Source organism: Olsenella kribbiana, assembly GCF_036408795.1.
Taxonomy (GTDB): Bacteria; Actinomycetota; Coriobacteriia; order Coriobacteriales; family Atopobiaceae; genus Olsenella_L; species Olsenella_L kribbiana.
Window position 1 is genome coordinate 284,190 of record NZ_JAZGJP010000001.1, and the last position, 55,856, is coordinate 340,045.

Genomic DNA, 55,856 nt, shown 5'->3' on the forward strand with positions numbered 1-55,856 from the left:
GGCAGGCCAGAACCTCCACCAGCTCAACGAAGAGCCGCTCAGGAGCTGCCGGGCAGTGGAGTGCCTGAAGCGCGCGCTCGAGATGGCAGGCTGGAAGGACAGACCCTTGAGCGAAGACCTCGGAGACCGTGTCCGTGGCATCGGCCTGGCGCTTACGATGCAGGGCTCCGGCATCAGCAATGTCGATATCGCGAATGCCGACATCACGCTCGAGGATGACGGATTCTATATCCTCGATATCGGTGCGACCGACGTCGGCACGGGAGCCGATACGATCCTTGCACAGATTGCCGCCGAGGTGCTCGAGTGCCCTGTCGACGATATCGTGGTAAAGGGCGTGGACACCGACACCTCCCCGTACGATACGGGTGCCTACGCCTCGAGCGGCACCTATACCTCGGGTGGTGCCGTGCTCCGCGCAGCCGAGGAGCTCAAGAGAAAGATCTGCGCCCAGGCTGCTTCCTGGTGGAAGGCCGCACCCGACGAGGTCACGTTCTCGGAAGGCGTCGTCTCGAGCGCCGGCGGCACGCAGCAGATGAGCGTGAAGGAGCTTGCGAACAGGGCCATCGGCTTCGGCCTCAACCAGGGCCATCTTTCCGGCCATGGCGCAAACACGCAGCCGCAGTCGCCTCCTCCCTTCATGGCAGGCGTCGCCGAAGTGGAGGTCGACAAGGCAACCGGCAAGGTCACGCTCACCGACTATGCTGCCGTCGTCGACTGCGGCACGGTCATCAATGTGCCGCTTGCCCGTGTGCAGGCAGAGGGTGGCCTTGTCCAGGGCATCGGCATGGCCCTGACCGAGCAGGTCGTCTACGATGCACGCGGTCACATGCGCACCGATTCCTTCATGCACTACAAGATCCCCTCGCGCCTCGATGTACCCGACATGCGCGTGGAGTTCATGCCCAGCTATGAGCCGACTGGCCCCTTCGGCGCCAAGTCCATCGGCGAGGTCGTCATCAATACGCCCTCCCCGGCGATTGCAAGCGCCGTCGCCCATGCGACAGGCCGCTACGTGAGGTCGCTTCCGATCCTGCCGGAGAAGGTCCTGCTCGGCGAAGATGGCTAGGCAGTTTTCATATCGCAGGCAGAGCGCCTTCCGGGTCATCCGGGAGGCGCTCTCTTCTTCTCAGCCTTGCTATGAAAAGAGCCCCTGCACGAAGCAGAGGCTCTGAGCAGATCTTGTCTTCGCTCCTACCGGAAGTTCACGTTCGGATCCTGGTCCTTCAAGACGACGTCGTGTGCTCCGCCCTCGACGAGCGAGGTTGCGCTCACAAGCGTGAGCTTTGCCTTGTCGCGAAGCTCTTTGAGGTTGAGGGCACCGCAGTTGCACATCGTGGAGCGGACCTTCAGGAGCGAGCCATCGATGTTCTCCTTGAGCGAGCCCGCGTACGGGACATAGGAGTCGACGCCTTCGACAAAGGAGAGGCCCTTCTTCTTGCCGCCGAGGTCGTAGCGCTGCCAGTTGCGGGCACGGGCAGAGCCCTCGCCCCAGTACTCCTTCATGTAGGAGCCATTGACATTCACGCGGCGGGTCGGGGACTCGTCGAAGCGTGCGAAGTAGCGGCCGAGCATCATGAAGTCAGCACCCATAGCAAGGGCAAGCGTCATGTGGTAGTCGTAGACGATGCCGCCGTCAGAGCACACCGGCACATAGACGCCGGTCTCCTTGTAGTACTCGTCACGGGCACGGCAGACATCGATGAGAGCAGATGCCTGGCCACGGCCGATGCCCTTCTGCTCGCGCGTGATGCAGATGGAGCCTCCGCCGATGCCAACCTTCACGAAGTCAGCGCCGCAGTCCGCGAGGAAGCGGAAGCCTTCGGCATCGACGACGTTGCCAGCGCCGACCTTCACGGAATCGCCGTAGTGGGCACGAATCCAGTCGAGCGTGAGCTTCTGCCACTCGCTGAAGCCCTCGGATGAGTCGATGCAGAGCGCATCGGCGCCTGCCTCGATGAGGGCAGGGACGCGCTCGGCATAGTCGCGCGTGTTGATGCCGGCGCCGACCATGTAGCGCTTGTGGGCGTCGAGGAGCTCGTTCGGGTTCGACTTGTGGGAGTCGTAGTCCTTGCGGAAGACGAGGGAGACGAGGTGCTGATCCTTGTCGACAATCGGCAGCTGGTTGAGCTTGTGCTCCCAGATGATATCGTTTGCTGTCTTGAGCGTCGTGTCGTCGGGAGCGGTGATGAGCTTTTCGAACGGCGTCATGAAGTCGCGGACAAGCTTGCCACGGTCGTCGCGCGAAGGACGGTAGTCACGGGACGTGACGATGCCGAGGAGCTTGCCGTGGCCGGTGCCGTCATCCGTGACGGGCATGCAGGAGTGGCCCGTCTCTTCCTTCAGGTCCATGACCTGCTGGAGCGTCATGTCAGGCGTGAGCGTCGAGTCGGACTCGACAAAGCCTGCCTTGTAGGACTTGACCTCTGCGACCATCGCAGCCTCGGCCTCCACGGACTGTGAGCCATAGATGAAGCTCATGCCGCCCTGCTGGGCAAGCGCGATTGCCAGACGCGGACCGGAGACAGCCTGCATGATTGCAGACACCATCGGGATGTTGAGCGTGATCGAAGGCTCTTCTCCACGCTTGAAGCGCACGAGCGGTGTCTTCAGGGAAACATTGTCCGGAATGCACTCGGATGATGAATAGCCAGGCACCAGCAGGTACTCAGAGAAAGTGTGGGACTCTCCTTCGAAGAATGTTGCCATGAAGCGTTGCCTCCATCTGCTCGAAACGCTACGTCCGTTTTGGTTGAACGGATTGTAGCACCCATCTGCCTATTATTTGCATCCATTCACCTAAAACGGGGAATCGGGCGCAGAACCCGATTCCCCGCATAAGCTCCCCTATCCTTCGTTCATGACATCCTGGAAGTTGACAGCAATGTCATGCTTCGTGGGCACCCACTCGACCTTCTTGAAGAGTGCTACGACCGTGATCGGAATGTACGTCATCATGAACAGCGGGAACGTGAAGATGTTCGTGATGATGCGCCACTTCTTGCGCGCATGGATGTGCTTGCGCTCGGAGACCGTCGTGATGATTGCGAGCAGGAAGAACACGACATACATGGAGCCGAAGGTCATGACAAGAGAGCCGACACACATGAGGAGCTCGCCCTGCGTTGCCAAAAAACCATGGCTTGCCGCGCCGATGCCGAGATAGGCGGCATTCACGAACGCGGAGATGAGCGTCAAGATCATGCCTGGAGCGATGGTCATGAGCAGGTCATAGGAAGCGAACTGCTTCTTGCGGATGCCGTGGGCAAGGTCGCGCACATAGCTGAAGAAGACCTGGTAGAAGCCCTTCGTCCAGCGCATGCGCTGAATCCAGGATGCCTTGAACGTGACCGGCTGCTCATCGAAGAACTCTGCTGGTGCGTAGCCGATCTGGATGTTGTTCGCGGCGCAGAACGTCGAGAACTGGATGTCCTCCGTGAGCAGGTGGAAATCCCAGCCGTGCATGCCGCGGATGATGCTCGAGGAGACAAGCCAGCCAGAGCCCGAGATGGCAGCAGAGGTGCCAAGCTCCATGCGGGCATTGTTCAGGAACTTCGCCTCGCGCAGGAACCAGAGCGCATAGGCTGCAGAGACCCAGGAGGAATCGAAGTTCTTGGAGTTGCGGTAGGACGTGAGGACCAGATAGCCCTGGTCGAAGGCATCGTTCATGATCTTCGTATAGTCAGGCGAGACGATGTTGTCGGCGTCGAAGACGAAGAAGCCGTCATACTTGTCGCCAGTCTCGTCGAGGATACGGTTGAACGCATAGTCGAGGACCCAGCTCTTGCCCTTGCGCACAAGGTCATTGCGCTCCCAGGTGATGGCACCGGCATCGAGCGCTTCCTTGTACGTGTTGTCCGTGCAGGCATCTGCCACGACATAGACGTCCATGAGCTCACGCGGATAGTTCTGCGAGAGGATGGAGCGCACGAGGTTGCCGATGACAGGCTCCTCGTTGTGGGCTGCAATCACGAAGGCATAGCAGTGCTGCTTCTTGGCAGGCGGTATCTTCACGTCGCCGCGTCTCCACACATGCAGGATATAGACGAACTGGTAGAAGTATGCCAGCGTGAAGAACAGCAGCATGATGAAGTTGAAGATTACGATGGGCGTCAGGCCCGCCTTGATCATCGTATATCCCACGAAGCAACCCCTCTTTCCTCAGGCGCACGTCGGGCGCTCTCACAGGGACAGGCCAAGCTCCGGGCACACCTCGCGTCCCCGCTCGGTCTGGCCCATCGAGGTACCTTGAAGTGATTCTAATACATTCAGAAGATCGTCTGGCAGTCTGTCAGCCAACTCTATGGTCTCTCCAGTACATGGATGGTCGAAGCGAATATGCCAGGAGTGGAGGAACTGCCGTGTGAGCCCCTTGTTCTGAAGGAGGCTGCCCTTTCCGTAGAGCGGATCTCCTACAACCGGGTGTCCGATATGGCGCATATGCACGCGGATCTGGTGCGTGCGCCCCGTATAGAGGTGGCACTCGAGGAGGCTGTAGCCTTCATCGCGCCTTCCTGCCTCGAAGCGCTCGAGCGTCTTGAACGTCGTAATCGCTTCGCGTGCCCCCGGATCGTCCGATACCGCCATGCGCAGGCGGTCCTTCGTGGACCTCGCAATGCCTGTCACGATCGTGCCGTCGTCAGGTGCCACATAGCCATGCACGAGCACGACATAGCGCCTGTCGAGGACACGGAGGCGGATGAGGTCCTGGAGCGCCTTCTGCGTCCTGTCATCCTTGGCGGCAACCATGAGGCCCGAGGTATCGCGGTCGAGCCTGTGCACGATGCCGGGGCGCTCCTCTCCCTGGAGCATGCCGAGATGTCCATAGCCGCAGTGAGCGACGAGCGCATTGGCAAGCGTATCATCCACGTGGCCCGGCGCCGGATGGCAGACAAGGCCCGCCTGCTTCGAGAGCACGATCAGATATTCGTCCTCGAAGCGGATATCGAGCGGTATATAGGGATTGGGGGCAAGAGGGCCGCCTACCTCTTCCGGCTCTTCGACTTCGGCCTGGATGCGGTCGCCCAAGCATACCTTCTCGCTCTTCGAGTCGGCATGCGTGCTGTTGATCGTGACGGCACCGGATTCGATGAGCTTGGCGCAGGCGCTCCTCGACGGCATATTGTCCTGAGATGCCAGAAAGCTGTCGAGACGTTCGCCGTCGCCTTCCGGCCCCACGAGAAATGTCCTGAGTGCACTAGCCACGCCTGTCCTCGCCTCCCTCACGGATAAGGCAGATGAGAACGCAGATGACGCCCAGCGTCACGAAGATGTCTGCGACATTGAAGACCGGAAAGTCCATGAACTGGGTCGCGAAGAAGTCTGTGACAGAGCCCTGGACGAGGCGGTCGATCATGTTGCCGATGCCGCCGCCTGCGACAGCGCCAAGCGCGAGTGCGAACGGCACCGAGAGTTCTTCCTTCCAGACGGCGAGAAGAGCCAGGATGAAGATGGCGACAGCTATTGCGACGAAGAAGAAGCCCTTGCCCTCGCCCATCGAGAAGGCAGCGCCTGTGTTCTCCACATGGAGAAGGCGCAGCACGCCGGGAATGAAGGGGGCAGTGTCTCCTGTCTTTGGGAGCGCGCTCCTCACCCAGGCCTTCACGATCTGGTCCAAGATGACAGCCACTGCCGCCATCGCCAGAAAGAGCGTGATCCTTGTCCTTCGTCCTGCCTTTGCCATCCATCCTCCTTCTTCATGAAAAGGCGGCCATGCCAAGCACGGCCGCCTCCTATTGTTGCACGGAATCGCTATGCGCGTGCGTTTGCCTCTTCGACGGCTGCGTGGCAGCGCGGGCAGAGGCCGTCTGCGCCGAGCGTGCGCCAGTTCCAGCAGCGCGGGCACTTCTCGCCCTCGGCCGGAAGCACGGTGCAGGCAAGCTCGTCGCCCTCGGAGAGCTTCACGTCAGAGCAGACGAACGGCTCGGCGAGATCGCAGCCAAGCGCGCCAGCGAGGAGTTCATACAAATCATGCGGCAGCACGAGCTCGGCACGAGCGGCCTGGGACGTCTTCTCGGAAATCGTCCCTGCTGCCTGCGCCTCCTCGTATGCCTTCGTGAAGGCGCTCCTGGCCTCGGTCATTGCGTTGTAGGCCGGCAGGTACTTCTCGAAGACCTCGTCTGCGACCGGATTCTCGAACCAGTCGAGAAGGGCGGCGAACGTCTGGCCGTCCTTGAGCGACTTCGGCAGGTATGCCATGGCCTCGTCGGTCGTGTAGGCAAGGATCGGCTGGAAGTCGTGGATGAGCATCGAGAGGATGTATGCCCAGGTCGTCTGTGCGCTCCTGCGCTCCTTCGAGTCCCTGCCGCCGCAGTACATGCGGTCCTTCGTCGCGTTCAGGTAGCCGTTCGAGAGCTCCGTCACGTAGTCGTAGAGGTTGCGGTAGACAACGTTGAAGCGATACTCGCCATACGCCTTCTCGACAGCCTTGTGGACCTCGCACATATGGGCAAGTGTCAGCTTGTCGTAGGCCGTGAGCTCCTCGAAGGGAAGTCCGTCGGCATCAAGCTCGAACTGGCCCTCGAGCTCGCCGAGGAGGAACCTGAACGTGTTCCTGATCTTGCGGTAGGCATCGCCGACGTGGTCCAGGATCGTGTCGTCGCAGGGGACATCGGTCGACGTATCGACAGAGGCCACCCAGAGACGCAGGACATCGGCACCGCGTGTGTTGCAGACCTTGTTCGGGTCGATGACATTGCCGAGGGACTTGGACATCTTGCGCCCTTTGCCGTCAAGCGTGAAGCCCTGGGAGACGACAGACTTGTAGGGAGCTACGCCGTAGGCGCCCACGCTTGTCATGAGCGAGCTCATGAACCAGCCGCGGTGCTGGTCGGAGCCCTCGAGGTACATGTCGGCCGGGAACTTGAGGTACGGACGGTGCTTGCAGACAGCAGTGTGCGAGACGCCAGAGTCCCACCAGACATCGAGGATGTCCTTGTTCGCCTTGAGGTTGTGGCTGCCGCACTTCGGGCAGACGCAGGCATCGCCGAGGTAGTCCTTCGGATCCTCCGTAAACCAGGCATCGGAACCCTTGGCACGGAAGAGGTCGATGACCTTGTCGAGCGTCTCGTCATTCAGCACGGTCTCGCCGCAGTCCTGGCAGGTGTGGGCAGGGATTGGCACGCCCCAGTTCCTCTGGCGCGAGATGCACCAGTCCGGGCGCTGCTCGACCATGGAGCCGATGCGCTTGATGGAATGGGCCGGATAGAAGCGGACGTGGCTGAGCGCGTCGAGCGCCTCCTTGCGAAGGCCGGTCTGGTCCATGGAGACGAACCACTGGCTCGTGGCACGGAAGATGACCGGCTGCTTGCAGCGCCAGCAGTGCGGATAGGAGTGCGTGATGTCCTCATGAAGGATGAGGGTGCCACGCTCCTGGAGCCACTCGATGATCTTCGGGTTGGCATCGTTCACGTTCATGCCGGACCAGGGGCCGCCTGTGCCCATGCCGTCGCCCTTGTAGAAGTTGCCGTCGTCGTCGACCGGCATCACGATCGGGATGTTGAAGCGCATGCCGGCATTGTAGTCGTCGACGCCGTGGCCGGGAGCGGTGTGGACGATGCCGGTGCCATCTTCGAGCGTGACGTAGTCAGCATAGATGAACTCGCCCTCGACGCCCTGGTCGCCGAAGATCGGCTGCTTGTACTTGTTGTGGCAGAGCTCGGTGCCCGTCATCTTCCAGACAGAGCCGTCAGCGGTGCGGGCAAGCTCGTAGTCGCTGTAGCCGAACTTCTCGCAGTCCTTCTCGACGAGCGCCTCTGCCATGAGCTCGCAGCGTCCGTCAACGACGACGCCGACGTACTCGGCTTCAGGATGGAGGATCACGGCGTCATCGGCAGGAAGGGTCCAGGGCGTCGTCGTCCAGATGTCGACCCAGAGATTTCCCTTGTAGGCCTCGAGTCCCTCCGGCACTGTCGTCATCTCGAAGCGCACGAAGATTGCCGGCGACACCTCGTCGCTGTACTCGATCTCCGCCTCGGCGAGAGCCGTATGGCAGTGCATGCACCAGTGCACCGGCTTCCTGCCACGGTAGATGGCGCCCTTGTCGAAGATGGCTTTGAAGATCTCGACGTCGGTCGCATCGTAGTCATGCGTGTAGGTCAGATACGGATTTGCCCACTCGCCGAGGACGCCGAGGCGCTTGAAGCCCTGGCGCTGCGTGTCGACCTGCTCGACAGCCATCTTGTTGCAGATCTCGCGGATCTTGACGGTCGGGAGCTGGTTGAACTTCTCCGTGCCGAGCTTCTCCTCGACCTTGTGCTCGATCGGCTGGCCGTGGCAGTCCCAGCCCGGAACATACGGCGTCTGATAGCCACGCATGGACCAGTAGCGGTTGATGATGTCCTTCGAGATCTTGTTCTGTGCATGTCCCAGATGGATCGGGCCGTTTGCATACGGAGGTCCGTCATGCAGCACGAACTTCTCGTGACCTTCGTTCTTCTTTAGAAGCAGGCCGTACACATCGTTCTGCTCCCACTGCTCGAGACGTTTGGGCTCATGCTGTGCAAGGCCTGCACGCATGGGGAACCCGGTCTTCGGCAGGTTCATCGTCTTCTTGAACTCGTTAGCCACCTTGAGACCCTCGCTTTCCGGAAAGCTTTAGGGCTTTCCCTCCCAAAGGACGCCTTGCATAAATAAAGCGCCCCGTCCCTCTTGCTGGGACGAAGCGCTGCTTTTGGCACACTTCGCTTGTAGACCACCCAGCGAGCGGAAACTCCGCCGTACTCGGCTGGCCTATGACGGCGGCCAATCCGGTGGTGCCTACTTGCAGGGCTTCTGCGTTCGGGCCACGGCTCCAAGGTGATATTCCCTTCCGCTCCGGTCACGGGATTCCAGCAGCCCCGCTCTCTGGCGGCCGTGCTTGGAAGGTACTCGTCCTCTTCATTGCCTCTGGCGACACATAGTAGCACTCATCGGCCGCCGAAGGCACCTGCTCATATATTCTGGACAGAGAAACGATGCCGCCCTGAAACAATTGCTGCCGGAACGCTCGTGGCGCATCTCTTATATATGCTCTTATATGCTCTTATGCCTTCCGCTCATGGATTTGTCGCATCCTTGCTCAATCTGGTATGCCAGTATGGTCACATCTATGTAGATATGACAAGAAGAAAGCAGAGCATGGGCGAACCAGAACCGGCCGACAGGCGCTATCTCGAGCTTCTCTCAGAGAAGTTCCCGACCGCCCAGACGGCATTCACCGAAATCATCAATCTCGAAGCCATCCTCAACCTGCCGAAGGCAACCGAGCACTTCGTCTCCGACATCCACGGAGAGTACGAGGCCTTCGAGCATATCCTCAACAACTGCTCGGGCGTCATCCGCGAAAGGGTGCGCTCGACGTTCTCTCTGGAGCTCACGACAAGCGAGCAGCAGGACCTCTGCACCCTCATCTATTATCCGCAGGAGAAGCTCCGCCGCATGAAGGAGGAGGGGCGCGCGACCGAGGAATGGTATGCCATCTCCCTTACGCGCCTCGTGCGTCTGGCACGCTACCTTTCGGGCTCCTACACGCGCTCGAAGGTCAGGAAGGCGATGCCCGTCGCCTATGCCTACATCATCGACGAGCTCCTTCACTTCACGCCGGACGAGCGCAAGGTGCGCCAGGTCTACCACGAGCGCATCATCACCTCGATCATCGACACGGGGTCTGCTGACGACTTCATCTGCTCTCTTGCCTCCTTGATCAAGCGCCTCGCGGTCGACACGCTCCATGTGGTCGGAGACATCTATGACCGTGGCCCTCACGCCGAGCTCATCATCGAGCGCCTCATGCGCTACCACTCGGTCGACATCCAGTGGGGAAACCACGATATCCTCTGGATGGGGGCAGCAGCAGGGTCTCCCGTCTGTCTTGCCGCCATCATCCGCAACAACATCCACTACGACGCTCTTGCCATCCTCGAGAACTCCTATGGGATAAGCCTGAGGGAGCTTGCCCTCTTCGCCGAACGCACCTACCAGAAGGACGACGTGCTCTCCCCCTTCGAGAAGGCCATTTCCGTCATCATGTTCAAGCTCGAAGGCCAGACGATCCAGCGTCATCCGAACTGGCAGATGGAAGGACGTCTCCTTCTCGGCAACATCGACAAGGAGCGCGGCTGTGTGCGCATCGGAGACAAGGAGTATGAGCTCGCGACGTCCGACTTCCCGACCGTCGATCCCGAGCACCCCTATCAGCTGAGCGTCGAGGAGTCCAAGGTCATGGCCCATCTCGTCGAGAGTGCACGCTCATCGGAGCGCCTGCAGCGCGACATCGGCTTCCTCTATGACCATGGATCCATGTATCTCGTGCACAACAGGAATGTCCTCTTCCATGCCTGTCTGCCGATGAAGCAGGATGGCTCCTTCAATCCCGTGAAGCACGGGGATACGCTCTATGCAGGCAAGGCCTACCTTGACTATGCAGAGCGTGTCGCAAGGACCGCCTGGCACCAGCATGACCAGCTCTCGCTCGACTGGATGTGGTATCTCTGGTGCGGCCGCTTCTCGCCGCTCTCGGGCCGCGAGGTCAGGACCTTCGAGCGCACCTATGTGAAGGATCAGACTACCTGGAAGGAGCCGAGAGACCCCTACTATGCGCTCGTGAGCAAGCCCGAGATCGCAGACCGCGTGCTTGCCGAGTTCGGCCTCACAGGACCGCACTGCCACATCGTGAACGGGCACACGCCGGTGCACGCCTCGGCGGGCGAGAGCCCCATCCGCGCAGACGGCAAGGTCCTCGTGATCGACGGCGGCTTCTGCCGCGCCTACCACCACACGACAGGCATTGCAGGATACACGCTCATCGCCGAGGCCACAGGCATGCGCATCAAGGCGCACCGCCCCTTCAGCTCCATCCATGATGTGCTCGACCTCAACGAGGACATCGTCTCCGATACCGACAAGTTCGAGTATGAGGAGAGGCCGCTCCTGATCGGCGACACGGACACCGGCGCTGAGATCCGGCAGCAGATAGCAGATCTCAGGGCGCTTCTCGATGCCTACCGATGCGGCCTACTTGTGGAGCACGCCGCACACTGACGGGACGATTTGCCGCATTCTCTCCAGAATTCGGAGATGTGTGTCTCTATTTCTGGCCTTAGGGTACATGTTCTGTCAATGCAGTTGGAAATGGGTGCTCAGGCGCCCGCAAGGAGAAGACGATGGACAACAAGAAGCAACGACAGTCGATGATCTTGTACCTGATCGTCGCTATCGCGCTGATCTTCGGCCTGAACTCGTACTTCAACCCCACCTTGTACCAGCAGGTGACGGATGTAAGCTACAGCACGTTCCTCGAGATGGTCGATGACAACCAGGTCTCCAAGGTCGACCTGGATACCAGCACGAACGAGATCACGTTCAAGGCAAAGGACTCCTCGGGTGTCGAGAAGACCTATTCGACGACCGCATTCCCGAACGATGACGGACTCGTGGACAGGCTCACCGAGCACAAAGTCGACATGTCGGCATCCATCCCGAACGAGAACCAGAACCTGCTCTACTATATGCTCCTGAGCTACATCCTGCCGCTTGCAATCGTGTTCTTCTTGGGCTGGCTCATCAACCGCCGCATGCGCAAGCAGATGGGCGACACGATGGACTTCTCGGGCGGATCGGGCTTTGGCGGCCTTGGAGGAGGCGGCCTCGGCAAGTCCTCTGCCAAGGAGGTCAAGGGCGAAGAGGTCCACACGACCTTCAAGGATGTCGCAGGCCAGGACGAGGCAAAGGAATCCCTGCAGGAGATCGTGAACTTCCTGCAGCACCCTGAGAAGTACAACGAGATCGGTGCACGCTGCCCCCGTGGCGCTCTGCTTGTCGGCCCTCCGGGCACAGGCAAGACCCTCCTCGCACGTGCTGTCGCAGGCGAGGCCGGCGTCACGTTCTTCCAGATCTCCGGCTCCGAGTTCGTCGAGATGTTCGTCGGCCGTGGTGCCGCAAAGGTCCGCGACCTCTTCAAGGAAGCGAACAAGAAGGCTCCCTGCATCGTCTTCATCGATGAGATCGATGCTGTCGGCAAGAGGCGCGACACCTCGATCAACTCCAATGACGAGCGCGAGCAGACACTGAACCAGCTCCTCTCCGAGATGGATGGCTTTGACAACCACAAGGGCATCGTCGTGCTTGCCGCCACGAACAGGCCCGAGACGCTCGACCCGGCACTGCTGCGCCCAGGCCGCTTCGACCGCCGCATCCCCGTCGAGCTCCCCGATCTTGCCGGCAGGAAGGCAATCCTTCAGCTCCACGCGAACGACGTGAAGATGGAACCGGGCATCGACCTCGATGTCATTGCCCGCTCGACCCCAGGCGCTTCCGGCGCTGACCTTGCCAACATCATCAATGAGGCAGCCCTCCGCGCAGTCCGCATGGGCAGGAAGCGCGTCTCCCAGGAAGACATCCAGGAATCCGTCGAGGTCGTCATCGCCGGCGAGAAGCGCAAGTCGACGGTGCTCTCCGAGCATGAGAAGCAGGTCGTCTCCTACCATGAGGTCGGCCACGCTATCGTCGCCGCCACCCAGCGCTCCGATGCTCCGGTCCAGAAGATCACGATCGTGCCGCGCACGTCGGGCGCTCTCGGCTATACGATGCAGGTCGACGAGAACGAGCATTTCCTGTCCACGAAGAAGGACATGGAAGAGCAGATTGCTGTCCTCTGCGGCGGCCGCGCTGCTGAGGAGCTCATCTTCGGCGAAGCCACGAACGGCGCCTCGAACGATATCGAGAAGGCGACGCAGATCGCCCGCGCCATGGTCACGCAGTACGGCATGACCGAAGAGCTCGGCATGGTCGCCCTGGGCCAGCAGAGGAACCGCTACCTCGGCGGCGGATCTGAGCTCACCTGCTCCGAAGGCACGGCCGAAAAGGTCGACGAGATGATCCAGAAGATTGTCGAGGAGGGCCACCAGACCGCCCTCAAGACGCTCCAGGACCACCGCTTCAAGCTCCATGAGATTGCCCGCTATCTCCAGAAGAAGGAGACCATCACGGGCGAGGAGTTCATGGCAATGTTCACGCGCGATGACGGCTTCGCTCCGCGCCCTGCACAGGCCCCGGCCCAGCAGTAGGACATCTGCTCTGCCGCAAGCAAGCGGGAGGCACTCACCAGTGCCTCCCGCTTTTTCATGTCAAGCTATTCTCTTTGCGCTCTCCCCTAGCGCCTGGCGCAGAGCTCCCAGAACGTGACTGCCGAGCTTGCTGCCACATTGAGCGAATCGACGCCGTGGCTCATCGGGATGATAGCGTGCCTGTCGCAGCGCGAGAGCACCTCATCGGAGAGTCCATAGCCTTCAGAGCCGAAGAAGAGCGCCTCATGGAGAGGTTCCTTCAGGGCCGGATCCGAAAGCGGCACCGCATCATCCGTGAGCGCCAATGCCACCGATGCGAAGCCCTTGCGTTCCAGGAGTGCGAAGAAGTCCCCAGGCCATCTGTCCTCCGCCTTTGCCCACGGCACCTGGAAGATCGTTCCCATGGATACCCTCACAGACCGCCTGTTCCAGGGATCGGCACAGCTAGGTGCCACGATCACGCCGTCCACGTCGAGCGCCGCGGCAGAGCGGAAGAGCGCCCCCACATTCGAGACATCGACGAGCCCTTCGAGCACCGCGAGGCGCACGCGCTCCTTCTCTGCGCAGAGGCGCTCCAGAAGCCCTTCTGCGGAAGGCAGCTGCGGGCGCTTCATCGCAGCGAGGACACCACGGTTGAGCCTATATCCTATGACCTTCTCCGACATGTTATGCGGAAGGAGAAGCACCGGCACATCGTCTGGCCAGACAGCCAGAAGGGATGAAATGCTTCCGACCTGCGATTCGTCTGCCAGAAGCGAGAGCGGACGCACGCCTTCCTTGAACGCTACCTCGATAGCGATCTGGGACTCGCAGATGAGAAGGGCACGTTCCGGCTCGAGCTCGCATCTCAGCTGATGGTTCGTGAGCCTCAGATACGGGTCGAGCCTTGGATCTTCGAGGTCTTCGATCAATTCTGGCTTCACGTTCTGGACCTTTCGTTTGAGCTCTGCCGTACGCCTTCCAATGCTGCTACGATAGCATCTCCGGAACCCAAGACAGGAAAGAGAGTCGAAGAGCAGTGTCCAGACATATGGAAAGCGATACGAGAAGGCCTGCCCGCAGCGCAGCGCATATATCGACCGCACAGGATGGGCAGAGCACCCCGAAGCATGAGGCAAGGCACAAGGCGCCCAGGCAGGAGCGTCCAGAACAGAGGAAGCAGAGGCGCAGGAAGGCCTCGAAGGCTCCCATCATCATCGCTGTCCTCGCTGCCATCTATCTTGTTGGCTCCGTCTTCTTCCTGAGCCATGCCCTTCCTGGCACCACGGCAGCAGGCAGAGACATTGCATTCGCAGGCTCCTCCAAGATCTCTGCCACCCTCAGGGATGCGTCTGATGGCTTCTCGGTCACCGTCACCGATGCGGATGGCACTGAGAGCTTCACGGTCTCGGGCGATAGTGCAGGCTTTGCTTACGATGCAGACAAGGCTGCTTCCGAGCTCCTCAAGGCCCAGAACGGCTTCGTGTGGCCTGTCGCAGCTGTGCGTTCCCTCTTCACGAAGACCGATATCGTGCTTCCGTCTGATGCCGTCACGCTCGACGAGGAAGCCCTCTCGGATGCCGTGAGCACGGCCGTCGAGAACGTGAACGAGACAGCCACGCCCTCTGAGGATGCTCATCTTGCCTACGACGCAAGCCAGTCAACCTTTGTCGTCGCTTCTGAGACGAGGGGCACCCAGCTTCACGAGGACATCGTCGAGAACGCCGTGCGGACATCTTTCCAGCATCTGGCAAGCTCCTGCAAGCTGAACGATGCTGCCTATATCGCGCCAGAGGTCCTCTCGACCGATGAGCGCCTCGCCACTGCCATCCCTGCCGCCAACTCCCTCATGGGCGCCCAGCTCACGATCACGCTCGACGGCACGACCGTAGCGACGCCTTCCGACAACGTCGTCGCTGACTGGATCGAACTCGATGATTCCTTCATGCCGCAGCTGACGCAGGATGCCATCGAGAAGTGGGCAGAGGACAATTTCGATACCGTGGGGACCACGCGTACATTCACGAACTATGCAGGCGAGACGAAGACTGTCTCCTGCAACACGAACCCCGAGTCGGAAAGCACCTATGGCCAGCTTGTGGATGCTGAGAGCTTCGCTCAAGAGGCCTATGCCGCCGCCATGGCAAAGGACACTGCGACAATCGATATCCACGTCACCCAGGAGGCAGATGGCTTCACGGAAGCCGGTGCGGCTGACTGGGGAGACCGCTACATCGACGTGGACATCACGAACCAGCATGCCGTGCTCGTGGATGCAGGACAGGTGCTCTGGGAATCCGATGTCGTGACCGGCAATGTCGCTGCCGGCAATGACACACCTCAGGGCGTCTTCACGATCCAGAACATGATGAACTCCATCACGCTCACGGGCGAGGATGCCTCCGAAAACTTCGTATACAACTGGATGGGCTTCATCAGCACGGTCTGGGGCCTCCATGATGCAACGTGGAGAACCGAGTTTGGCGGCGACATCTACAAGACAGACGGCAGCCACGGCTGCGTGAACCTGCCGCTCGATGCGGCCAACGAGCTCTACGATCTCGTGCATGTCGGCGACGTCGTGGTCGTGCACGAGTAGAGCCTCTTTCTCCGTTCGCACAGGACGGTCTGCCATTTGCCGCTCTAAGGGATGCATTCATCCATATCTGCTGCAAGATTTATGGCACTATCCGCACCCGAGCGAAAGGAGCCTCCATGGGCCAGTATGTTCTGAACGAGAAGGATGGCCGCTACCTCTTCAACCTGTGCTCCAGCAATGGCCACATCCTGGGCACGTCTCTTGTCTTCCCGTCGCGCGAGGAGTGCCTTGCCGGCATCGATGCCGTGCGCGAGGATGCACCGGCTGCTGCTGTCGAGGATTCGACCGTCGATGCCTTCAAGCGCGAGCCGGCACCGAAGTACCGCATCTACGAGACGCTCTCGGGCAACTACTTCTTCCGCTTCTTCACGAAGGACAACGGCGACATCTTCCAGTCGCACAGCTACGAGAAAAAGGAGAGCCTCCTTCGGCGCATAGAGCGCATGCGCAATGAATGCGATTCCTCCATCGCTGCTGACGATATGTAGACATCAGCCGATAGCTGTGAACTCATATACATGAAAGCCCTCCCACGCCTGAGCATGGGAGGGCTTCTTTGTGTCTATGAATGCTGTTCTAGACGAGGTACTCGGCAATCTGGACGGCGTTCGTTGCAGCGCCCTTGCGGATCTGGTCGCCGCAGCAGAAGAACGTGAGGCCGTTGACGCCATCTGCAGCGGAGAGGTCGCGGCGGATCCTGCCGACGAAGACGAGGTCCTGGTCGGAGGTATCGAGCGGCATCGGGTAGCGCAGGTTCGCAGGGTCATCGACGACCTTGACGCCGGGAGCCGTGGAAAGGATCTCGCGTGCCTCATCCGGCGAGAGCGGGTTCTCGAACTCGAGCGTGATGGACTCGGAGTGGGAGCGCATGATGGGGACGCGGACGCAGGTGCAGTTCACGCGGACCTCCGGCAGGTGCATGATCTTCCTGCCTTCGTTCTGCATCTTCCACTCCTCGGACGTGTAGCCCTCGTCCTTGAAGCTGCCGATCTGCGGAATCAGGTTCATGGCAAGCTGGTAGGCGAAGGGGCTTGTATCCCCTACCTCGCCACCCTCGGCGAGCACCTTGAGCTCGCGTGTGAGCTCTGTGAGGCCCGGCATGCCAGCGCCGGATGCTGCCTGGTAGGTAGAGACAATCATGCGCTTCAGGCCTGCCGCCTTGTGGAGCGGATAGGTCGGCACAAGGCCGATGATCGTTGCGCAGTTGGGATTCGCAATGATGTTGCGGGGATGGTTCTGGATGTCTTCCGGATTGATCTCGGGAACGACCAGCGGCACATCCGGATCGAGACGGAAGGCATGCGAGTTGTCGACGCAGACCGCACCACGTGCTGCCGCCTCGGGCAGAAGTGCCTTGGCAATGCCGTCTCCTGCTGCGCCGAGGACGATATCGATGCCGTCAAAGGCCTCAGGCTTTGCTTCCTTGACCTCGACTTCCTCGCCCTTGAACTTCAAGGTCTTGCCGGCGCTCTTCGCGCTGGCAAGCGGCACCAGCTCGCTTACCGGGAAGTTGCGCTCTTCGAGGCACTGCCTCATCTGGGTTCCGACGACGCCCGTGGCGCCGAGAATGGCTACACGCTTTCCTGCCATGGTTCTTGCTCCTATTCCACCATCTCATCAGCGAATGCCAGGTAGATGGTACGTATTGCACGTTCGAATTCGGCGTTGTCCACGCCGAAGATGATGTTGATCTCCTGAGAGCTCTGCGTGATCAGGCGGATGTTGATGCCGTTCTCGCCGAGCGTGGAGAAGATGCGGCCCGAGGTGCCGACGCGCTTCGACATGTTGCGGCCGACGACCGTGATGAGAGCCAGGCCATCGATGACACGGACCTCATCCGGCTGGACCTCTTCCTGGATGTCGCCCACAATCGAGTAGAGGCAGTCATGCACATCGGCTGCATTCACGACGACGCCGAAGGAGTCGATGCCGGTCGGCACATGCTCGATCGAGACGCCGTAGCGCTCGAAGATGGAGAGCACGCGGCGAAGCACGCCCACAGCCGTCGACATATGGTTCTGCTTCACGTAGACGCAGAGGAAGTCCTTCTTGCCAGCGATGCCTGTGATCAGGTGCTCGACAGAGTCATCCGTCGCTTCCTCGGAGATGATGGTGCCCTCGGCATGCGGGTCGTTCGTATTCTTGATTGCAATAGGGATGCCGACCTCACGTACCGGGAATATCGCCTCCTCGTGGAGGACCGAAGCTCCCATGTAGGAGAGCTCGCGCATCTCGTCGAACGTGATGCGGTGGATGGGGCGGGGATGCTCGACAATGCGCGGGTCGCAGGACAGGAACCCTGACACATCGGTCCAGTTCTCATAGAGGTCGACGCCTATGGCACGCGCGACGATAGCGCCGGTGATGTCGCCGCCGCCGCGGTCGAAGAGGCGGATCTCGCCTTCGGGCGTCGCACCATAGAAGCCCGGAATCAGGAACGGGCCTATCTTCTTTGCCATCTCGTGGATGTTGTGCGTCGCCTTTGTCATGCTCACTTTGCCATTGCGGTGGAAGCGCATGACGTCAGCAGCATCGACGAAAGGAAGGCCAAGGTATTCAGCCATGAGCTGGCCCGTGAAGTACTCGCCACGGGAGACGATGTACTCAGGCGAATACTCGGTCACATGAGCCTCGAACTCGTCGAACTCCTCCTCGATCGGATAGGCAAGGCCGAGCTCGCGTGCGATCTCGACGAAGCGGGCCTTGATCTGCTCCATGAGAGGCGTTGCATCCACGTGGTACTTCACATGTGCGCAGACGAGATAGAGCAGGTCGGTAACCTTGTCGTCGTCCTTCGAGCGGCGTCCTGCTGCAGAGACGACGATGAACTGGCGGGCAGGGTCTGCCTCGACGATGCTCTTGACCTTCCTGAACTGGTCTGCCGAAGCGACGCTGGAGCCGCCGAATTTTGCAACCTTGAGCACGTTATGCCTCCTGCGGGAATGCTGCCATGAAGGCAGCAGGGTCTTTTTCAAGCTGCTTCTCATAGAGCGCACGGGCGGCCTCGACATTCAGGCCGTCGAGGCGCCAGTAGCCCTCGAGATAGGGCTTGGCACCTTCCGGCGCATCTGCCTTCGTGCGCAGAAGGTAGCTGCCCTTGAGAAGGGCAGGATCCCAGGCAAGCGGCTCGTCGAACCGGTAGGTGGGCTCGGCGCCCTCGGCGCAGTCGAGGAGATCCTGGACGATTGCGTTGCCAGTCGGCAGGCTTCCTGCACCCTGGCCATAGAACTTGAGCGTGCCGATCGTCGCACCGTCGAGCGTCACGAGGTTGAAGTTCGAGGGGACATCCGCCTCGAGCGTGCGCAGCGGCATGCAGACCGGCTCGACTGCTGCGGCGTAGCGGCCATCCTGCTGAGTCGCGCGGCCGAGAAGCTTCACGACGTATCCCCTGCTCTCGAGGAACGTGAGGTCCGCAATCTTCAAGTTCCTGATGCCGGTTGTAGGAATGTCCTTCTGGCAGGCACAGCCGAAGGCAACCGACGTGCCGATGATCGTCTTGTTCTTCACGTCGATGCCGTCGATGTCGGCCGTGGGGTCGCGCTCGGCATATCCCAGGCGCTGTGCCTCGGCAAGAGCGACATCGAAGTCGACCGCGTCATCGCGCATCTTCTCGATGATGTAGTTCGTCGTGCCGTTCATGATGCCGGAGATGGCAGAGATCTTGTCGATGCGCTTCGCCTTCAGGATAGAGGCGATCCAGGGAATGCCACCGCCGCAGGTAGCCTCGATGAAGAGGCGGGCACCGCTCTTTGCGGCATGCTCGACGAACTCCTGGAAGCAGGCTGCGACGACTGCCTTGTTGGACGTGACGACAGACTTGCCAGCATCGAGGGCACGCAGGATATAGGTATGTGCCGGCTCGAGGCCGCCCATGCACTCGACGACGGCAGTTATTTCAGGGTCGTTCGCGATATCATCGAAGTTCGAAGTCATGCGCGGTTCCGTGCAGCGGTCCGGCAGCTCGAGGATGCGCGTGACCTTGAGGGTGGGTACCGAGCTTTCGATGATCTGGACAACGCCACGACCGACCGTACCGTGGCCAAGCAGGGCTACGTTCATATATCATCCAATCTTTCCAACGTGTGACGGAAGCCCGTCTTCCTGATGAACACCGCTATCATGGACCACAAGCGCCCGTAAAACCCAGACGCAAGGGGCAATCAAATGGTGAACACTTTCTACCACAGTACACGCAGCTGTGCGCAAACCGTAACAAGCAAGCAAGCAATCCTTCAAGGTCTTGCCCCAGATGGAGGCCTCTATGTCTCCGATGAGCTTGGCAAGAACAAGATTTCGCTCTCCGATATGGTGGCTGGCACCTACCACGAGAATGCGAAGAAGGTGCTTGGCGCCCTCCTCACCGACTACACGGAAGAGGAGCTTTCGCAGTGCGTCGAGAACGCATATGGCAAGAAGTTCGATACAGCAGCCGTGACGCCGGTGACCAAGCTGGGAGCTGACTGGCTCCTCGAGCTCTTCCATGGACCGACCTGCGCCTTCAAGGATGTCGCGCTCCAGATGCTTCCGCAGCTCATGAGCGTCGCGCGCGAAGGAGATGGCCGCAATGTCATGATTGTGACCGCCACCTCGGGCGATACCGGAAAGGCTGCCCTTGAAGGCTTTGCTGATGTGCCAGGCTGCGGCGTCACGGTCTTCTATCCTGATGGGAAGGTCTCGGACATCCAGTATCTCCAGATGGTCTGCCAGAAGGGCGCCAATGTCTGCGTCTCGGGCATCCGCGGCACGTTCGATGATGCCCAGACCGGCGTGAAGCGCATCTTCTCCGACACGTCCCTCAAGGAGCGCCTGGCGAAGAAGAATATCGTGCTCTCGAGCGCGAACTCGATCAATGTCGGCCGCCTTGTCCCGCAGGTCACCTACTACTTCGATGCCTATGCCCAGCTTGTGCGCAGAGGCGCCCTCAAGGAAGGCGACACGATCGACTTCTGCGTCCCGACCGGAAACTTCGGCGATGTCCTGGCTGGCTGGTTCGCAAAGCAGCTTGGTCTTCCCGTACGCCACCTCATCGTCGCTTCGAACACGAACAAGGTCCTGACCGACTTCATCGAGACCGGCACCTATGACCGCCGCCGCGACTTCGTGAAGACGATCTCCCCTTCGATGGACATCCTCGTGTCCTCGAACCTCGAGCGCCTGCTCTACTACCTGTCGGACGGCGACTGCGACTACATCGCTTCCCTCATGAACGACCTCAATGAAAAGGGCCTCTATACCGTGAAGCCGGAAATCCTTGCACGCATCCAGGAGACGTTCCGTGCTGGCTTTGCAACGGATGCCGAGACCCGTGCCACGATCAAGAGCACCTATGAGAAGGACCAGGTCCTGATCGATACGCACACCGCAGTCGCGAAGTGCGTGCTCGACCGCATCCCCAAGGATGGCACTGAGCGTGTCTGCCTCTCGACAGCAAGCCCCTACAAGTTCTGCTCCGACGTGCTCCAGGCGCTCGGCGAGCCGACCGAAGGCATGAACGACTTTGCCTGCATGGACGCGCTCGAGGCTGCGACACACACGGTAGCGCCCGTGCAGCTCTCATCGCTTCGCTTCTCCGAGAAGCTCCACACGGGCGTCTGCGACATCGAGGGCATGGGTGCCGTCGTCGAGGATGCCTCTCTCAAGATCTTTGCGAGGAGCTAGCATGGCAGACAGCGTATGGGTGGGCGTTCCTGCCACATCTGCCAATGTCGGCGTCGGCTTTGACTGCCTGGGGCTTGCCCTCGATCTCGAGGCACGCTTCGGCTTCGAGAAGTCGGACCATCTCGAGATCTTGGGCTGCGAGGAGCGCTTCCGGGGCGACGACAACCTCGTGCTCGCAAGCTACCGCGGCGCTACCAGAAGGCTCGGTCTCGAGCCGGTGCCGCTGCGTCTCACGATCGAGTCCCCCATCCCGCTCTCAGGCGGCCTGGGATCGAGCTCTGCCTGCGTCGTTGCCGGCATCCTGGCTGCACAGGCGCTTGCCGACAGGCCCTACGACGAGCGGTTCACGCTCGATCTGGCAACGCATCTCGAAGGTCACCCGGACAATGTGGCTCCTGCCATCCTCGGAGGCCTTGTCTCGAGCTTTGTCGACGGCAAGGACACGGTATCTCTCCACTTCCCCGTTGCAGACAAGCTCCGCTTCGTCGCAATCGCCCCTCCCTACGAGGTGAGGACGGCAGATGCGAGGCGCGTGCTGCCCCACGAGGTGGCGCTCTCGACCTGCGTCTGGCAGATGGGCCGCATCGTCGCCCTCGTCCGCGCGCTCGAGTGTGGAGACATGGACCTTCTTGCCAAGGCGGCACAGGACAAGCTCCATGAGCCATACCGTGCAAAGCTCATCCCCGACTATGCGCTTCTGCGCGAGCGTGCGCTCGAGGCAGGCGCCTCCGCGTTCGTGATCTCCGGCTCTGGCTCGACGATGCTTGCGATCTGCGGCTCAGACTCGGCAGCGCACGACGTCGTGGACGCTGTCAGAGGCTCCGCAGAAGGCTTCTGGATCCGTATCTGCTCTGCTAGCGGACAAGGAGCCCGCTACCTCGAGGCATAAGGCTCAGACAGGCCCTCAGAAGCTCCTGCGCTATAGATGGAATGCAGAAGGCGTTCAGCTCAGCTGTGCGCCTTCTTCGCTCTATGGCAGAAGAAGAGCGCCGCAATCAGAAGGCCTGTCGCAGCCCCGGCGAGATCGATGAAGACATCGCGCACGGCACTCGAGCGGCCCGGCACGAAAATCTGGATCGTCTCGTCGAGCGATGGCACACAGACGATGAAGAGAAGCATCGCCGCAAGACGCGTGGTCATATGCGACCAGTCCGGACGTGCAGCATGATGCACGAGCAGGCCGAGCACGAGATATTCGGAGAAATGTCCGCACTTGCGGACGATGAATGATTGGGTCGTTGGATCTCTCACACCGATTGCTTCGAGGAACGGACGTACGAGCGTCACGAAGACGCCGCTTTCTGCCTGCGAGGTCCCTCCCTGGACAAGCGAGTGGCCCCAGATGAAGAGGACCCAGAGAAAGACGGCGAGGAAAGCTCCCCGCCGTCTCTTGATGTCTTCCAGCACGCTATGCTTCATTGGCCGAGCGGCCCCTGTTCCCGCGTGGCTTCAGATGCTTGAGCTTCGTGGAACGCTTCTTTGCCTTGGCAGACGAATCATCCTTCTTCTGGCTGCCGCCCTCGATCACCTTGAGGTAGTCGCGCGAGGTCCTTGCATAGGACGGATTCTTCGACATCTCGTCGCTGATCAGGTAGTCGACATAGGACTCCGTGTCGATGGGCGAAGGAGCATCCGGCACCTGCGGTGCAAGAGATGCTGTCGGCTCATCGAACACCTCATCGTCGTCGAGCCCGGCAGGAGCTGCCACGACCGGCGTGAAGCCTGCCTGCGGGGCATCGGTATCGTTCTCGGCGAGCGCATCGAGCGCTGCCTTCCACATTGCGTCCTTGTCTTCCCCGTCCTTCTCCTTCTCGGGATAGAGACCGGAGTCGATCTCTGCGATGCGCGAGGAGATCTCGGAGCGGTCAGGGTGCGGTCGCGTCGTGGCAGCTGCGATATCCTCTGCTGCAAAGCTCCTCTGGGAGGAGGTCACGCTCGCAGCGAACGGCATATCGTCGATGGTCGGCTGGACAACCGAGTAGTCATCAGATATAGGAATCGAGAGGTCGCGCGAGATGTCCTTGCCGTGCTCGCGCTCCCACCAGTCGGTGCCCACATCGCCGACCGTGCCATCGGCACGGGTGATGACGGGAAGATCGTCCATCGAGTCCTTCGCAAGACGCTCTGAGAGGACCGAACGCACGCCACGGGCACGCTTGCTCATGCGCTCTGCCCAGTTCAGGCGCTGGACATAGTTCTCTGCGATATCGCCGTAGTCTTCAGTCTCATGCGCTCCTGCACCAGGCTGGGCCGTACGGGCATTCTTCCTGGACGCTTCCTTCTTCTGCACTTCCTGGAGGAAGACCGTCGTCTCGTCCGGGCTGGCAGATGCTGCAATGTCAGGGATGCGCGAGGCGATGCTGCTGTAAGGCATGCTCTCGGCTGTCTGCACCGGGAAGCCTCCCGTCATCGTCGTGGAGACCGATGCCGTCTCAGACGGCGATACACGCGGCCTTGAAGGCGGTGTCGGCGGCTTCGGCTCGTCGTCTGCATCCACAGCCGGAATCGTCGGCACGGAGCGCAGACGCGGTCCTTCTGTCGCGACGCGCTCCTGCTTCTTCTCTTCCTCGCGGTCGAGCTCGAGCGTGCGGCCAGCATCCTGCTCTTCCTCCTCGAAGAAGGGATGCGCCTCCTCGCCGGGAGCGCGCAGATGCTGCGGCACGTAGGAAGGGCTCTCCTCGGTACCGAACCAGGCATCCTCGGCACGGGCAATGGACTCTGCCTCGAGCTGCTTCTTCGAGCGATGCCAGGCAATCGCAGAGACGGTGCCAGCAAGCGCTATGCCGCAGCCGAGACCGGCTGCAAACGGAACAAGCATGGTCTGGGGATCCAGGTCCTGGCCTGCGGTCTGTGCGAATGCTGTCTGGGGAACGGCCCACATGGCCGGCCCCATGAGCCCTGCATAGACGCAAGGATTGACCCTCTTTGGCTTCATCTGCATAACCTCCCTGGTGCGCCTGCACCTAGGACATTGAGCGAAGAGCTGCCTCGGCTCCCGGGATCCCTCGTCTTTGGGAGGCCCTGCGTGCGGAAGGCAACGGTCTGCTACGTATCGAGTGTATGTGCCGTCGCCGTACGGACACTGGCCCGTACCAGCTACACCTACTTTACCGGTTGCAGCGCCTGATGCAAGGCAGACCATGAATTGAATTTCGAAAAGCGATACGCGTGCACCGAGCTATCCAGAGCAGACGGGCGCCAGAATGCCTTTTCTGGCAACTTGCATATTCTCGCGCGAGAATCGCATCTCTTCTGCTATAGTATCTTTCGCCCAAGGGGAATTAGCTCAGTTGGGAGAGCGCGTGACTGGCAGTCACGAGGTCAGGGGTTCGAATCCCCTATTCTCCACCATGAATGTTCAGGCCTGCAGATTATGCTGCAGGCCTTTTTTGTTGCCTCGGTGCGCTGGCTCTTCAAAGCAAGAGGGACCGCACCTTCCGGCACGGTCCCTCTGGCAGTTCTCTCTTCGGCCTTACAGCGCGTCCACGTATTCGCTCTGTGCAGCCTTCTTCGCGGAACGAATCAGGAACTCCTCGTTCGACGAGGTGGCCTTGAGGCTCTTCACGAGCGCCATCTCGGCACGTTCCGTGTTGTTCATGTTCGCCAGGATGCGGCGGATGCCCCAGACGAACGGCTGGAGCTCCGGATCGATCAGAAGCTCCTCGTTCCTCGTGCCGGATGCAACCGGATCGATGGCCGGGAAGATGCGCTTGTCCGCAAGCTCGCGGTCGAGCTTGAGCTCCATGTTGCCGGTGCCCTTGAACTCCTCGAAGATGACCTCATCCATCTTGGAGCCCGTATCGACGAGGGCGGAGGCAAGAATCGTGAGCGAGCCGCCATTCTCGATGTTTCGGGCAGCGCCCAAAAACTTCTTCGGCGGATAGAGGGCGGCAGAATCGACGCCACCGGAAAGGATGCGTCCGCTTGCCGGCATTGCAAGGTTGTAGGCACGGGCAAGACGGGTGATGGAGTCGAGCACGACCACGACATCCTGGCCAAGCTCCACGAGACGCTTGGCGCGCTCGATGACAAGCTCGGAGACCGCTGTATGGTTAGAAGCAGGCATATCGAAGGTCGAGGCGACGACCTCGCCCTTGATGGAGCGCTGCATGTCCGTGACTTCCTCAGGACGCTCGTCGACGAGCAGGCAGATCAGATGCACTTCGGGATTGTTGGCCGCGATGGATTCGCAGACCTTCTTGAGCACGGTCGTCTTGCCTGCCTTCGGCGGCGAGACGATAAGTCCTCGCTGGCCCTTGCCGATAGGAGACACGATATCGATGGCACGGCCTGTGATCGAGTCCTTGCCATGCTCCATCTTGAGGCACTCGTTCGGATAGATAGGTGTGAGGTCGCGGAAGCGCGGACGGTGCCTGAGCTCCTCGACGGTCATGCCGTCAACAGTGTCGATGGAGATGAGGGGCGGGAATTTCGAGTTGTTGCGGTTCGGACCCACGGTGCCTGAGACCTCGTCGCCGGTCCTGAGGCCGTTCTGCTTGATCATCTGCTGGAAGACGAAGGCATCGTCGTCGCCCTGCATGTAGTTGCCGGTGCGGATGAAGCCATAGCCTTCGGGCTGAATCTCGAGGATGCCCGTGACGGGGCGGAAGCCCTCGGCCTTCGCTGCTGCCTCGAAGATGCTCTCGACAAGATCGGCCTTGCGCAGGCCCACATACTCGACGCCGAGCTCTGCTGCCTTGCTCCTGAGCTCGGCAACCTTCATCTCCTTGAGCTCGTCGCGCGTGAGGCTCGGCTCCGGAACCTCCTGGCGCCTGTTGTTGCGGCGGCGGTTCTGGCCATTCTGGCGGCTGTTGCGCTGATTGAAGCGGTCATTGCGCTGGTTGAAGCGGCCATGCTCCTGTCGCTCGCCGTTGCGCTCGCCGTTCTGGCCACCCTGATGCTCGGACCCGTTGCGCTCGAAGCGGCGGTTCTGCCTCCTGCGGCCACGGCCACGCTCCTCGTGCTCATGCTCGTGCTCGGAAGCGCTGCCTTCCTGCTGCTCGGAGGAGGACCCGACTGCAGGCTCAGCCTCGTGCTCCTGCTTCTCTGCAGCCGGAGCAGCCTCTTCTGCATGCTCCGCGCGGCCTTCATGCTCTCGGCGCTGCTCATGCTCTGCAGGTGCCTCTGCGCTCTCATGCTCTGCATGCACGGCAGGCTCCTGGGGAGCAGTCTCAGAAGGTGCAGGCTCGGCAGGTGCAGCTTCAGCGCTTGCCTGCTTTCTTGTGCGACGGCGACGCTGCGGCTTCGGTGCCTCTTCTGCTGCGGCCTCTGCCTTCGGAGCCTCGGCTGCAGGTGCCTCTGCACTTTCAGCCTCTGCTGCCTTCTTGCGTGTACGGCGCCTGCGAACAGGCTTTTCTGCCTGCTCTGCAGATTCTGCAGACACATCTGCGGCTGCGGATGCATCCTCTGCATCCTTCTTCCTGCGCGTCGTGCGGCGGCGCTTCGGCTTCGGCGCTTCCTCGTTCTCGCCTGGGACCGGCTGAGCGGACACCTCGGGTACCGAGGCTCCGCCCTCGTTCATGTCGTCCGACAAAATGTTCCTGCTTTCTCGCTCATAGGAGCAGATATGTATGAATCCCCTGCCATGCCGGGATGTATGAGCTGCGTTTGCATGTCGGGGTAGCTGCAGCACCGCAGCAAGGGCAGAAGCCTTCTATGTGATGCCAGCTGCTTTTGAGGTATGGATGCACGCATAGGCGTGCCGAAACAACGTGACTATAACACAAGCATGTCTGCCGCCGCTCAAAAACGAAGAAATGCAGCCATTTTTGCCACTGAGGGGACACAGAACGCATCAAAAGGCGCTCTCTTGAGCATTTCAGGGTGCTCAGGATACACGGGAGCGTGCAGGAGCCATCTTCCGCACCTCTTCTTCGAGCTCATGGGCACGGCTCTTCCCTTCCTCGGTGAGCGCGACCGTGACAGAGCGCGTATCGCGCGTTCCTTGGCGGCGGATGACATAGCCATGCTCTTCGAGCGCCGCTATCGACATCGATACGGTCGGCTGGAGAAGCCCCAGGAGCTTCACGAGATCTGAGATCGTGGCCTCTTCCTCAGGCATCCCGGAAAGGCCCAGAATCATGAGGTCGCCTGCATGGAAGGCATGCGTGCCCATCGCCTCGACCAGCCGCACGATGCGGTCCTTCGAGAGACGCCTTGACGGGGCATCGGCTATGATCTGGTGCCTCATCGCCTCTGCGCGCTCCTCCACGAATGCAGCCCCTTCATCGGTCAGCGCACACCATACATTGCGGCGGTCCTCGAGGCCAAAAGCTCTGCTCACGAAGCCGAGCTTCACGAGATGGTTCATCCTGTGCGTCATCGTCGGCCTAAGCGAGCTCTGGTAGGTGGCGATATCGGATGTCTTCATGTGCTCGCCTGCACTGCGCAGGTGGCAGAGAACGGCAAATTCCTCGAAAGTGAGCCTCGGCGCCTGAGTGCTCGCTCTCCTCTCCAGGCTGTAGGCCCTCCTGAGAGCTATGTATTCCTTGAGCTCCAAGAAGTGCCTCCAAACATCCTGGCTTCCGGATTCCCGGAATTCATTTGCTGCATGAAAACAGTATATGGATGCACCGCAGACGCTCGGAGCGTCGGAACCTATACGTATTAAGCTTTTAATCGATTCGCACATCTTCCTGAAACAAAAGCGCACCCTCCCCTGCAAAGGAAAGGGTGCGCAGAGAAGCTGCCTGATGCAGCTGCTACATGTGGGTCGGTGCGCTCACGCCGATGAGGGAAAGCGTGAGGGCAAGGACGCGTCTCACCGCATCGCAGGCTGCAAGGCGGGCACGCGAGAGCTCAGGATCGACCGGACGTCCCTCGCTCGGAAGCACCTGGCAGACGCCGTAGAACGCGTGGAAGTCTCCTGCAAGCTCCTCGGCGTAGTGCGTGAGGCGGAACGGCGCCCTGTCGCGCGCGCATCCTGCCACGAGCTCCGGAAACTCGGAGAGCTTGCGGGAAAGCGCAAGCTCGGTCGGGTCGGACAGGAGCGAGAGGTCGTAGTCGGTACCGATCGAGCGCTCTGCCACGGCGTCCATGCCAAGAGGCTCGGCCTCTTCGAGCTCGAGGCCTGCAGCACGCCTGAGGATCGAGCAGATGCGGGCATGTGCATACTGCACGTAGTAGACCGGGTTGTCGTTGCTCTTCCTCTTCACGGCCTCGATATCGAAGTCGATTGTCTGGTTCGAGCTCTTGGAGATGAGCGTATAGCGCACGGCATCAGCGCCGACCTCGTCCAGAAGCTCGCGGAACGTGACCATGACACCCTTGCGCTTCGAGAGGCGGATGGCCTGGCCATTCCTGAGCAGGTTCACGAGCTGGCCCAGGAGCACCTCAAACTCGCCCGGATATCCCAGTGCCTCGCAGGCGGCATTCACGCGGGCAATGTAGCCGTGGTGGTCTGCACCCCAGATATCGATCACATGGTCGACGCGCTGGAACTTGTTCCAGTGGTAGGCGATGTCAGAGGCGAAGTAGGTGTACTCGCCGTTCGTCTTCACGAGGACACGGTCCTTATCGTCGCCGAACTCGGTCGAGCGGAACCAGAGGGCACCGTCGTCCGTGCGGTAGAGATAGCCGCGCTTGTCAAGTGCAGCAAAGGCACGCTCGACCGCATTCGTGCCGGTCTCGTCCTTCTCATAGAGGCTGCGCTCGCTGAACCAGACATCGAAGTCGCAGCGGGCATCATGGCAGGTCTGGCGGATCGTCTCGAGCATTGCCTTGTAGCCGCGCTCGCGGAACTCTGCCACACGTGCATCTGCCTCTGCCTCGACCCAGCGGTCGCCGTCGGTCTCTGCGAACCTGCGCGCAAGCTCGATGATGTAGTCTCCGCCATAGGCATTGCCGCCGAGATCGGTATTGAATTCGTCCATGTAGGGATGGGTCTCAGGGGCTTCATCCTCTTCGTCTTCCACATAGCGGGCACGGTCGGCAAAGAGCGCCTCGGCAGCGCCATCGAGGCCGCAGGAGTCCTTCTCCATGATCTCGAAGAGCTGGAGATAGCGCTTCGAGACAGAGCGGCCGAACACGTCCATCTGGGAGCCGTGATCGTTGATGTAATACTCGCGCTCGACCTGGTAGTTCGTGTGCTCGAGGACGCGGCAGAGCGAGTCTCCGAGTGCGACCCAGCGGCCATGGCCCACATGCATGGGGCCGGTGGGGTTTGCAGACACGAATTCGACCTGGACCTTCTGGCCATGTCCCACATCGGACTTGCCGAAGTCGGCACCCTGTTCGATGACCGTGCGGAAGATCTCGTTGTTCGCACCGGTCGAGAGATAGAAGTTGATGAAGCCGGGGCCGGCGATCTCGACCTTGTCGATCTCCTTCGAACCCTCGATATGCTTCGCGATGGCAGAGGCGATATCGCGCGGCTTCATGTGGGCAAGCTTTGCAGAGCGCAGAGCCACGGTCGAGGTCCAGTCGCCGTGGGACGTATCGTTCGGACGCTCGAGGCCCACATCTCCCACTTCGAATGCAGGAAGGTCTCCCTGCTCCTGAGCCGCGCTGATAGCGGCACGCACCAGCTGATCGAGGTTCTCGGGCATCTCCGACAGCTCCTTTTCTGATATAGGCGCATGTGCGCCCGTTGTATGCAACAGAAGAAAAGATACCACCCTGCCCATCTGAGCAGGGTGGCATCGCCACTTTACGTGAAATATGCAGCCTTAGGCAAGCGTATGGCGGCCAGAGCCGGCGCGCTCCTCGCGGGCAAGGTCACTCCTGAGCTTGGCGAGGCCTGGCTCCATGCCCACCGGATAGAACTGGGGGTTCAGGAAACGCTTGACGGCCGGATCGAGGTGCATGAGGGCCTCGCGGCAGCGGTGCTTCGACTGCTCGAGCGTCTGCTGCTCGCCGAAGCGCCTGCCATCCTCCACAAGCTGGACGAGGAGCTCATGGGACTCATAGCCGGAAACATCATAGGTGTAGTCGGGATCCATGATATCGACGATGGTCGAGGTCGTATCCCGTGCGACGGAGTCGTCGACGATCATGTCGCCCACCGGCACGCCCTCAGCATCGGTGAAGCGAAGGATATGCTGGATGCCCGGAATCGTGCGCTTGTAGCTCATCTCGGATAGCTTGATGACAGGGGTCCACTTGTCGGCACCCTGCGCCTTCGTGGCAGAGAGCTTGTAGACACCGCCCAGAGACGGCTGCGGGTCGCAGGTGGCAAGCTTCGTGCCGACGCCGAAGGAATCGAGCGGCGCTCCCTGCGCGAAGAGCGACTGGATCGTGTATTCGTCGAGGTCGTTCGAGACGGAGATCTTCACATATGGAAGCCCTGCCTCATCAAACTCCTTGCGTGCAAGCTTCGAGAGCTTTGCAAGGTCGCCGGAATCGATGCGGATGGCAGCGAGGCGCTCGCCCTTTGCCTCCATCTCCTTCGCAACCGTGATCGCGTTCTGGATGCCCTTCTTCACGTCGTAGGTATCGACAAGAAGGACGCAGTTCTTCGGGCTCGACTTCGCGAAGGCACGGAAGGCCTCAAGCTCGGACGGGAATGCCATGACCCAGGAGTGGGCATGGGTGCCGAAGACGGGGATGCCGTAGATCTTGCCGGCAAGGACATTCGAGGTCGAGGAGGCGCCGCCCACATAGGAGGCACGGGCGACCGCAAGGCCGCCGTCAGGACCCTGGGCACGGCGGAGGCCGAAGTCAGACACAGGATGTCCCTGGGCAGACTGGACGACGCGGGCAGTCTTCGTGGCCACGAGCGTCTGGAAGTTCACGAGGTTCAGAAGCGCTGTCTCCATGAGCTGGCAGTCGATGATCGGTCCCTCGACCCTGACCATAGGCTCGCGCGGGAAGACGATGTCGCCTTCTGGAACTGCCCACACGCTCACATGGAGACGGAAGTCCCTGAGATAGTCGATGAAGCCCTGCTTGAACATCTTGCCGCCGCCCGGTGCCGGAAGAGATCCGAGATAGGAAAGCGCATCATCGTCGAACACGAAGTTCTCGACGAGGTCTGCAATCTGGCCCATGCCGCAGGCAACGGCGTAGCCACCTCCGAACGGATTCTCGCGGAAGAAGACATTGAAGCATGCCTGGGTATCGGCAAGTCCCGACTCCCAGAATCCCTGAGCCATCGTGAGCTCATAGAGATCGGTGTTGAGCGCGACGTCAGTCGGCTTCGTCCTATCGGTCAGCGACATAAAGGAAGACCCCCCTGTACTGTCAGCCTGATATGCAAGCAGGTAAAGGGTACCACTTTTCCTGCATATCCCCTCAGCAACGCGCAACTAGTGGGAGAAGATGTTGACAAGAAGAAAGATGATTGCGAGGCCGACGACAGCTACAATCGTGATCTTCTGGCCGAACGGCATCTTGAGGTCGTCGTCGGGCTCCATGAGCTTGCGTCCGCGCTCGCGCTGTGCCTGCTCGCGCCTGATCTCTTCCTGCTCCTTTGCGGCCACGGCCTTCTCGGACCTCAGGTGCTCGAGCTCGGCGCGCTCCTGTGCTGCCTTGGCAGCTTCCTGGCGCTTTGCCTTCTCGGCCCTCAGCTCCTCGAGCTCGCGCCTCTCATCATCAGTGAGCTCCGTGCCCTTGTTCTCATCCATTTCCTTCGCCAATCTATTGGTAGATATCTGCATTGCCTTGATGTGCTTATTCCCTCAGCGGCGCTCTTCCATCAGAGCTCCGGGCCTTCCACGCCGGTTGCATCGAAGGCAGGCACGAAGCTCTCCGAGACCGTGCCGCCCTGCTGCCACCAGAGGCGCTCGAAGCCGAGCTCGTCCGAATGGTCAAGCACCTTTTCATACTCCGCATCCGTGACAGCGCCTGCAAGAGGGCCGCCCATCTTCCGGCAGCGCTCGTTTGCCGTGTACTGGTTCATGACAGAGATGTCGACATCGTTGCCGCAGAGCTCCCAGACGCGGTCAAGCACATGGCAGGAGTCATCGGCGTGCGACGGCAGTACAAGGTGTCGGACGATGATGCCCTGGAGCATCCGTCCGTCTGCATCCTCAATCCTTCCGCCTTTTGCCGTGAGCGCATCATGCATATGCCGCAGCGCTTCATGGGCCACAGCCGGGTAGTCCTTGGCCCCAGAGAGCTTGCCAGAAAGCTGTGCTGATGCGTACTTATAGTCCGTAAGCCAGATATCGATATCGTCTGCAAAGGCATCGACGAGCTCTGGCAGCTCGTAGCCCGACGTGTTCGCGACGATCGGAAGCGTGAGGCCGGCTTCCTTTGCAAGCAGGAGCGCCTCATGCACATAGGGTGCATAGTGGAAAGGCGTCACGAGATTGATGTTCAGGGCTCCCTGGTCCTGGAGCTCGAGCATGATCTTTGCCAAGCGCCTGACCGTAATCTTGTGGCCGAAGCCTTCCTGCGAGATGTTGTGGTTCTGGCAGAAGATGCAGCGCAGAGGGCAGCCAGTGAAGAAGATGGCACCCGACCCCGCCTCTCCCGATATCGGCGGCTCCTCCCAGAAATGGAGTGCGGCACGTGCGATCCTGAGATCTGCCGTGGCACCACAGAGCCCTGCCTTGCCGGCTGCGCGTACAGCGCCGCAGTGCCTGGGGCAGAGCGTGCAGGAAGCGAATGCATCCTCTGAGAGGAAATCCATAAGTCTCCTTCATGAAAGAAGACCCGGATGCAGAAGCATCCGGGTCCGATAGACGAATGGTGGAGATGAAGGGATTCGAACCCTCGGCCTCTGCCTTGCGAAGGCAGCGCTCTCCCAGCTGAGCTACATCCCCGTCTGGGCAGTGCGTTAGATATTCTCGCAATTCGAGCAGGTCGTGTCAATGCCCAATTTCTGGCTGCACATAGTAAAGGCAGCAGCAGCACGATGCAATAGATGCCGCCTCCTGCAGAACGTTTATGAACCCACCTTGCTAAGGTGGGTGTCCTCGTCGCCTGTTCCAGCTTCCTTAACACCGAAGGATACCTGTACTGGGAACGAGATATGGACTCCCTGTAAATACGTGTCGGTTCACCCAGTTTGTGCTGCAGGGGGACGGCACCACTCATGATAGGAAATGTCTCGTGCCTTGCACAGTCTTGACTTGTGGCTTGCAAACGGGAAATACTTGAGGTTGGCTGCAGCAAGCTAATACTTCTGCCTGCTTTGTGGCAGGCGTGAGTGCTCTGTTTTCCTTGCCTTCTCTTTCCGGTATGATTGAGAGGTTCTATCTCATTCACAGCTGATCCGAAGCAGGAGGTGTGGCGTGCATATCGAGCACTGGGTGCCCTATATCCTGCTCTTTCTGAGCGCACTCGTCACGACGCTTCTGACGACGCCTCTCGCTTCGAAGATTGCCTGGAAGGTCGGCGCTATCGACTACCCGGAGAAGCGCCGCATCAACAAGACGCCGATTCCCCGCATGGGCGGCATTGCAGTCTTCTTGGGTCTTTTCGTCGCGCTGCTTCTCCAGGTCTTCGGCTACCGCTATCTGGGCTGGCCCTTCTCGATCATGCCGCCCAGAAGCCGCGCCATCAGCTATCCGCTTCTGGGCTTGGCTATGCTCACGATCTTCGTGACAGGCCTTCTCGATGACAAGTTCTCCTTGAAGCCCCACCAGAAGCTATTCGGCCAGGTGCTCGCTGCAACCTTCGCCGCCTGCTCGGGCCTTGTTATCGGCAATATCGTGAGCCCCTTTACAGGCGAGTTCATCGAGCTCGGCATCTGGACCTACCCGATCACCGTCATCTATCTCGTTGCCTACGTGAACATCTTCAATCTGATCGATGGTCTCGACGGCCTTGCCTCAGGCATTGCCGTCATCGCAAGCTTCACGATGTTCATCATCGCCTTCGGCGGCGGCCGCTTCGATGCCGCAGGGCTCTCCATTGCCCTTGCCGGCGCCTGCCTCGGATTCCTGAAGTACAACTTCCACCCAGCATCAATCTTCCTCGGCGATTCGGGATCGATGCTCATAGGATTTGCCCTGGGCACAATCTCTCTTCTGAACGTCACGCGCATTGCCGGCCTCACGACGATCATCGTCCCACTTGTCATTGCCGGCATCCCCATCATCGATACCTTCTCTGCCATCGTCCGGCGCATGCGTGGCCATGTGAGCATCGGACAGGCTGACCGCGGCCACATCCATCACCGCCTCATTGCAGAAGGCTTCAACCAGCGCCAGGCCGTGCTTCTCATGTATGCCTGGACAAGCGTCCTCTGCATAGGCTCGTACGTCATGACGCAAGTGACTCTGTGGCCCCGCATCGCAATCTTCTTCCTGCTCTTCGTGATCTCAGCGCTTTTCTGCCGCCATCTCCACCTCTTCGAGCCGGTGCTTCTGCACCACCAGGACCCAGACACGGGAGACGATACCCTCATCACGCCGGACGACCCTGCCTTCAAGGCAGAAGAGGACAAGCTCGAGCATCACAGCCACCATCACCTGCACTGAGACTGGCACATCAAGACGCACAAGGAGCCTTCGCCTATGAAAGACGGAGGCTCCAATCTTTGTATGCAATGCAGCGTCGCTTTGCCTGATATTTATAGATCCTGTCTCGATCGCTCCTCAGGGGAGTCCCCTGGCCAGCGCCTCCAGAATCGACCTCAGCGCTTCCAGTATTGCATGTGAACAGGGAGCCATGAGTCTTCAGACATGAGCTCATATGCGCTCTGAGAGCGTCTGGGATGCAGGCCATCCTGCAGGGGTGAACAGGCTGCGTGCCTCCATACATGCAGGCATGATGCCTGGCACTGCGCTCTCCCCCTTTCGTGCTCAGCAAAAAAGCGCCCCCGCACATCTGTGCAGGGACGCTCATTCATTCACCTAGCGAGACGGCTTAGGCAGCAGCGAGGGCCTTCTTGGCAACCTCAGCGAGCTTTGCGAAGGCCTCGGCGTCGTCGTAGGCAATCTGTGCGAGGACCTTGCGGTCGAGATCGACGCCGGCGAGCTTGAGGCCGTGCATGAAGTTCGAGTAGTTCAGATCGTTCATGCGGGCAGCAGCATTGATGCGCTGGATCCAGAGAGCGCGGATGTCGCGCTTCTTGTTGCGGCGATCGCGGTACTGGTACTGGAGGGAGTGGGCAACCTGCTCCTTCATGCCGCGGAAGGTGCGGGAGGATGTACCGTAGTAGCCCTTGGAAAGCTTCTTCAGGGTCTGGCGCTTCTTGCGGCCAGTGACTGCGCGCTTGACACGTGCCATATATAATCAACTCCTATTAGCTGGATGCAATGCTTACTTGCCCATGCGGGCGGAAATAACCTTCACGTCTGCAGGAGCGACGGTGGTCTCCTGGCGGAAGCCACGGATGCGCTTCGGGGACTTCTTGGTCAGGATGTGGCTCTTGTAAGCCTTGGCACGCATGATCTTGCCAGTACCCGTACGGCGGAAGCGCTTTGCCGTACCCTTGTGCGTCTTCATCTTAGGCATACTCAGTTCTCCTTCTCTGTCTCGCTATCTTCTCCCGTGTCTACGTTGTCGAAGGCACCCTTGATGGGAGAAAGCAGCATGTGCATGTTACGGCCTTCCATCTTCGGCTGCGAATCAACCGTAGCGAAAGGCTTGAGCTCGTCCGCAAGCTTCTCGAGAACCATGAGACCCTGCTCAGGATGCGCCATCTCGCGGCCGCGGAACATGATCGTGACCTTGACACGGGCGCCCTTCTTCAGGAAGCGGAGCACGTGGTTCTTCTTGGTCTCGTAGTCGCCCTTGTCGATCTTCGGGCGGAACTTCATTTCCTTGACTTCGATCTTGGCCTGGTTCTTGCGGGCCTGCTTGGCCTTGCGGGCCTGGTCGTACTTGTACTTGCTGTAGTCCATGACCTTGCAGACGGGAGGCTCTGCGTTGGGGGCAATCTCCACGAGGTCCATATTCTGTTCCTCGGCAATGCGCAGGGCATCGCGGACGCCAAACAGACCAAGCTGCGAGCCATCCACACCAATCAGACGGCAAGTACGAGCAGAAATCTCCCCGTTGATGCGGGGCTCATCGGACTTAGCTATCGCCGACACCTTCCTCTCTCTGGCAGTTGCCTGCCATATAAAAGAAAATCTCCCGGCACGCGAAGCAGCAGCCAGAAGACATGGGCCCAAAAGGGTGAACTCATATTGTCTGACCAGACAGCTGCTCAAGGCGCCGCAAGGTGGGGACGCATGCGCATCCCACTTCGTTAACACGAAAAGACAGTGTACGCCTCAGACCGCATGCATGCAAGTCGGAGCCGCTCTTCGCTATCTCTTCACAGCACATCATAGCAGAAGGGCCCTCAGCTCGTACGCTGCTTTGTGGGAAACGTTTATCCCTGCAAACATTCGCTGCCCAGCTGCCTGCCACTTGCTACACTAGTCGATGCACATTCGCACGGACCGAGGAGCTGTACCTCATGCAGGAATTCGAACTTAGCGTCAATGGCCTCAAGGTCAAGGCCGCCTATGACTCGGCTACGATCGATGGAGTGCTCACACCTCTCGTGAAGCGCTGGTCGAACCTCGCCCGCGGCCTCGGCAGGCGCATGATCGTCTTCATGGCAGGAGCGCCCGGCACCGGCAAGTCATGCTGCGCGCAGACGCTTGAAGAGCTTTCGCTTTCGGTCGAAGGGGCACTGCCCTTGACGGCTGTAAGCCTCGACGGCTTCCACTACCCCAACTCCTATCTGAGATCGAATGTGGCCGACGTCGATGGCCGCGAAGTGCGCCTCTCTGACATCAAGGGCGCACCCGAGACCTTCGATCTCAATGCCTTCCGCGCAAAGCTCATCGAACTCAAGCGTGGCAAGCGCGTCCTCATGCCTGCCTACAGCAGGAAGACCCACGAGGTCGAGGAGAACGCTATTGCCGTCGACACGAGGATCGTCCTCATCGAGGGCAACTACCTGCTTCTCGACGAGCGGGGCTGGAGAGGCCTCTGCGCCTACTGCAACGATTCCGTCTTCATCGAGGCCACGCCCTCCGAGCTCAAGGCACGCCTCGTTGAGCGCAAGGTCGAGGGCGGCATGAAGAAGGCAGAAGCCGAGGCATTCTACGCGAAGAGCGACAGGAGAAACGTCGAGCGTGTTCTGGCGCACCGTGTCCCCTGTGCCGTTACGCTCGAGCAGTCAGGCATCAACCATCTCTCCAAGAAGACAGCACCTTCAAACCCAGAGGACCAGCTCCGCTAGCCGAAAACACATCTCAGCAAGAAAGAAGGCCGGAAGCGTGCTTCCGGCCTTCCTTCATCTTTTGATGTCCTATCGCTATCAGATACGTCTGCACGTACGTCATGCTTCCCGATCCAGTTGCCTGTCCTGGCCGACTCCATAACGCACCATCAAAGATAGGCATCTGCTATGCGCTGAGCATTCGTGCGAAACAGCGCTTCAGTCTCGTCTGTCTCCACATACATATCGGTATCCATCGCCTCGGCATAGCTCTGTTCCTCCAGCATCGCTTCAGCCTGTGCATATGCGTTCTCATACGCTTCATCCCGCACAGATTGGGTCCGCGTATTCAGGGACGAGGCTTCTGTCGCCTCATAGGGCGATTCAGGAAAGCAGCCATTCAAGATATTGAGATCGAGGTTCAGCCTGCCATCCACGTCACCGAGCGGCAGCACGCTGTAGACCGTTGGAGCAAACATGAACCTGCATTCAGATGGATTGCTCGTACCATCCGACGGGAGGCAGCAAAGAAACACGAGATACTGGCGTCCGGCACATGTCGGCGTGAGATAGCCCGTATAGGGGCTGCGCGTCGAGCTCGCACCTATCCGAAGACCGCTTCCGCCATCGTTCTGTCCATCCTTGCTGACTGCAAATTCCTGATAGACGGAAATCTCATCGCCTGGCACGAGCTGCACGCCAGGAAGGGCATAGGCTGCTCCATCAGCCAGAAGGCGAGATTCCTTTCCAAGGCCGCGAATCACACGGTCTACCCTATAGCTGCTCGCAAAAGCCCGGTACCCATAATGCGACTCATCCGTAGCCGTAACAATCATGATTGCATCGGCATACTCGCCCGGATCTGCCAGCTGGAGACCCAAAGCTGCAGACTTCTGCGCTGGAGTGAGCGAAGCATCCCCATCGGATCCATAGCGCACTCTCCATGCCTGCTCCACCTCGTCTGCATCTGACAGAGCAGCGTATCGCTTGGGCAGATAGTGCACTTCATAGACCGCAGACGAGAGTCTGTCTGCATCCTTTCCATCGACATTGGTGAGGCTCGTCCTGAACAGAACCGCAATTACGACAATGAATGCCGCTGCAGCAGCGATTGCGACAAGAGCCAGGCGCCTATGCCCATGTCTGCAATGCATCTTCATCGCCGCTCCTTCCCAACAATCCTTCCATCCTGCAGATGGACATGGAGATCAAACAGGTCTTCAAGCTGTGGCTGGTTATGGCAGGAAATGAGGAGTGTCACTCCAGACGCATGCATCTTCCGAACAATGTTGAGCACCAGCTCTATACCATCCGTATCAAGCGCATTGGTGGGCTCGTCCATGATCAGGAGCTCAGGTTCTTCCATGATGGCTTGGGCAAGGTTGAGCCGCTGCTTCATGCCGAGGCTGTATTCAGATACTGGCCGCCCGTCATCAGCATCCAGCCCAACCAGCTCGAGCGTTTTTGCAATCTCTCCGGGGCCAATCAGCTTCCTGATGCCAGCAAGAATCTCGAGATTGCCTTTCCCTGATCGGTATTCCCAGAACCCTGTGCCATCAGCCATGTATCCAAGACGCACTGGATAGGCTTTCATGCGGTCGAGCAGCTTGCCGCCGACAAGTATCTGTCCTCCGTTGATGCGCACGAGACCAGCGACAGCCCGGAACAGCATCGATTTGCCGGACCCATTGACGCCAGTGAAGCCCACGACTGAGCCGTCAGGAATCTCGAGGTCTATATCATCCAGAACAGCGCGCCCGTGTATCTTCTTCGTGACATGCTCGATCTTTACTGCAGCCATGGCACTCCAATCAGGCTTCGACGTGAGGAAAAAGCAGCAGAAACGTGGCAATAGCAGCAAGGAGCCAGACATCCAGACACAATACGGCCTGAAGCAATGCAGCAAGATTCGTCTCGAGGCCAGCCACAAGAGCATTGGCGCTGAATCCCCAGCATGCAGGGAGCAGCCTTAAGACAAGGGAATCGGATGGCAGCGACGCGACAGCCATGCAGGATACGATATAGAGAAGGACAGATACGCCAGCAGAAGAGCGGCTCTGTCCATCTCTTGCAAGGAGCGAGCCTATCAAGTTATACACAGCTGCAGACAAGCATGACAGCAATGCCGAGAAAGAGATGAAGGTTATGAACGAGCCATCATCAAGCTGCCATCCCATCAGGAATCCGGCCAATAGCTCTGACACTGCACTGAGACACGCAACGAGCATTTCCGCAGCAAGAAGGCTCGCAGCACCCTGCAGCAGCATGCCACGAGGATTCTTCATGCGGAACCTGATGAGCGGGCCATGCTGAAAGGAAGGATCTGTCGCCACATCTGACAGCAAGAAGATGTTGAGAGCAGCCGGTGCCATGCTGCCGAACTGCCAAAGAATTGCATTGCCCTGCTCCCCTGCATCGACAATGCTTGCCCCTCCCACAATCTCAGCCATCAGGTAATCCGATGTGTTCGCAAGCGGTGCGAGCGCACACAGGAGCGCTGCGCCTGCACAAATCATGCAGCGTATCATCTGGCCCTTTTCAAGGAGAGGATAGCCTGTCATCTGCCTTCGCCCCCTGATGGCACATCGCACAATTCCGCCATCAATCTGATAGATGAAAGGATTGCAATGCAGATGAATAGCTGGCGCAGAAGGACAGCCAGCGCATTTCCGACACCGTTCTGCATGTCCTGCACTATCATCCAGCCAAAATGCAGCATGTCGATCGATCGCAGCGGCGATGCACCGAGAAAATAGCCAAAGAAGCCATAGCCCAGAGCCACGAGCACCGCAGCCCTCTCGCCGGCTGCAATGCAAACCGCTACAAGCAGCAGCGCACAGCTGATGAAGTATGAGCAGGCTGCCAATGTCCAGAGAAGCCAGAACAGGCTGCCCGCTGCATCCATGCAGCCAATGAATGCTGCTTCCAGAGCCAGCCCTATCGAGACGGCCATTCCTGCCACAAGCGCCAGAAGAAGGCAGTCCCGCAGAGTACACTTCACTGCATCCGCAAAGCCGTTTCGCCTCACTATCAGCATGGAAGATGTGATGCCAGCAAGCGATGGCACAAGCAGGACAATGCAGGCTGGCGTATAGAAGAGAGCATTCAGAAGTTCGTGGGAATAGGTCCCATAGAGCTTCATGAAGGATTCGGATGGAAGAGCCTGCCGAGAGGGGCTTCCGTACATGGCGAGCATGACAGGGACGGATGCGATATAGAGAGCAACGCTCAAAAGCAATTGCTTTATCCCTGGGACCATGAGCCGGCCAGCGCCTTTCATTGCGGATCACCCTTGAGCAGAAACTCGGATACTGCAGCCAGCAGTACTGCTGCTGCAAGCACCAGCAAAGGTACAGAGAACATCCCTACAAGAGAGAGATCTTCTGCCCGAGAGATGGTCAGGGTAAGATTGACGAGAGGATTCCACTCGGGTGGAGCAATCTGCGTCGCAACAATCACGAATGCCATCGGAAACGCGAGCACCAGAAGCGACTGCTTTGGCAGATAAAGCGAAAGGGCTGCGGCAAACATGACCAGCGCTGAGATGTAGAACGCGTCATATGCCAGATAAGCCAGATTCAGCAGGTAAGGGCTCAGGGAGGCCAGCGCCCCAAAAGGGAGCCGTGCCGCGTAGTCGGAGTATTTCAGCATCGAAGCCGCATTGCTGCCGAATCCTATCTGGAATGCATCTATGCTCGAGTCATAAGGAAATACCAGCAGCTCCAAAATCTGAGAAGCCGCAATCATTGCAGCTACATAGACGAAGCATCCAATGAATGCAGCTAGAAGGAATGAAGCGAAATAGGTTCGCCTGCCCATCCTTGTTGCCAGAATTGCGTATCTTCCAGAACGAAGATCGCGGCAGAAGGAATCTCCTGCAGCCATGCAGCCAAGCGTCGGAATAACGAAACCAAGCATATAGACCCAGAGATACGAATACATGCTTTCATAATTGCCCATCCACCCGATAGCGGCCGAGGGCAGGGAGCCGACATCGCTTCCCCAGAATCTGACAAGGCCTTCAGCGAAGACTACCGCAATGCCCAGCGCTGCAAGTGCAACGGCAGCAAGATACCGAGGCGATTCGAAGACATTCCTGAGCTGGAAACGTATGGCCGGAAGCATCCTCATGAACACGTCCCTCCCCTGTAGCATGCCAAGTACATGAGGGGGCATTTCACAATGCCCCCTCGAGTAGCCGATGCTAGCCGTTCAGATTTTGCCAGCCTTTCACGTTGTCCACAATTGGTCCATAGCCAAGCTCTCGACCGTATAGAGTTGCATAGCCGCTATAGCTTCTGCCGCTATCTTGGTAGGCTCCCCAAGCATGCTCTCCGCGATTCAAATCGATTGCAGCTCCAATATAAGTGCCGTCTGCATTATCAACCCAGAAATGTCCGCCGGCAGATGAATCGCTTGCCACTTCAACGTAATATGCCTGAGATGAACTGTATTTGGTTCCAGATGCAATCCAAGTTCTACCTTGCCACGCTGCTAGGTTCGCTTCAAAATAAGCACCCGCAGCAGGAGCAGCAACTGCCAGTACCATCGATGCGGCAACAATGCCGCCAGTTAATAATTCCTTGACTTTCTGATTCATGATGCGTCCTCTCCTCGCCTCTGACCTTTACAGCCCATGTCGAAGACGCTTAATCTGTCCAAACAATAGATATCGTTTCAGAAGATGAGCTCTTCTGTGCATTGAGATTCCTATTGATTGGGTACTGCAGCCGAATCCATTCCTCATTTTTTACACATCCAAATATTCGACTTCAGAAATTGTAATGTCAGTTTACCTTTTATTTCTTTGAAATTTCATGATTGTATAAGCACTCAGCAAGTGGCAGCATTTCAGCGACCAATGGTTTCGTCCAGAGGTTTTGCAAAGCATAGACAGCAGAAGGACGTAATAGTCTTCCTAACGAAACTGCCTCTTCAGGCTGAAAGGAGCTCCGCTTTCAAAAAGCGCATCTCAACAAGAAAGAAGGCCGGAAGCATGAGCTTCCGGCCTCATCCATATCGCTGGTGCCCGAGGTGGGACTCGAACCCACACGGCATTGCTGCCAACGGATTTTGAGTCCGTCACGTCTACCAATTCCATCACTCGGGCATATGTGCCTTCATCAGGCTCCCAAACTATACCAGATGCCAGGCATCCAGAACAGCCCATTTCTCTGTCTCTATATGAAGAGAGCCCCTATCCGGGGCTCTCAGGACACTCGATGGTGTCGGAGGCGGGACTTGAACCCGCACGACCTTTTAGTCAGTCACTAGCACCTCAAGCTAGCGCGTCTGCCAATTCCGCCACTCCGACATGCGTTGTGCGCAAGTGGTACTTTAGCATACTTCCCAAGCCACACAGCCGACTATTTTCGGAAGTTCTTGGCGCTGCACATTTGGCACAGCCTAGTGCATGCCATCAGATGCATGTTCCCCGTCCTGGAGCCAGGGGTTGTGCGCCAGCTCCTCTGCCATCGTCGTCTCGGGACCATGGCCGCAGAAGAGCGTATAGGAGGCGGGGATGCGGCGCTTGAGCTTGGCAAGCGTCTCCATGAGCTCTGCATGGCTGCCGCCAGGAAGGTCGGTCCTGCCGCAGGAGAGATGGAAGAGCGTATCTCCCACGAAGGCAAAGCCTTCTCCCAGAAGCACCATGCCGCCCGGCGTATGGCCCGGCGCAGCTATAGCCTCGAAGGAGAGCTCATCGAGCTTCCATGTGTCCCCGTCATGCAGCAGCTCATCGGCATCGGGAATCTGCTCTCCGTATGCCATGCCCGAGCCGTCCACCTTGCCGGAGTGCTCCTTTGCCCACGCATAGTCCGCCTCAGGCATCATGAACCTGGCACCGGTAGCCTCCTTCAGGGCACGCACGCCCGACACATGGTCGTTGTGGCCATGCGTGCAGACGATGAGGTCGACCGTGACATCTTTGAGCTCCTGGGCGATGCGTGCGCCCTGGTCTCCTGGATCGACCACCATGCAGTGGTCATTCGATATCACGGCGTAGCAGTTCGTCTGGAAGGGGCTTACCACGAACTGTCTGAGCTCTGCCATCTAGAGCCTCCTCTTCATCTGGCTCGACCCTTCGCCCGGCATGATGCGGCGGGCATCGAAGACCGATGGCACACGGCTCACGTTTGCGAGAAGCGGCATGAGCAGGCTCGCGTCGGAGATTGCGATGAGGAAACGCAGGCGTGCCACGCCCTGGGCAGACGTCTGGGTCGCAGCGGACAGGATATTGCCGCCAGAATCGTTGATTGCGATCGTGACATCCTTGAGAAGCCCCATGCGGTCCGATGCTTCGACGACGATCTCGACCTGGAACTCGGTAGCACCCGACGTATCCCACTCGACGTCGATCATGCGCTCAGGATGCTCCATGAGGCCCTTCACGTTCGGGCAGTTCGCGCGGTGGACCGAGACGCCGCGTCCACGTGTCACGAAGCCCACGATATCGTCGCCTGCAACAGGGTTGCAGCAGTGGGCAAGGTGGACCATCAGGTCCGGATCGCCCTTCACGATCACGCCGCAGCTCGAGCGCTTCTTTCTCTCCTCGCGGGTCGGCTTCGACGGCTTGATGAGGGGCCGGTCCTCCATGATGGCACGGCGCATCTCCTCTTCGCGGTCTGCCTGGGCCTGTGCCTGGGCATTGGCTTCAGGAGAGCCCTCGAGCATGACCTCTTCGAGGCGGTTCGCGACGATCTTCGGCGTGTACTTGCCGGCACCGATCGATGCCATGAGGTCGTCAACGGTATGGACATCGAACTGCGGCAGGACCTTCTCGCAGGCCTTCTGCACGCGCGGCGTGGAGATGCCGTAGCCGCGCTTCCTGAGCTCGTGGGCAAGGTCGTTCCTGCCGGTCTCCATATCGTCGGCACGGGTGACGGAAGCGAAGTACTTCCTGATCTTGGCTCGGGCCGACGGCGTCGCGACGATGTTCACCCAGTCGCGTGACGGCTTGGCATTGTTGTTCGTCAGGATCTCGACGCGGTCGCCCATCTTGAGGCGATAGGTAAGCGGCACGACGGCGCCATTGACCTTGGCACCGACGCAGTGGTTGCCGACCTCCGTGTGCACAGCGTAGGCAAAGTCGAGAGGCGTCGAGTCACGCCGGAGGCTCATGACCTCGCCCTTCGGCGTGAAGACGAAGATCTCGTCCTCGAAGAGGTCGACCCTCAGGTTGTTCAGGAACTCATGGGCATCGTCGATGTCGCCCTCGGTCGTCCACTCGAGGTTCTTCCTGATGTAGTTGATGGCAGAATCGATGTTCTTGTCGTCTGCGCTCATGAGGCCCTGGGAGTTGCCGGCCTTCTTGTAGAGCCAGTGTGCTGCGATACCATATTCTGCCTGCTCGTGCATCTGCACGGTGCGGATCTGGATCTCGATCGGGCGGGCATCGGGACCGATGACGGTGGTATGGAGAGACTGGTAGAGATTTGCCTTCGGCGTCGCGATGTAGTCCTTGAAGCGTCCTGGCAGAGGATGCCAGAGCGAGTGAACGGCACCCAGGACAGAATAGCACTCGCCGACCGTATGCACGATCACGCGAAGTGCTATGAGGTCATAGATGTCAGAGAACTCGAGGTCCTTCCTGAGCATCTTCTGGTAGATGGACCACAGATGCTTCGGGCGTCCCGTGATCTGGAAGTTCTTGATGCCGGCACGCTTGAGCTCGTCGTCCAGGACCTTTATGGCCTCATCGGTATCCTGCTCGCGCTGGGCACGCGAGTCCTGGACCATGCGGGCGATCCTCTGGTACTCCTCAGGCTCGAGGTAGTAGAACGCAAGGTCTTCGAGCTCCCACTTGATGGAGCTGATGCCGAGACGATCTGCCAGCGGCGCATAGACATCCATCGTCTCATGCGCCTTGAAGATGCGCCGATCGGGCGGCAGTGCCGCGAGCGTCCTCATGTTGTGCAGGCGGTCTGCAAGCTTGATGATGATGACACGGATGTCCTTCGACATCGCCAAGAACATCTTGCGCAGATTCAGGGCCTGCTTCTCGTCCATCGACTCGACCTCGATCGAGGTGAGCTTCGTGACGCCGTCCACGAGCTCTGCCACCGTCTCGCCGAAGCGCTCAGAGATGTCAGAGAGCGTGGCAGGCGTGTCTTCGACCGTGTCATGCAGAAGCGCAGCACAGATCGAATCCTCATCCATATGGAGCTTGTCGGCGAGAATCAGCGCAACCTCGACCGGATGGTTGATGTAGGGCTCGCCAGAGCGCCTTTTCTGGTCCTTGTGGAACTCGGCTGCAAAGTGATAGGCCTCGTGAATCTTCGAGACCGCCTCTTCGTCCATGTAGCGGGAGCAGGTAACCTCGAGGAGGCGCCAGTTGTCTGCATTCGGAATGGCCTTTTCTGCCATGGTTCACTCCTCTCCGTCGACGATACGTCCCATATGCGGGATGATGGGCCTGCAGAGTGCGCAGGTGAGCTCCTGTGCCGTTGCCGTGAGGATCCAGTCCCGGAACCGGGCGAAATCCTCGCGTGCACGCATGCCCTCGAGATAGCGGATGGACTGCTCGAGGTCCATGCGGGAAGGAGCGTCTGCCATGAGTATACGACGCTGGGATCCCCAGCCGCTCGTCGACAGGAAGCCGAGCTCCTGGAATATCTGGATGCCGGCAGAGACCGATCCCTCGTCGATGTGCGCTCTGTCGTCCATGGAGAGGCACGCCTCGGCGATATCGGCATTCGCCGCGTCGAAGCTGCCATCTCCACCTTCTGCCTTTGCAGCTCTGCCAAGCTGCATGAGCGTGCGATAGAGCACGACGAGGTCAGAGCGTGCAGGGGCAGCAGAGGCGATGATGCGCTCATCGATTCTGGCATCCCTGCTGCTGAAGAGCAGGTGCACCTGGGCAGGCTTCCCATCCCTTCCGGCACGGCCGCACATCTGGTTGAACTCAATCTCCGAGAATGGCATATGGAAGAGGACCGCATGCCTGATATCAGGGATATCGACACCCTCGCCGAAGGCAGAGGTCGCAACGATGCAGGAAAGGTCTCCCTCGCGGAAGGCACGCTCGACGCGCGCACGGTCGCGGCGCGTGAGCCCTGCGTTATAGAAAGCGATGCGTCCCGCTTCATCCGGCACGGCGTGCCTGAGCATCCTCACGAGCGCCACCGACTGCTCGCGGGAGTTCACGTAGCAGACGCACTTCTCCCCTGCTGCCACGATATGCACAAGCGCCGCCTCGCGGTCGCGCAGCTCGCGAAGATCGTCGAGCACAAGGTTCGTCCTGCTCGTTCTGTCGATGAGGACATTCGATTTCGGAATCTGGAGAAGCCGGCAGAGCTCTTTTGCCACCGGATCGGGTGCCGTCGCGCTGACTGCGAGGCAGACCGGATGCCCCAGAGCCTCCAGGATCTTCGGGAAGTCGCTATAGGCGTCTCTCTTTGCAGGCCCTGCCTGCCCCGCATGGTGGGCTTCGTCGACGACGACAAAGCCGATGCGTCCGCCCTTTGCGAAGCGGCGTGCATGGGCTGCGAGGAACTCGGGCGTCGTGAGCACGACGTCGACCTCCCCTGCAGCAAGCGCAGCAAAGATGTCCTCCCGCTCTCCCTGGCCTGTGGCACCGGTCAGGACGCGCACGGTCATGCCGAGAGCGCCGAAGGCTTCCTCGAGGTGGCATCTCTGGTCTGCGACAAGGGCGCGGAGCGGATAGACGAATATCGATGCCTTGTGCTCCGCGAGCGCCATGCGCGCGGCGTGGACGTGGAAGATGAGGCTCTTGCCACGACCCGTAGCCATCACGCAGAAGCAGGATTTGCCCGCGCCAAGGAGCGCGAGCGCCTCCCGCTGTGCCGGCAGAAGGTCGTGGTCGCCGATGAAAAGATGCGAGAGACGCTCTGCAAGCGCCTCAGGCGCAAGCCCCGAGAGCTCCTGGCGCAGTGCCTGCACGCCCTTGGCCGTCGAAGCTGCTGCCTGCACCTCCTTCGGCTGCCGCATGACCTGGATATCGATGGCGGCATCCTGGCTCCTTGTGGTGCAGACGACCTTCAGCACCTCGGCACGATAGATCGCGCCGGCATCGATGGCGGGCACAAGCGCTGCTGCGATATGATGGCGCAGATGCCCCAAGACCGTGCCTTCCTTCGTCACGAGGGCAAGAGAGCACATCTCTGCCGTGCCGTCAGAGCAGACGGAGAGCTCCTCGCCTTCCGAAAGACGCGTGGGGTCGGTTCCTTCCGGCATCCTCACGACACGGGTCCTGAACTTGAGCGCCTCTGCTATGCCTGCATGTTCAGGGACCGAAAGCACCTCCGAGGCGTGCTCGAAGAGCTCGTCGGCAAGCGTCGGCTCCGCCTTCTTGCTGTCCTCGTCAGGGGTCCTGTAGATGATGTCCTTGACCATGAGCTTCGGCTTCGTGCGCCCCTGCCAGGTTTCGTTCACAGCCTCGAAGACGAGGTCCACGGCCCCGTCATAGCCTGATGCCTTCTCGATGTGGGGCGTCCGGAACATGATGGCAGGCACGGCGTGCGTGCCATCGCTTGCAACGAAGCGCAGATGGTCGCCGTTCGTGCCTACACGCGCCCTGCCCCTCATCGTGACGCCGCAGACGCCGAAGAGCGGCTTCTTGTTGCCCATACCGAAAGGCTGGAGGATCTCAAGCGAGGAGATTGTCGGACGGTCAATCTCTGCGAGGGAGACGATCGCTGCGACCTCGCCCCTGTCCTCGAACTGCTCTGCAGGCAGGGCATCCATGATGGCTTCCATGCGGTCGCGGAAGGCATCGAGATTGGCGGCATCGAGCGTGACGCCGACTGCTCCTGCATGGCCGCCAAAGCGGATCAGGAGGTCCGAGCACTGCTCGACCGCATGGAAGAGATCGACAGAACCCACGGAGCGGCCAGAGCCTCTGGCAACGCCGTCAGAGATCGTGAAGAGGAGGGCTGGCACATGGTATTTGTTCACCATGCGCGAGGCGACGATGCCCTTGACGCCCTCATGCCAGCCTTCGCCGCCGACGACGATGACGCGACCGCCCTCGTAGAGTGCATCCACCATTGCCATCGCTTCGTCGGTAAGCGCTGCCTCGATCTCGCGGCGCTCCGAGTTGATGGCCTCGAGCTGGCCCGCAAGACGGGTCGCCTCCTGCTTGTCATCCGTAAGCAGGAGCTGGAAGGCCACATCGGTCGAGCCCATGCGTCCTGCGGCATTGAGGCGAGGTATGAGCGAGAACGGCAGGCTGTCTGCCGTGACCGTCGAGAGGTCGGTGCCCGAGCTTGCGGCCAGAGCGATGATGCCCGGACGGTCCGTCTTCCTCATCCGCTCGAGGCCATCGGTCACAAGTGCCCTGTTCTCGCCGCACAGGTCCATCATGTCGGAAATCGTGCCGAGGGTCGCGACCTCCGTGTAGTGCCGCCAGAGGTCGGGGTTCCCAAGCCTCTCGCCCAGGACCTGCACAAGCTTCAAAGCCACACCGGCACCGGCAAGGTCTCTGCTCGGGCAGTCTTCCGTCATTTTCGGATCGGTCACCGGCACGCCTTCAGGCACGAGGTCTCCCGGCTCGTGGTGGTCGGTCACGACGACGTCGATGCCCTCTTCCTTGAGCCATGCGACTTCGTTCTTCGCTGCTATGCCGTTGTCTACCGTGACGATGAGGTCGGGCGATGCCTTCTCCTGCACACGCGCGAGCGCCTCGCGCGAAAGGCCATAGCCCTCGCCGAAGCGGTTCGGTATGAACGGAGCGACCTTGCCTCCGAGCGCCCTGAGGCCGAGCGTCAGAAGGCAGGTCGCACTCATGCCGTCGACATCGAAATCGCCGAAGACCGCTATCTGCTCGCCACGCTCGAGCGCTGCCTCGACCCTGTCTGCTGCTTCCTTCATGCCTGGAATCAGCAGAGGGTCCTGCCAGTCACGATCGAGCGAGGGTGTGAGGAAGCGCTTCGCTTCCTCCACGTCGCGTATGCCGCGGGCGCACATCACGCGTGCCACAAGGGGCGCCACGTCGAGTGCATTCGCCAGCTTGGAAGCGGCCTCGTCATCTTGAGGAAGGACATCCCAGCGTCTGCTTCCCTTGAGGCCTGCCATAAAGATCAGGCCTCCCGTGCGGGCGTTGCCGTATCACGGTACTTGGCGGCAATCTTTGCCCACTTGGGCTCCTTGCCCTTCCAGACACAGAGGATCTGGGAAGCGACCGCGAAGCTCGAATAGGTGCCGAGGAGCTCGCCAACGAACATGGCGAAGGCAAAGTCGCGCAGGGTCGAACCGCCAATAGCAAGCATGCAGATGACCGGCACGACCGACGTGATCGTCGTGTTGATGGTGCGGACGATGACCTCATTGATCGAGTAGTTCGCGATCTCGTCGTAGGTATGGTGCTTGCCGTCAGAAAGCTGCTTTGCGTTCTCGTCGATGCGGTTGAACTCGACGACCGTGTCGTAGAGCGAATAGCCCATGATCGTCAGGAGCGCTGCTACGACATTCGGCGTGATCGGCATCTGCGTCCAGGCATAGACACCGATGGTGATGAGCAGGTCATGTACGAGGGCGATGACAGCAGAGATCGACATCTTGAACTCATAGCGGATCGAGACATAGACGATGATGGCGGCAATTGCGACGAAGAAGGCAAGAAGCGAAGAGCGGGTGACATCTGCTCCCCAGTCAGGGCCGATCGTCGTGACCTGATAGGAGGAATCCTCGAGGCCGAGCCTGTCTGCGACCTGGTTGGCATGGTCGGTGGCCGTCTGGGGATCCGTCGTGCCAGAACGCACGAGGAAGCCCGTCGCGCCATCCGTGACAGAGGTCTGGACCGTCGCTTCGCCCTCGCCTGCATCGGCAAGCGCATCGCGCATCTGCTCGATCGTGATCTCTCCCGTATCGCGGAAGTCGATCTCGGTGCCGCCGATGAACTCGATGCCGAAGACAAGGCCGCGGGCAAGGATGCCGACAACGGAAAGAGCGATGAGGACACCGGAGATGACGAAGAAGGCACGGCGGTGCTTCATGAACTGGATCTCGCCCTTGAAGTGGCTACGCATGGGCCACACCTCCCTTCACGCCCCGCTCGCTGCGGGCGCGTTCTGCCTCTTCCAGATCTTCCTCGATGCCCCAGAACTTTGGGTGCCTCTCAATCTGGTGCTGGGCCAGAAGGCGAAGTGCCGGTGCCTTGAAGCAGAACATCGTCACGATGTCGCAGGCAACGCCGAGCGCAAGCGTGAGGCCGAAGCCCTTGACCGTGCCGGAGGCGAAGGCGAAGAGGGCGATAGCGGAGACGAGCGTCACGATATCAGCGTCAAGCGAGGTCTTGATGCCGTGCTTCGTGCCGGAGATCGAGGCGTTCTTGACGCTCTTCCCCATCCTGATCTCCTCGCGGAAGCGCTCGAGCACGAGAATCGACGAGTCGGCAGCAGATCCTGTCGTCAAGACCATGCCGGCAAGTCCCGGAAGCGTCAGGCTGAAGAGGCCATTCTTCGAGAGGATGGCAAGAAGGCCGAGATAAAGGACAGCGAAGCAGGCAAGCGAACCCAGAGTCAGGATGCCCATGCCACGGTAGAAGAAGAAGAGATACACGACGACGATCGCGACACCGGTCGCAATGGCGAGGATGCCCTGCTGGAGGGAGTCCTGGCCAAGCGTCGGTCCGACAACACGGGACTCAGAGTATGTGAGCGTCACAGGAAGCGAGCCGGAGTCCAGGACCGTCTTCAGGCTCTTTGCCTCATCGAGCGTGAAGGAGCCCGATATGGAGACATTGCCATCCGTGATGGCGGATTGCACTGCTGGCGCAGACTTCACGACGCCGTCGAGCACGATAGCGATCTGGCCCTTCGTCGGGGCAAGCTCGGTCGTGACATCGCCGAAGATCCGGGCACCTTCGCTGTTGAACGAGACATTCACGACATATTCGCCCGTCGAGGACTGGGCGACAGAGGTCTTCGTGATATAGGAGCCATCCATGAAGGCGGTGTAGGAGCCATCAGCAAGCTCGACATCCTCCTGGCCATTCCTGATCTTCAGGAGCGCATCGGCGTCGCCGATATCGTCGAGGCGGACGAACTCGATATGTCCGGTCTGGCCGATGGTCTGGACGGCGGTCTCTGCATCCGTCGCACCCGGAATCTGGACGAGAATGGAATTTGCGCCCTGCTGCTGCACGGTCGCCTCGGAAGCGCCGAGCGAGTTCACGCGGTTCTGGACAATCGATGTAGCGGTAGCCATATCATCAGAGCTCGGCTGAGAGCCATCAGACTTCGAGGCCGTCAGGATGACGGAGACGCCGCCCTTGATATCGAGACCCTGATTGATGGAGGTGCCAAGCGGCGTGAAGGCAATCACGCAGGCAACGCAGACCGCTGCGAGAACGACGAGCGTCGATAACCAGCGGCGGGCATTTGCGCTCAGGCGTCGCTTCGAGCGTGATTTCGGGCGCTTCGGTGCCGTAGCCGATGCGCCTTCTGAGGCATTCCAGCGCGCGACACCCGATTCTTGGGGTGCTTGCCCCTTCTTGTTCTTAGCCATGTCCCTGCAACTTTCTAGAACCTATGGTCCCTCGTATCTGCAACAGAACCATTATAGGGACATGGCCAAGATTGACAAAATGCGGAAACGTTGGGCAATCAGAAGTCGCGCACTGCTTCCGATGCCATCCACTCGTCTTCGAACTGCTTGTAGGTGCCCGCAAAGATTGCAGCGCGTGCCTGGCGCATGAGCTCCAGGAGGAAGTAGATGTTGTGCATGGAGAGGAGGATGGCGCCGACCATCTCCTGCTGCTTCACAAGGTGATGGATGTAGGCACGCGTGAAGCCGCCTGTGCAGACAGGACACGTGCACTTGTCATCGAGCGGTCCGTGGTCGTGCGTATACTTCGCGTTCTTGAGGTTCATCCTTCCCTCATGGCTGAAGGCGGTGCCCATGCGAGCCGTGCGGGTCGGAAGCACGCAGTCGAACATATCGACACCACAGCCCACCTCATGCACAAGCGTCGTCGGATTGCCGACGCCCATGAGGTAGCGGGGCTTGTCCTTCGGCATGTACTCGCAGACCAAGGGATCGAGCGTCTCGCACATCGTCTCGAAGTCCTCGCCCACCGAGTAGCCGCCGATGCCGTAGCCGGGAAAATCGGCGCATTCCTCAAGATGGTGCAAGGACCGAAGGCGCAGGTCCATGTGCATGCCGCCCTGGACGATACCGAAGAGGGCCTGGTCCTCGCGGGTATGAGCCGCAAAGCAGCGCTCTGCCCAGGCGCTCGAGAGCTCGACCGCACGCTCGACGAAGGGACGCTCTGCCGGATAGGGCGGGCACTGGTCGAGCTGCATCACGATATCAGCACCGAGCTGCTCTGCGATGTGCATGTTGTCCTCAGGCGTCCAGTGGATATAGGAGCCGTCGTAGTCGACCGCACGGAACGTCACGCCCTCATCGGAGAGCTTCGTGAACTCGCCGTGGGAGAAGACCTGGAAGCCGCCCGAATCGGTAAGGATTGGACGGTGCCACTGCATGAACTCGTGAAGACCGCCCATCTCGTCCACAAGGTCTGCTCCCGGCCTGTTTGCGAGATGGTAGGTGTTCGCGAGGATGATCTTGGCACCAAGCTCCTCGAGCGTGGAGGGAAGGATGCCCTTCACGGTTGCCTTCGTGCCGACCGGCATGAAGATGGGCGTCGGGATGTCGCCGTGCTCGGTATGGATGAGGCCGGCACGTGCATGGGTCAGAGGATCTTCTGCCTGGACCGTGAACGTGAAATTCGGATTGCTGGCCACGTTATGCCTCCTTTGCAGCTGCGTGCGCCTCTTCGAGCGCAGCCTCTATCCAGACGGCGACGCCGTCCTCATCGATGCTTGGACAGACTTCGTCTGCAAGCGCCTTCACATCGTCCGATGCGTTGCCCATCGCGACGAAATGGCCGACATGCCCGATGAGCGGGATATCGTTTCCGCCGTCGCCGAAAGCGACGACAGCCTCTTTCGGGATGCCCAGATAGGCAGCAAGCGCATCGGCGCCCGTGCCCTTTGTGACACCCTTCTTCGTGATCTCGATCTGGGTCTTCTCCATCTCGGCCACTTCCCAGATGCCTTCACGCTCGAGGATGCGCTCTGCCACCTTCATGTTCTCGGGTACCGGGAAGGAGCAGTCGAGCTTCTCTATCCCATCCTCTGCACTCTTGAGCTTCGGAAGGACCGACAGGCAGTTGTGCCATCCTTTGAGACGGAATATCGGATGCGAGACGAAGCCCTTCAGAATATCGAGGGCTGACCCGCTCTTGCGCTCCGTCTGTCCTGCCATATAGGAGATGGCACCTACCTCGGCGTAGGTATCCATACCGAGATGGACATGCCAGGCGGCATGGAGCGGCCTGAACGCCTGGTAGATCCTGAGCGCGTCATCACGCTCGATGGGCCTGCGCACAAGCGGTGCAAGATTCCCGTCGGCGATGCAGGCTCCATTTGCTGTCACGTAATAATCCATGCACTCAGCATCGGTGGCCGGCCCTTCGATGAGGCCGCGCGGGCGCCCGCTGCAGACAGCCGTCGCGACACCGTGGTCCTGGAGCATCTTGATTGCCGCTACAACCCGAGGAGAGATTCCCTGATGATGCGCAAGAATCGTTCCATCGAGGTCAAAAAGGCACAGCCCGATGCCCTGAGGGCACCGGGCTGTTCCGGTCAATCCTTGCTTGAGTGCAGAGGGCTGACTACTTCTCGCCAAAGCCGTCGTCAATCAGAGCGACGAGGGTGTCGAGAGCTTCCTGCTCCTGGTCGCCGTCGCAGGCAACCTCGACCTTGGTGCCAGCAGCGAGGCCAGCAGCAAGAATCATCATGATGGACTTTGCGTTGACAGGAGCGGAGCCCTTCGTGAGGTCCTTGATCGTCACATTGCAGGGGAACTTCTTTGCGGCAGCAACAAACTGGGAAGCGGGACGTGCGTGAAGACCAGTAGCGTTGACAATGGTCGTCTGCTTGGAAACCATCTTTTTCTCCTTTGACACGACAATGGAGCGCGCGGGCTGCCCCGCAATGCGCATTTGCCATTACTGTAACAAAACTTGTGCACTTGTGACACACTTTCTTTTCACTACGCAGAATCCAGAATGTTCCAGCATATTCCCTCCATCTCGAAGCTCTGCAGCTGTCCGCGATGGCATGAAATGACACCCGCTTTCCTATTTCTGGGCAGCGGCGGGCGGAAATGCGCCAAAATGGTACATGTACATGCTGAAGCACCAAGGAGCTTGGAAACCATGCAGGACAACGCAGAAGAGCGCAGCGATACAAAGAAGCCCCGCCATGAGAGGCGCAAGGACAAGAAGCAGCAGAAGGACCAGAAGACACAGAAGAAGCCGAAGGGCTCCTCTGGCTTCACAGGCGGCTTTGCTGCCGTGAGGCAGGTGCACGCTGCCTCGAAGGAGCACTCGAATGCCCGCTCCGAGCTCAAGAAGGCAGAGTCCGCACTCGCCGAGGACAAGAAGGTGCTCGACCACAGGATCGATGTGACGAGAAGCTACGCCCAGATCGTCTCCGAGCAGACGAAGGCCAGGACGGATGCCGAGAAGGCGAAGGCTGCAGCAGAGCGCCGCATCGAGGTCCTGAAGGAAGAGCATGACAAGCTGGCTGGCGAGCTCGAAGCCATGCGCTCGGAGCATGCAGAAGCGCTCAAGCCTTTCCATAACGTCATGGAATCCACCCGTGGCCGCGCTGACGATACGGCAAAGCTCCTCTCCGAGGCGAAGAAAGCCGCCAAGGCTGCGCAGACCGAGGCAAACGATGCACAGGCACGCCGCGAGCAGAGGATCTCTGCCGCGAACAAGGCCTACGACAATGCCCAAGCACGTCTTCGCAAGCTCAACGCCGACTTCGAGGAGCTCAAAGGCAGGCCTGATACCGATGCTGGCGCCATCGCCCGCATGGAGCAGGAGATCTCTGCCGAGAAGGCACACCTCGAGAGCACGAAGGCAGACATCCCTCTGGTTACCGACGAGGCACAGAAGAATGTCGATGCCGCCCAGCGCCATCTCTGGAACCAGCAGCAGGCACTCGATTCCGCGCAGAAGGCAGCAGAGGAAGCAAGCACTGAAGCCAAGCGTCGGAAGGCCGAGTACGACGAGCGCTACCAGAGCTTCCAGACCGAGGAGGCAACGCTCGACAACGATGTCGTGCAGCGCGAGATGGGGATCCGCGATGCCTCGAAGGACCGCGACACGGCTCAGGCAAATATCGAGGCCGCCCAGAAGCTCCTCGATGAGGCAGAGGACATCCATGCCCACCCCGAGGTCACGAAGAAGCTCGCCGAATCCGTGGCAGAGAAGCAGCACCTCGTCGATATCCAGAAGCAGGAAGTGAGCTCGCTTGCCCGCTCCGAAAAGCAGCTCAGGAGCTCCACGAGAAAGCAGCGCATCACCTTCATCTCCCTCCTCATCGTAATCGCTGCCGTCATCCTCCTCATCATCTGGTTCCTGACGCACTGATATGTAGATCCTTCTGTCAAGAGGCATGATTGTCCCATCCCCGGATTCCGCTCCGAGGATGGGACCATTCTCTATATCGTCCTCCGGAAGCCCTGCGCCTTTGTGGCGTGTCTGATT

At 59.8% G+C, this 55,856-nt stretch carries 44 protein-coding genes and 4 tRNA genes (1 of these 48 only partly in view); 11 read left to right on the plus strand and 37 right to left on the minus strand.

Going from position 1 to position 55,856, the window contains the following annotated elements; all coding sequences use genetic code 11:
* Nucleotides 1-1,069, plus strand: partial view of a molybdopterin-dependent oxidoreductase gene (locus tag VXJ24_RS01320; protein WP_330971114.1) — the final stretch only. It extends 1,763 nt beyond the left edge of the window; 1,069 of the gene's 2,832 nt are visible here — the last part of the coding sequence; its start codon lies off the left edge, out of view; its stop codon occupies nt 1,067-1,069.
* 125 nt (nt 1,070-1,194) lie between these two features.
* Here the strand turns inward: VXJ24_RS01320 and VXJ24_RS01325 are convergent, their stop codons facing one another.
* The 5 genes from VXJ24_RS01325 to ileS form a co-directional block, all read right to left on the minus strand.
* Nucleotides 1,195-2,709, minus strand: coding sequence for an IMP dehydrogenase (locus VXJ24_RS01325; RefSeq protein WP_330971115.1), 1,515 nt, complete (start codon nt 2,707-2,709; stop codon nt 1,195-1,197).
* Between the two features lie 138 nt (nt 2,710-2,847).
* On the minus strand, nt 2,848-4,131 hold the full coding sequence (locus VXJ24_RS01330) for a glycosyltransferase family 2 protein (protein ID WP_330971163.1): 1,284 nt from the start codon (nt 4,129-4,131) through the stop codon (nt 2,848-2,850).
* Nucleotides 4,132-4,182: 51 nt separating this feature from the next.
* The gene (locus VXJ24_RS01335) at nt 4,183-5,205 is read right to left on the minus strand and encodes an RluA family pseudouridine synthase (RefSeq protein WP_330971116.1); all 1,023 of its coding nucleotides are present in this window, start codon (nt 5,203-5,205) and stop codon (nt 4,183-4,185) included.
* The gene (gene lspA / locus VXJ24_RS01340; protein ID WP_330971117.1) at nt 5,198-5,683 is read right to left on the minus strand and encodes a signal peptidase II; all 486 of its coding nucleotides are present in this window, start codon (nt 5,681-5,683) and stop codon (nt 5,198-5,200) included. The genes VXJ24_RS01335 and lspA overlap by 8 nt, the downstream gene beginning before the upstream one ends.
* Before the next feature lie 68 nt (nt 5,684-5,751).
* A complete protein-coding gene (gene ileS, locus VXJ24_RS01345; protein ID WP_330971118.1) occupies nt 5,752-8,568 on the minus strand; it encodes an isoleucine--tRNA ligase in 2,817 nt (938 codons plus the stop codon).
* Between the two features lie 549 nt (nt 8,569-9,117).
* Between ileS and VXJ24_RS01350 the strand changes: the two genes are divergently transcribed.
* The gene (locus VXJ24_RS01350) at nt 9,118-11,019 is read left to right on the plus strand and encodes a fructose-1,6-bisphosphatase (protein WP_330971119.1); all 1,902 of its coding nucleotides are present in this window, start codon (nt 9,118-9,120) and stop codon (nt 11,017-11,019) included.
* A gap of 122 nt (nt 11,020-11,141) precedes the next feature.
* Nucleotides 11,142-13,043 (plus strand): ATP-dependent zinc metalloprotease FtsH, encoded by a 1,902-nt coding sequence (gene ftsH, locus VXJ24_RS01355; protein ID WP_330971120.1) that lies wholly within the window; start codon nt 11,142-11,144, stop codon nt 13,041-13,043.
* An 86-nt stretch (nt 13,044-13,129) separates the two neighbouring features.
* Here the strand turns inward: ftsH and VXJ24_RS01360 are convergent, their stop codons facing one another.
* The gene (locus VXJ24_RS01360; protein WP_330971121.1) at nt 13,130-13,966 is read right to left on the minus strand and encodes a TrmH family RNA methyltransferase; all 837 of its coding nucleotides are present in this window, start codon (nt 13,964-13,966) and stop codon (nt 13,130-13,132) included.
* Nucleotides 13,967-14,061: 95 nt separating this feature from the next.
* On the opposite strand from VXJ24_RS01360, the gene VXJ24_RS01365 reads away from it, so the two are divergent.
* Both VXJ24_RS01365 and VXJ24_RS01370 read left to right on the plus strand, forming a co-directional pair.
* Nucleotides 14,062-15,621, plus strand: coding sequence for a L,D-transpeptidase (locus VXJ24_RS01365; RefSeq protein ID WP_330971122.1), 1,560 nt, complete (start codon nt 14,062-14,064; stop codon nt 15,619-15,621).
* Between the two features lie 116 nt (nt 15,622-15,737).
* Nucleotides 15,738-16,109, plus strand: coding sequence for a YegP family protein (locus tag VXJ24_RS01370; RefSeq protein ID WP_330971123.1), 372 nt, complete (start codon nt 15,738-15,740; stop codon nt 16,107-16,109).
* Nucleotides 16,110-16,197: 88 nt separating this feature from the next.
* On the opposite strand, the gene VXJ24_RS01375 is transcribed toward VXJ24_RS01370, so the two are convergent.
* Genes VXJ24_RS01375 through VXJ24_RS01385 form a run of 3 tightly spaced genes read right to left on the minus strand, consistent with a single transcriptional unit; the run spans nt 16,198 to nt 19,680 of the window.
* The gene (locus tag VXJ24_RS01375; RefSeq protein WP_330971124.1) at nt 16,198-17,211 is read right to left on the minus strand and encodes an aspartate-semialdehyde dehydrogenase; all 1,014 of its coding nucleotides are present in this window, start codon (nt 17,209-17,211) and stop codon (nt 16,198-16,200) included.
* A gap of 11 nt (nt 17,212-17,222) precedes the next feature.
* Nucleotides 17,223-18,545, minus strand: a complete 1,323-nt coding sequence (locus tag VXJ24_RS01380) for an aspartate kinase (protein WP_330971125.1) — start codon at nt 18,543-18,545, stop codon at nt 17,223-17,225.
* A 1-nt stretch (nt 18,546) separates the two neighbouring features.
* Nucleotides 18,547-19,680 carry a homoserine dehydrogenase gene (locus VXJ24_RS01385; RefSeq protein ID WP_330971126.1) on the minus strand — a complete coding sequence of 378 codons (1,134 nt, stop codon included), beginning with the start codon at nt 19,678-19,680 and terminating at the stop codon, nt 18,547-18,549.
* Nucleotides 19,681-19,785: 105 nt separating this feature from the next.
* On the opposite strand from VXJ24_RS01385, the gene thrC reads away from it, so the two are divergent.
* Nucleotides 19,786-21,279 (plus strand): threonine synthase, encoded by a 1,494-nt coding sequence (gene thrC, locus VXJ24_RS01390; RefSeq protein WP_330971127.1) that lies wholly within the window; start codon nt 19,786-19,788, stop codon nt 21,277-21,279.
* A 1-nt stretch (nt 21,280) separates the two neighbouring features.
* Complete coding sequence (gene thrB / locus VXJ24_RS01395; RefSeq protein ID WP_330971128.1) at nt 21,281-22,168, plus strand: homoserine kinase; 888 nt, start codon at nt 21,281-21,283, stop codon at nt 22,166-22,168.
* Nucleotides 22,169-22,227: 59 nt separating this feature from the next.
* Here thrB and VXJ24_RS01400 read toward each other — a convergent pair whose 3' ends face one another.
* Nucleotides 22,228-22,686, minus strand: a complete 459-nt coding sequence (locus VXJ24_RS01400; protein WP_330971129.1) for a VanZ family protein — start codon at nt 22,684-22,686, stop codon at nt 22,228-22,230.
* Between the two features lies 1 nt (nt 22,687).
* Complete coding sequence (locus VXJ24_RS01405; protein ID WP_330971130.1) at nt 22,688-24,214, minus strand: hypothetical protein; 1,527 nt, start codon at nt 24,212-24,214, stop codon at nt 22,688-22,690.
* A gap of 340 nt (nt 24,215-24,554) precedes the next feature.
* Between VXJ24_RS01405 and VXJ24_RS01410 the strand changes: the two genes are divergently transcribed.
* Nucleotides 24,555-24,630: transfer RNA gene (locus tag VXJ24_RS01410), tRNA-Ala, on the plus strand.
* Between the two features lie 121 nt (nt 24,631-24,751).
* On the opposite strand, the gene rho is transcribed toward VXJ24_RS01410, so the two are convergent.
* The 7 genes from rho to VXJ24_RS01445 all read right to left on the minus strand — a co-directional run bounded on the left by rho (nt 24,752) and on the right by VXJ24_RS01445 (nt 32,984).
* Nucleotides 24,752-26,800: a transcription termination factor Rho gene (gene rho / locus VXJ24_RS01415; protein WP_330971164.1), complete on the minus strand. Its 2,049-nt coding sequence runs from the start codon at nt 26,798-26,800 to the stop codon at nt 24,752-24,754.
* A 306-nt stretch (nt 26,801-27,106) separates the two neighbouring features.
* Nucleotides 27,107-27,910 carry a MarR family transcriptional regulator gene (locus tag VXJ24_RS01420; RefSeq protein ID WP_330971131.1) on the minus strand — a complete coding sequence of 268 codons (804 nt, stop codon included), beginning with the start codon at nt 27,908-27,910 and terminating at the stop codon, nt 27,107-27,109.
* Between the two features lie 70 nt (nt 27,911-27,980).
* Entirely contained in the window at nt 27,981-29,825 is a 1,845-nt protein-coding gene (argS, locus tag VXJ24_RS01425) for an arginine--tRNA ligase (RefSeq protein ID WP_330971132.1), read from the minus strand.
* Between the two features lie 120 nt (nt 29,826-29,945).
* Nucleotides 29,946-31,436, minus strand: a complete 1,491-nt coding sequence (locus VXJ24_RS01430) for a nicotinate phosphoribosyltransferase (RefSeq protein WP_330971133.1) — start codon at nt 31,434-31,436, stop codon at nt 29,946-29,948.
* Nucleotides 31,437-31,523: 87 nt separating this feature from the next.
* Nucleotides 31,524-31,841: a hypothetical protein gene (locus tag VXJ24_RS01435; protein WP_330971134.1), complete on the minus strand. Its 318-nt coding sequence runs from the start codon at nt 31,839-31,841 to the stop codon at nt 31,524-31,526.
* A 71-nt stretch (nt 31,842-31,912) separates the two neighbouring features.
* On the minus strand, nt 31,913-32,851 hold the full coding sequence (locus VXJ24_RS01440) for a radical SAM protein (RefSeq protein WP_330971135.1): 939 nt from the start codon (nt 32,849-32,851) through the stop codon (nt 31,913-31,915).
* Nucleotides 32,852-32,908: 57 nt separating this feature from the next.
* Nucleotides 32,909-32,984, minus strand: a tRNA-Ala gene (locus VXJ24_RS01445).
* Nucleotides 32,985-33,461: 477 nt separating this feature from the next.
* Here VXJ24_RS01445 and VXJ24_RS01450 point away from each other — a divergent pair.
* Complete coding sequence (locus VXJ24_RS01450; RefSeq protein ID WP_430623804.1) at nt 33,462-34,646, plus strand: MraY family glycosyltransferase; 1,185 nt, start codon at nt 33,462-33,464, stop codon at nt 34,644-34,646.
* A 388-nt stretch (nt 34,647-35,034) separates the two neighbouring features.
* Here VXJ24_RS01450 and rplT read toward each other — a convergent pair whose 3' ends face one another.
* Genes rplT through infC form a run of 3 tightly spaced genes read right to left on the minus strand, consistent with a single transcriptional unit; the run spans nt 35,035 to nt 36,206 of the window.
* A complete protein-coding gene (gene rplT / locus VXJ24_RS01455) occupies nt 35,035-35,397 on the minus strand; it encodes a 50S ribosomal protein L20 (protein ID WP_330971137.1) in 363 nt (120 codons plus the stop codon).
* A 33-nt stretch (nt 35,398-35,430) separates the two neighbouring features.
* Entirely contained in the window at nt 35,431-35,625 is a 195-nt protein-coding gene (gene rpmI, locus VXJ24_RS01460; RefSeq protein WP_330971138.1) for a 50S ribosomal protein L35, read from the minus strand.
* Nucleotides 35,626-35,627: 2 nt separating this feature from the next.
* On the minus strand, nt 35,628-36,206 hold the full coding sequence (gene infC / locus VXJ24_RS01465; RefSeq protein WP_330971139.1) for a translation initiation factor IF-3: 579 nt from the start codon (nt 36,204-36,206) through the stop codon (nt 35,628-35,630).
* 371 nt (nt 36,207-36,577) lie between these two features.
* Between infC and VXJ24_RS01470 the strand changes: the two genes are divergently transcribed.
* Complete coding sequence (locus VXJ24_RS01470; protein ID WP_330971140.1) at nt 36,578-37,351, plus strand: nucleoside/nucleotide kinase family protein; 774 nt, start codon at nt 36,578-36,580, stop codon at nt 37,349-37,351.
* 149 nt (nt 37,352-37,500) lie between these two features.
* Here VXJ24_RS01470 and VXJ24_RS01475 read toward each other — a convergent pair whose 3' ends face one another.
* The 16 genes from VXJ24_RS01475 to VXJ24_RS01550 all read right to left on the minus strand — a co-directional run bounded on the left by VXJ24_RS01475 (nt 37,501) and on the right by VXJ24_RS01550 (nt 54,245).
* On the minus strand, nt 37,501-38,490 hold the full coding sequence (locus tag VXJ24_RS01475; protein WP_330971141.1) for a hypothetical protein: 990 nt from the start codon (nt 38,488-38,490) through the stop codon (nt 37,501-37,503).
* On the minus strand, nt 38,487-39,131 hold the full coding sequence (locus VXJ24_RS01480; RefSeq protein WP_330971142.1) for an ATP-binding cassette domain-containing protein: 645 nt from the start codon (nt 39,129-39,131) through the stop codon (nt 38,487-38,489). The genes VXJ24_RS01475 and VXJ24_RS01480 overlap by 4 nt, the downstream gene beginning before the upstream one ends.
* A gap of 10 nt (nt 39,132-39,141) precedes the next feature.
* Nucleotides 39,142-39,858: a hypothetical protein gene (locus tag VXJ24_RS01485; RefSeq protein WP_330971143.1), complete on the minus strand. Its 717-nt coding sequence runs from the start codon at nt 39,856-39,858 to the stop codon at nt 39,142-39,144.
* Between the two features lie 29 nt (nt 39,859-39,887).
* Nucleotides 39,888-40,562 (minus strand): hypothetical protein, encoded by a 675-nt coding sequence (locus VXJ24_RS01490; protein WP_330971144.1) that lies wholly within the window; start codon nt 40,560-40,562, stop codon nt 39,888-39,890.
* Between the two features lie 44 nt (nt 40,563-40,606).
* Nucleotides 40,607-41,461 carry a hypothetical protein gene (locus tag VXJ24_RS01495; protein ID WP_330971145.1) on the minus strand — a complete coding sequence of 285 codons (855 nt, stop codon included), beginning with the start codon at nt 41,459-41,461 and terminating at the stop codon, nt 40,607-40,609.
* Between the two features lie 73 nt (nt 41,462-41,534).
* Nucleotides 41,535-41,930, minus strand: a complete 396-nt coding sequence (locus VXJ24_RS01500) for a hypothetical protein (RefSeq protein WP_330971146.1) — start codon at nt 41,928-41,930, stop codon at nt 41,535-41,537.
* A 423-nt stretch (nt 41,931-42,353) separates the two neighbouring features.
* Nucleotides 42,354-42,440, minus strand: a tRNA-Leu gene (locus tag VXJ24_RS01505).
* 113 nt (nt 42,441-42,553) lie between these two features.
* Nucleotides 42,554-42,644: transfer RNA gene (locus VXJ24_RS01510), tRNA-Leu, on the minus strand.
* A gap of 92 nt (nt 42,645-42,736) precedes the next feature.
* Nucleotides 42,737-43,381 (minus strand): MBL fold metallo-hydrolase, encoded by a 645-nt coding sequence (locus tag VXJ24_RS01515; protein WP_330971147.1) that lies wholly within the window; start codon nt 43,379-43,381, stop codon nt 42,737-42,739.
* Nucleotides 43,382-45,694 (minus strand): RelA/SpoT family protein, encoded by a 2,313-nt coding sequence (locus VXJ24_RS01520; protein ID WP_330971148.1) that lies wholly within the window; start codon nt 45,692-45,694, stop codon nt 43,382-43,384.
* Between the two features lie 3 nt (nt 45,695-45,697).
* The gene (gene recJ, locus VXJ24_RS01525) at nt 45,698-49,363 is read right to left on the minus strand and encodes a single-stranded-DNA-specific exonuclease RecJ (protein WP_330971149.1); all 3,666 of its coding nucleotides are present in this window, start codon (nt 49,361-49,363) and stop codon (nt 45,698-45,700) included.
* Between the two features lie 5 nt (nt 49,364-49,368).
* The gene (gene secF / locus VXJ24_RS01530; protein ID WP_330971150.1) at nt 49,369-50,316 is read right to left on the minus strand and encodes a protein translocase subunit SecF; all 948 of its coding nucleotides are present in this window, start codon (nt 50,314-50,316) and stop codon (nt 49,369-49,371) included.
* Nucleotides 50,309-51,796, minus strand: a complete 1,488-nt coding sequence (gene secD / locus VXJ24_RS01535; RefSeq protein WP_330971151.1) for a protein translocase subunit SecD — start codon at nt 51,794-51,796, stop codon at nt 50,309-50,311. Before secD ends, secF begins: the two co-directional genes overlap by 8 nt.
* A gap of 98 nt (nt 51,797-51,894) precedes the next feature.
* Nucleotides 51,895-53,037, minus strand: coding sequence for a tRNA guanosine(34) transglycosylase Tgt (tgt, locus tag VXJ24_RS01540; protein ID WP_330971152.1), 1,143 nt, complete (start codon nt 53,035-53,037; stop codon nt 51,895-51,897).
* 1 nt (nt 53,038) lies between these two features.
* Nucleotides 53,039-53,995 carry a Cof-type HAD-IIB family hydrolase gene (locus tag VXJ24_RS01545; protein ID WP_330971153.1) on the minus strand — a complete coding sequence of 319 codons (957 nt, stop codon included), beginning with the start codon at nt 53,993-53,995 and terminating at the stop codon, nt 53,039-53,041.
* The gene (locus tag VXJ24_RS01550) at nt 53,970-54,245 is read right to left on the minus strand and encodes an HPr family phosphocarrier protein (protein ID WP_330971154.1); all 276 of its coding nucleotides are present in this window, start codon (nt 54,243-54,245) and stop codon (nt 53,970-53,972) included. Before VXJ24_RS01550 ends, VXJ24_RS01545 begins: the two co-directional genes overlap by 26 nt.
* Nucleotides 54,246-54,515: 270 nt before the next feature.
* Between VXJ24_RS01550 and VXJ24_RS01555 the strand changes: the two genes are divergently transcribed.
* A complete protein-coding gene (locus VXJ24_RS01555) occupies nt 54,516-55,739 on the plus strand; it encodes a coiled-coil domain-containing protein (protein ID WP_330971155.1) in 1,224 nt (407 codons plus the stop codon).
* Nucleotides 55,740-55,856 lie beyond the last annotated feature (117 nt).

Coding starts and splice junctions, on each gene's coding strand:
- VXJ24_RS01325 (WP_330971115.1), bottom strand. CDS start 2,709: ATGGCAACATTCTTCGAAGGAGAGTCCCACACTTTCTCTGAGTACCTG.
- VXJ24_RS01330 (WP_330971163.1), bottom strand. CDS start 4,131: ATGATCAAGGCGGGCCTGACGCCCATCGTAATCTTCAACTTCATCATG.
- lspA (WP_330971117.1), bottom strand. CDS start 5,683: ATGGCAAAGGCAGGACGAAGGACAAGGATCACGCTCTTTCTGGCGATG.
- VXJ24_RS01350 (WP_330971119.1), top strand. CDS start 9,118: ATGGGCGAACCAGAACCGGCCGACAGGCGCTATCTCGAGCTTCTCTCA.
- ftsH (WP_330971120.1), top strand. CDS start 11,142: ATGGACAACAAGAAGCAACGACAGTCGATGATCTTGTACCTGATCGTC.
- VXJ24_RS01370 (WP_330971123.1), top strand. CDS start 15,738: ATGGGCCAGTATGTTCTGAACGAGAAGGATGGCCGCTACCTCTTCAAC.
- VXJ24_RS01375 (WP_330971124.1), bottom strand. CDS start 17,211: ATGGCAGGAAAGCGTGTAGCCATTCTCGGCGCCACGGGCGTCGTCGGA.
- VXJ24_RS01385 (WP_330971126.1), bottom strand. CDS start 19,680: ATGAACGTAGCCCTGCTTGGCCACGGTACGGTCGGTCGTGGCGTTGTC.
- thrC (WP_330971127.1), top strand. CDS start 19,786: ATGGTGAACACTTTCTACCACAGTACACGCAGCTGTGCGCAAACCGTA.
- thrB (WP_330971128.1), top strand. CDS start 21,281: ATGGCAGACAGCGTATGGGTGGGCGTTCCTGCCACATCTGCCAATGTC.
- VXJ24_RS01405 (WP_330971130.1), bottom strand. CDS start 24,214: ATGAAGCCAAAGAGGGTCAATCCTTGCGTCTATGCAGGGCTCATGGGG.
- rho (WP_330971164.1), bottom strand. CDS start 26,800: ATGAACGAGGGCGGAGCCTCGGTACCCGAGGTGTCCGCTCAGCCGGTC.
- VXJ24_RS01420 (WP_330971131.1), bottom strand. CDS start 27,910: ATGTGCGAATCGATTAAAAGCTTAATACGTATAGGTTCCGACGCTCCG.
- argS (WP_330971132.1), bottom strand. CDS start 29,825: ATGCCCGAGAACCTCGATCAGCTGGTGCGTGCCGCTATCAGCGCGGCT.
- VXJ24_RS01430 (WP_330971133.1), bottom strand. CDS start 31,436: ATGTCGCTGACCGATAGGACGAAGCCGACTGACGTCGCGCTCAACACC.
- VXJ24_RS01435 (WP_330971134.1), bottom strand. CDS start 31,841: ATGGATGAGAACAAGGGCACGGAGCTCACTGATGATGAGAGGCGCGAG.
- VXJ24_RS01440 (WP_330971135.1), bottom strand. CDS start 32,851: ATGGATTTCCTCTCAGAGGATGCATTCGCTTCCTGCACGCTCTGCCCC.
- rplT (WP_330971137.1), bottom strand. CDS start 35,397: ATGGCACGTGTCAAGCGCGCAGTCACTGGCCGCAAGAAGCGCCAGACC.
- rpmI (WP_330971138.1), bottom strand. CDS start 35,625: ATGCCTAAGATGAAGACGCACAAGGGTACGGCAAAGCGCTTCCGCCGT.
- VXJ24_RS01470 (WP_330971140.1), top strand. CDS start 36,578: ATGCAGGAATTCGAACTTAGCGTCAATGGCCTCAAGGTCAAGGCCGCC.
- VXJ24_RS01475 (WP_330971141.1), bottom strand. CDS start 38,490: ATGAAGATGCATTGCAGACATGGGCATAGGCGCCTGGCTCTTGTCGCA.
- VXJ24_RS01480 (WP_330971142.1), bottom strand. CDS start 39,131: ATGGCTGCAGTAAAGATCGAGCATGTCACGAAGAAGATACACGGGCGC.
- VXJ24_RS01485 (WP_330971143.1), bottom strand. CDS start 39,858: ATGATACGCTGCATGATTTGTGCAGGCGCAGCGCTCCTGTGTGCGCTC.
- VXJ24_RS01495 (WP_330971145.1), bottom strand. CDS start 41,461: ATGAGGATGCTTCCGGCCATACGTTTCCAGCTCAGGAATGTCTTCGAA.
- VXJ24_RS01500 (WP_330971146.1), bottom strand. CDS start 41,930: ATGAATCAGAAAGTCAAGGAATTATTAACTGGCGGCATTGTTGCCGCA.
- VXJ24_RS01515 (WP_330971147.1), bottom strand. CDS start 43,381: ATGGCAGAGCTCAGACAGTTCGTGGTAAGCCCCTTCCAGACGAACTGC.
- VXJ24_RS01520 (WP_330971148.1), bottom strand. CDS start 45,694: ATGGCAGAAAAGGCCATTCCGAATGCAGACAACTGGCGCCTCCTCGAG.
- recJ (WP_330971149.1), bottom strand. CDS start 49,363: ATGGCAGGCCTCAAGGGAAGCAGACGCTGGGATGTCCTTCCTCAAGAT.
- secF (WP_330971150.1), bottom strand. CDS start 50,316: ATGCGTAGCCACTTCAAGGGCGAGATCCAGTTCATGAAGCACCGCCGT.
- secD (WP_330971151.1), bottom strand. CDS start 51,796: ATGGCTAAGAACAAGAAGGGGCAAGCACCCCAAGAATCGGGTGTCGCG.
- VXJ24_RS01550 (WP_330971154.1), bottom strand. CDS start 54,245: ATGGTTTCCAAGCAGACGACCATTGTCAACGCTACTGGTCTTCACGCA.
- VXJ24_RS01555 (WP_330971155.1), top strand. CDS start 54,516: ATGCAGGACAACGCAGAAGAGCGCAGCGATACAAAGAAGCCCCGCCAT.